The sequence below is a fragment of the Pseudomonas fluorescens genome (assembly GCF_000968015.1).
Taxonomy (GTDB): Bacteria; Pseudomonadota; Gammaproteobacteria; order Pseudomonadales; family Pseudomonadaceae; genus Aquipseudomonas; species Aquipseudomonas fluorescens_W.
In genome coordinates, this window is sequence record NZ_LACH01000019.1 from 1 (window position 1) to 56239 (window position 56239).

Genomic DNA, 56239 nt, shown 5'->3' on the forward strand with positions numbered 1-56239 from the left:
GTCCCCTATGCCGATGCCTGCAACTTCGAATTCAACGTTGTACCCCTTGTAGGTGTGAGCCTGCTCGCGATAGCGGTGTGTCAGTCGAAATCAATATCGTATGACACACCGCTATCGCGAGCAGGCTCACTCCTACAGGGTTTACTTCAGGTGTTGCTTGAGCTCTTCAGAGGCTTGCAGCATCGCCGAGCGCACCGCTGGCACCTGGCTCACCACGTTGAGCAAACCATAGTCGTGGATCATGCCGTTGTAGCGCACCGCCGTGACCGGCACCCCGGCCTCGTCGAGTTTGCGGGCGTAGGCTTCTCCTTCATCGCGCAACACGTCGGCGCCGGCAGTTTGCACCAGTGCAGGTGGCAGACCCTTGAGTTGCGCAGTGGTCGCTCGCAGTGGCGAGGCGTAGATCTCGTTACGCTGTTTAGCGTCGGTGGTGTAGTTGTCCCAGAACCACTTCATCATGTTTTTGGTGAGGAAGTGCCCCTCGGCAAACTGGTTGTAGGACGCCGTTTCGAAGCTGGCGTCAGTCACCGGCCACAGCAGCACCTGGAACCTGATCGCAGGCGTGCCCTTGTCTTTGGCCATCAGCGCAACCACTGCCGCCATGTTGCCACCGACGCTGTTGCCGGCCACGGCCAGACGTTTGCCGTCGACGTTGATCTCTTTACCGTGCTCGGCCACCCATTGGGTTGCGGCGTAAGCCTGGTTGATCGCCACCGGGTAGTGCGCTTCCGGTGACGGGGTGTAATTGACGAACACCGCTGCCGCCCCCGAACCGGTCACCAAGTCCCGAACCAGACGTTCATGGGTCGCAAAATCCCCCAGCACCCAGCCACCGCCGTGGAAGAGCATGAACACTGGCAACGGACCTTTGACCCCGGCCGGCCGGACGATGGTCAGGCTGAGCGGTTGGCCGTCGACTTGAATGGTCTTCTCGCTGACATCGGCTTTTGGCAGCGTCAGTTTCACCCCGGCCTGCGCGCCGACCAGCACGGCGCGGGCATCTTTAGGGGTGAGTTGTTCCATCGGTTTGCCGGTGCCGGCGTTCAGAACGTCGAGGAACGCCTGGGTGTTGTGTTCAACCCCGTCGCCCGCGAATGCGCTGTGGATGGACAGGGCGAGAAGGGTACCGGTCAAGACTTTGCTGAAAGTGTTCATGTTCGTTTCCTGTTCGGGCCTGGGAATCAGCGGTTAGACGGCAACGTGCAGGCGCACATCGACATTGCCACGGGTGGCGTTGGAGTACGGGCAGACCTGGTGTGCAGCATCGACCAGGCTTTGTGCATCGGCTTGCTCAAGACCCGGCAGGCTGATGTGCAGGTCGATGTCGAGGCCGAAACCACCAGGGATCTGGCCAATGCCGACATGGGCAGTGATCGAGGCGTCGTCCGGGACTTTGCGTTTGGTCTGGCTGGCGACGAATTTCAGTGCGCCGATGAAGCAGGCGGAGTAACCGGCTGCGAACAGTTGCTCAGGGTTGGTTGCTGCGCCGCCGGCACCACCGAGTTCCTTCGGTGTGGCGAGTTTGACGTCGAGGATGTTGTCGCTGGAAACCGCACGACCGTCACGGCCGCCGGTGGAAGTTGCGATAGCGGTGTAGAGAGTTTGCATGGTGTGAGCCTCATTCGGGTTTGGGTGTTTTGCGCTAAATGTTTGCGCGCTAAGTAAGTGCGAGGTGAACGTAGCGCGCTGATATTTAGTGCGCAAGATAAATTTTGAAAAAAGTTTTGGTCTGGAGGCGGGCGCTGATTAGAAGTGTTGAACTAGAGCTGTTGCGGCAGGATTTTCAGCGAGGAATTTTTTACGAGGGAACGAATCTGGAAGGGCCACCACAAAGAAAATGTGGGAGCGAGCTTGCTCGCGATGGCGGTGTTTTAGTCGACATCAATGCTGAATGTCACACCGCTATCGCGAGCAAGCTCGCTCCCACAGGGGATTTGTGGTGGTTTGGAGATTAGAGGCTGTCTTGCAGGTTGCTACGCAGCGTTTGCAGTTCCGCTTGCAGTTTCTGCAGTCTCTCCAGCGTCATCCCGCTGGCGCCGAGGATGCACTGGGGAATACCGCGCGCCCGCTCCCGCAAGGCGCGTCCCTGTTCGGTGAGTTCGACAATCACCACTCGCTCGTCTTCACGGCTGCGGGTGCGGCTGAGCAAACCTTCGACTTCCAGGCGTTTGAGCAACGGCGTCAGTGAGCCAGGATCGGTCAGCAGGCGCGTGCTGATTTCGCCTACGGTCAAACCGTCCTGTTCCCACAACACCATCATTGCCAGGTATTGCGGATAGGTCAGGCCCAGTGCTTGCAACAGCGGCTTGTAGACCTTGGTCATCAGCAGCGAGGTGGAGTGCAGGGCGAAGCAGGCCTGATTATCTAGCAGCAGGTCGTCGCAGTTATCGGGGTTGTTGCGCTCGGTGGTCATTTCGAAGCCTTGATCAGTGATCGTCATAAATCTAGCGAACGAATCTTTAATGCACCAGACAATTCTAGCCTAGTGCCGGTCGAGGGTACTTTGCAGCGCCAGATCCCACGGCGGGATCGGGCTGAAGCGGGTTTTCAGGTATTCCAGCAACAAGCGACTGCGGGGATTGGGTTGTTGCTCAAGGCGCAGGGCATAAATACCGGTCGTTTCTGGTGGTGGCAGGCCGTGTTCGCAGAACAGCGGAAGCAGTTCACCGCGTAACAGGTATTCGCTGGTCAACCAGGTTGGCAAGTGCGCGATACCCAGCCCGGCCAATGCGCCGCAGACCAAAGCCTCGGCGTTGTTGGCACTCATGCGGATGCGCGCAGGGCGGTGCAAGTGCATCTGCCCGTCCCGCTCGAAACGCCAGGCGAACGGCGGGGCCAGGCCATCCCAGTCGAGACCGTCGTGTTCAATCAGCTGCGCCGGATCGGTCGGCACGCCACGCCGTTGCAAATATTCGGGGCTGGCACAGGCGATGCGCACCATGCTCGCCAGCGGCGTGGCCACCAGCCGGGTATCGGCCATTTGCCCGGCGCGCAGCACCAGATCGACCTTGCCCAGATTCAAACCCTGCATGTCGACGAAACTGTCGATCAAGTGCAACTGCACGTCGAGGCCGGGGTAGAGCATCAGAAAGTCGGCAATCACCGGCGCCAGATGTCGCCGCCCGAACGCTGCCGGTGCATCGATCCGAATCAAACCTTCCGGTGCGCTGCTTAACGATACCGCCTCAGCCCTGGCCAGCCGCAGTTCAGCAACGATCCGTCGCGCACGCTCGGCAAACGCCAAACCCGCCGGGGTCGCGCGCACCGCGTGGGTGCTGCGAATGAACAACTGACAGCCGACGGCGTTTTCCAGGCTGTCGATGCGCCGAGCCACTGCCGAAGGGGTCAGCGGGTGGCGGCGGGACGCGGCAGAAAAACTGCCGGTTTCCAGCACGTCGAGGAACAGACCCAGTTGTTCGGTCAATTGATTAGGGTTCATGGTGTTGTCAGTGCTTGTGCGAAGTTGGCACAGCCATTGTGCGTTGCTGTGCGTTTCCCCGCCAGCGTTGACTGCGTAGGATGAATAGCCTGACGTGAAGGGAAAATCGCCTGTGATTGAGTTTTTGATGTACCTGGTGTTTGGCGCTGCCCTGGGCACCCTCGGTGGTTTATTCGGCATTGGCGGTGGTTTGATTGCGATCCCGCTGCTGGGTGTGTTGTTCGGCCTCGATCAGCAGATTGCCCAAGGCACGGCGCTGGTGATGGTGGTACCCAACGTGATGCTGGCGCTGTGGCGTTACCACCAGCGCAACCGGATTGAATTGCGCCATGCGCTGCCATTGGCTTCGATGGGGTTCTGTTTTGCCTGGATCGGTTCGATCTGGGCGGTGGGCATCGATGCGCAAACCATGCGCGTCGGATTTGTCGCGTTCCTGATTGCCCTGTCGGCCTACAACCTGGTGCGAATGTTCTGCGCCAACGCGCCAGCGTCCGCGCAGATGAATTATTCATGGCCGTGGCTGGGCGTGCTCGGCGCCGCCTCCGGCACCATGGGCGGGTTATTTGGCGTGGGCGGGGCGGTGGTGGCAACGCCGGTGCTGACCAGTCTGTTCGGCACCAGTCAGGTGGTTGCGCAGGGGTTGTCGCTGGCGCTGGCGTTGCCGAGTACGGGCGTCACGCTGGTGACTTACGCGGTGCACCATCAGGTGGACTGGATGATCGGCCTGCCCTTGGCGGTCGGCGGTCTGATGAGCATCAGTTGGGGCGTGAGGATCGCCCACGCACTGCCGGAGCGACTGCTGCGCGGGTTGTTCTGTGGTTTCCTGGTGCTCTGCGCAGTGATGCTCGCCCTTAAAGTTTGAAGCCTTCGACGATGTGTTCGGCCAGGCACTCGGTGATCGGCGACGGGTTGTGCAGGTTGCGCACCAGCATGATGCTGGCCTCGGGCAGAATCGGCAGGTCTTCGGCTTCACCGAGAATGCGCATGTCGGGCGTGATCAGGCTTTCGAGTTGCGCGGTGACAGCCAGTCCGGCGCTGACCACCGCCATGATCGCCGACAGGCTGTCGCTGTTGTACGCCACGCGGTAATCGCGCCCCATGGCGTCCAGCGCATTGCAGGCCCATAAGCGGCAGAAACAATCACTGTTGAACATCGCCAGTGGCAGCGGTGTTTGCTCATGGGCGCTGAAACATTGCGCCTCGGCCCAGACAAAATGCTCCCTGCGCAATAGTTGGCCGATCTCGTTGCCCGGCTCGCGGGTGACGATGGTCAAGTCCAGGTCCTGACGCAGCAGCAATTGTTTTGATGATTCGCAGTGCACTTCGATCTGGATCAGCGGATACGTCTGGGCAAATCGCCGCAGAATCCCCGGCAAAAAACGCATCACGTAATCGTCCGGTGTGCCGATGCGCACCATGCCGACCATGTGCGGCTCGCGCAGCGTATTGAACACCTCGCTGTGCAGTTTCAGGATTCGCCGGGCATAACCCAGCAGCACCTGGCCCTCAGCCGTCAGCCGTACCTGCCGTCCGTCGCGCTGGAACAATTGACGCTGCAACACATCCTCTTCCAGCCGCTTCATCTGCATGCTCACGGCGGACTGAGTGCGATTGACCAATTCGCCAGCCCGGGTAAAACCGCCCTGGTCGGCGATGGCGACAAAGGTGCGCAGCACTTCGGTGTCGATACTTGGGAAGGCGGACATTCATCAATCTCCGAGATGTGTTACATCAGAAACATTCGTTGGATTGATCTTAGCCCCGGCGCGACACTTGAGCCATCCAAACGGAGGGCAACAAGATGAAAGGTCAACATGAATATCCAGCAGTAGAAAAACACTCGATCCACCTGGTATCCGATCTGCTGCACAAATTCAGCCGCTGGTACGAACTTCACCGGGAGCGCGAGCTGCTGGCGAGTCTGAGCGATGAAGCACTGAAGGACATCGGCATGAGTCGTGCGGATGTGGAGTTCGAGTCGGTCAAACCGTTCTGGAATGACCCGATGCACAAATGAGTCATACACAACTACACAAACCGTCTCCCGGTGAGGTAGGTTGCGAGCAGACAAGGAGATGTTCATGCGCGCAACACTGTCCTTTTCCATCAAGCAGGCTCGGCGTCTGGCGCTGGCCGCCCAAGGGTTCAACGGGCGCCAGCCGCCGGCGGCGATCAAACCGGTTCAGCTCAATCGTCTGATCGAGCGGCTGGGCATTCTGCAGATCGATTCGGTCAATGCATTGGTGCGTTCGCACTACCTTCCCTTGTTTTCCCGCCTCGGCAATTACTCATCCGACTTGCTCGACCAGGCTGCCTGGAGTTCGGGCCGGCGGCGCACCCTTTTCGAATATTGGGGGCATGAAGCCTCGTTGCTGCCCTTGTCTATTTACCCGTTGATGCGCTGGCGCATGCTGCGCGCGACTCGTGGTGAAGATATCTACCAGCAACTGGCACGTTTTGGGCGTGAGCAGCAGGACACGATTCGCCGGGTGCTGGCCTCGGTTCAGGAGCTGGGCGCGCTGGGTGCCGGAAGCCTGTCGACCCGCCAGGAGCGGGCAGGGCCCTGGTGGGACTGGAGTGCGGAAAAGCATGCGCTGGAGTGGTTGTTCGCCGCCGGTGAAGTGACCGTGGCCGGGCGGCGCGGGTTCGAGCGGCTTTATGATCTGCCGGAGCGGGTGATTCCTTCGGCGATACTTGCGCAGCCGCTGCTGAGTGAGGCCGAGGCCCAGCGCGGCCTGTTGCTGCATGCCGCGACAGCCTTGGGCGTCGGAACAGAAAAAGACTTGCGGGATTACTTTCGCCTGAGTCCCGGTGATGCGCGTCCGCGCTTGGCGGAACTGGTGGAGGCGGGTGAGTTGCTGACGTGCGAAGTCCAGGGCTGGCGGCAGCCCGCTTACTGTCTGCCTGAGCCGAAAGTGCCGCGTAAGGTCGAGGCCAGCGCCTTGCTTTCACCGTTTGATTCGTTGATCTGGGAGCGCAGTCGCACCGAGCGTCTGTTCGATTTCCGTTATCGGCTGGAGATTTATACGCCGCAGGACAAGCGGGTCTACGGCTACTACGTGTTGCCGTTTTTGCACAACGAACGGATTGCCGCGCGGGTGGATCTACGCGCCGAGCGGGTGTTGGGCAGGCTGGCGGTGCACGCTGTGCATGAGGAAGAGCCGGGGCTGGATGAGGAGGGGATGCTGGCGTTGGCGGTCAATCTGCGGCGGATGGCGGATTGGCTGGGGCTTGAGCGGGTTCAGTTGAATTGCCCGCGGGCGAGTGCGGCGCGGTTGCGGGTGGCATTGGCTCAGTTCAGTGGTGATTGAGCTGACGCCATCGCGAGCAAGCTCGCTCCCACAGGTACAGCGCAATCCTGTGGGAGCGGGCTTGCTCGCGAATGGAGCGACGCGATTTAGCGGCGGACCTGCTTCAGGGTTTCAGCAATTAAAAACGCCAACTCCAGCGACTGATCGGCATTCATCCGGGGGTCGCAATGGGTGTGATACCGATCCGACAACCCGTCTTCGGTAATCGGCCGCGCCCCACCAATGCACTCGGTGACATTCTGCCCGGTCATCTCGATGTGGATGCCGCCGGCATACGTGCCTTCCGCTTCGTGAACCTGGAAGAACTGTTTCACTTCGCCAAGGATCTGCGCAAAGTCGCGGGTCTTGTAGCCGCTGCTCGCCTTGATGGTGTTGCCGTGCATCGGGTCGGAACTCCACAGCACTTGCTTGCCTTCGCGTTGCACGGCACGGATCAGTTGCGGCAGGTGATCGCCGACCTTGTTCGCACCCATCCGCGCAATCAGGTTCAGACGGCCCGGATCGTTGTCCGGGTTGAGCACGTCGATCAGGCGAATCAGGTCTTCGGGGTTCATGCTTGGGCCGACTTTAACCCCGATCGGGTTGTTCACGCCGCGCAGGAACTCGACATGAGCGCCGTCGAGCTGACGGGTGCGGTCGCCGATCCACAGCATGTGCGCCGAGCAATCGTAGTAATCGTTGGTCAGGCTGTCGCGACGCACGAAGGCTTCTTCGTAGTTCAGCAGCAGCGCTTCGTGGGCGGTGAAGAAACTGGTTTCGCGCAGTTGTGGCGAGCTGTCCATGCCGCAGGCGCGCATGAACGCCAGGGTTTCATCGATGCGATCGGCCAGGTGGCTGTACTTCTCGGCCAGCGCCGAGTTGGCGATGAAGTCCAGGTTCCACTTGTGCACCTGATGCAGGTCGGCAAAACCGCCCTGGGCGAAGGCGCGCAGCAGGTTCAGGGTCGCGGTCGACTGGTGGTAGGACTGGAGCAAGCGCTCCGGGTCCGGCACGCGGCTTTTTTCGTCGAAACCGATGCCGTTGACGATGTCGCCACGGTAGGCCGGCAGGGTTACGCCGTCGATGGTTTCGTCGTTGGCTGAACGCGGTTTGGCGAATTGCCCGGCCATGCGCCCGACCTTGACCACTGGGCAACCGGCGGCGAAGGTCATGACGATCGCCATTTGCAGCAGCACCTTAAAGGTGTCGCGGATTTTCGCGGCGGAGAACTCGGCGAAGCTCTCGGCGCAGTCGCCGCCCTGCAGCAGAAACGCGCGGCCCTGGGTCACTTCGGCAAACTGACGGCGCAACTCCCGGGCTTCACCGGCAAACACCAGTGGCGGATAACTGGCCAGCGTTTGCTCGACGTGCAGCAAATGCGCTGCGTCGGGGTAATGGGGTTGTTGCTGGATCGGCAGGGCGCGCCAGCTGTCAGGGCTCCAGGGTTGGCTCATCACGGTCTCTAGTGTTTTACGCTCGGACGGTCATGTTATCAGCAATTAGTGCGTGACCTGTTCCCGTCGCTTCGCGGACAATCGCGCTTTTGCCGCGCCACTCCGCGGTTTTATTGCGTTGCCGGGCCCGGTGACGATCAGGAGACGAAATGACTGAGGAGCGCGTCGAGCATCTGCTCGCCGAGGTACAGGATGAGTTCGGCGTGATTCGCGTGCTGGAAGTGGCCGATTACCGTTTTCTCGAGTTCGGTGATGCCATCGAGCAGAGCTGCGTGTTCACGGCTGACCCGAGCTGGCTCGAATACGATTACACCCGGGCGATGCTGATTGGTGCGTTATGTCACGAGCAGCCGGAAAGCGCGCTGTTCCTCGGCCTCGGTGCCGGCACCCTGACCCAGGCCTGCCTCAAGTTCCTGCCGCTGGAAGACGTCGAAGCCATCGAACTGCGCCCCGACGTACCGCGCCTGGCCATTGAATACCTTGGGCTGGATGATGATCCGCGGCTGTATATCCGGGTGGGCGATGCGCTGGAACTGCTCGATACCGCCGAGCCGGCGGATCTGATTTTCGTCGACCTCTATACCGATGTCGGGCCGGGTGTCGGGCATCTGGCGTGGAATTTCCTGGAAAACTGTCAGAAACGCCTGAATCCGGGTGGCTGGCTGGTGATCAATCAGTGGGCCACCGACGATGGCAAACCGTTGGGCGCTGCCTTGTTGCGCGGGCTCTATCACCGGCATTACTGGGAACTGCCGGTGAAGGAGGGCAACGTGATTCTGATCGTGCCTTCGGAACTGGATCAGGAACTGGACATGGACGGCTTGATCGCCCGCGCCGAAGGGTTGGCGCCACGGTTGGGGTATTCGTTGCAGTCGTTGATCAAGGCAATCCGCCCGGCAACATGAGTTGTCTGTAAGGGCCCCATCGCGAGCAAGCTCGCTCCCACATGGAAACGCATTCCAATGTGGGAGCGAGCTTGCTCGCGATGGCTATCTTCCAGTCAACAAATTCCTCAAAGCCCTTTGAAGACGCCGGGACGCTTCTCGATCATCGACCGCACGCCTTCCCTGGCATCCTCACTGGTCAGCAACTTCTTCACCATCGGTGGCAACGCCTGCGCCGCCGCTGTTTCCCCTTCATAACGCGCCTGCCTTGCAGACATCAACGTCGCCTGAACCCCAAGCGGCGCCTGCCGGGCAATTCGCTCAGCCAATTCAATCGCCCGTGGCAGCAGATCCTCGCTGGCCATGACTTCCTGCACCAAGCCCAGGTGCAACGCGTCATGGGCGTCGAATTCATCACCGGTCAACAACCAGCGCATGGCATTGCCCCAGCCAGCAACCTGATGCAGGCGTAACGTGGCGCCGCCGAACGGGAAGATCCCGCGTTGCACTTCTTTCTGGGCGAAACGGGTGTTGCTGGCGCACAGGTTGATATCGGCGGCCAGCATCAATTCGATGCCGATGGTCAGGCAGTAGCCTTGCGCGGCGACGATCACCGGTTTGCTGACTCTGGGGCCGGCAAAAACACCCCATGGATCGCAGCCGCCGGGCGGTGCCTGCCAGCCTTCGGCCAGGGCCGCACTGGCACTGACCAGATCCAGCCCTGCGGTGAAATGCTCACCATGGCCGAACACCACCGCCACCCGCGCCTCGCTGTCGGCCTCGAACTCGCCATAGGCCAGGCTCAGTTCGTTGAGCAGGTCGAGATCGAAGGCGTTGCGTTTGGCCACCCGATCCAGGCCGATCATCAGGACATGACCGTGCCGTTCACGGCTCACACGACTGGAGCAGGGCTGATTCATGGTGCATTTCCTCGGGCGGGGAAGGGGGTGTCAGACGGCAGGTCTGCATCACAAGGGTGAACCGTTTTAGCGCGATCGTCAGCAGGGCTGGGCCTTGGAAAAATAGACCGTTGCCCGATTATCCGCAAAGCGTGTGACAGAACGCTGTATACGGCAGTTTTCCGACAAATAAAGCTCCCTTTTTGAGCGAATTCCGGTATAGTGCGCGCCGGCCTTTAACCGGGCCGCGTTTAGGTAGCGCAATTCCCCGAAGTCAGCTTCGGCTGCACGTCCGCACAGCGGACTCTCCCTTGACGAATCTTTTTCATTCATTCGTTTTCGCAAATCCCCGCCGACAAAGCAGCCAGGGCGACTCTTGAGTCTTACACGGCATGCGCAGCTTTGGAGCATGGGTCTTTGCGGATGCACTTAGAGGCAGACCCATGACCCAGGAAACCGGCGGCTTCGCCGCTTTTAATCTTAATCCGAACATTCTTGCAGCCGTCATCGCGACTGGCTACGAAGAACCTTCGGCTATTCAGCAGCAATCGATCCCGATCATCATGGCCGGTCACGACATGATTGGTCAGGCGCAAACCGGTACGGGTAAAACCGCTGCGTTCGCCCTGCCGATCCTGCATCGCATCGATCCTGCTAAGCGCGAGCCGCAAGCCCTGATCCTGGCGCCAACCCGTGAGTTGGCGCTGCAAGTAGCAACCGCTTTCGAAACCTACGCCAAGCAAATGCCGGGCGTTACCGTTGTGGCCGTTTACGGCGGCGCCCCTATGGGTCCACAACTGAAAGCAATCCGTAATGGCGCACAGATCGTTGTCGCCACTCCGGGCCGTCTGTGCGACCACCTGCGTCGCGACGAAAAAGTTCTGTCGACCGTGAACCACCTGGTTCTCGACGAAGCGGACGAAATGCTCAAACTGGGTTTCATGGACGACCTCGAAGTTATCTTCAAGGCCTTGCCTCCAACCCGTCAGACCGTATTGTTCTCGGCCACCTTGCCGCAGTCGATCCGTGCCATTGCCGAACGCCATCTGCGCGATCCGCAACACGTGAAGATCCAGACCAAGACTCAGACCGTTACCGCGATCGAACAGGCTCACCTGTTGGTTCACGCTGACCAGAAGACCTCGGCTGTATTGAGCCTGCTGGAAGTTGAAGACTTCGATGCCCTGATCATGTTCGTGCGCACCAAGCAAGCGACCCTGGACCTGGCCAGTGCCCTGGAAGCCAAAGGCTACAAAGCCGCTGCGCTGAACGGTGACATTGCTCAGAACCAACGTGAGCGCGTGATCGAATCCCTCAAGGATGGCCGTCTGGACATCGTTGTGGCGACCGACGTTGCTGCTCGTGGCCTGGACGTTCCGCGCATCACTCACGTGTTCAACGTTGACATGCCGTACGACCCGGAATCCTACGTTCACCGTATCGGCCGTACCGGCCGTGCCGGTCGCGAAGGTCGTGCACTGCTGCTGGTGACTCCGCGTGAGCGCCGCATGCTGCAAGTGATCGAGCGTGTAACCGGTCAGAAAGTTGCCGAAGTTCGCCTGCCGGACGCTCAGGCCGTTCTCGATGCCCGCATCAAGAAACTGACCAACAGCCTGTCGCCGCTGGTTGGCGATGCCGAATCGACCCACGGTGATCTGCTGGATCGCCTGACTGCCGACATCGGTTGCACCCCGCGTGCACTGGCCGCTGCTCTGCTGCGCAAGGCAACCAACGCTCAAGCGTTGACCCTGGCTGCCATCGAGAAAGAACGTCCACTGGTGCCGAACAACGCACCGCGTGGCGATCGTCCAGAGCGTACCGGTGATCGTCCGGACCGTGGTGATCGTGAGCGTCGTGCTCCGGTTCCATTGGCCGAAGGCCGTGCTCGTTGCCGTACCGCGCTGGGTGCGCGTGATGGTATCGCTGCCAAGAACCTGCTGGGCGCTATCCTCAATGAGGGTGGTCTGGCTCGCGAAGCAATCGGTCGCATCCAGGTGCGTGACAGCTTCAGCCTCGTTGAGCTGCCGGAAGATGGTCTGGAGCGTCTGCTGACCAAGCTGAAGGACACTCGCGTTGCCGGTAAGCAGTTGAAGCTGCGTCGCTATCGCGAAGATTGATCCGCTCTCGGGCTGATTGATCGAACATAAAAAATCCCCGACTGGTTCGGGGATTTTTTTGTCTGCGATTTGTAACCGCTGCGTTGTGGCTATTCCTGTACTTGGCCGCCACCCGCCGTGATCACTTGCACGCTCATGCGGGGTGTCGCCAGGTCGAGCCCGGCTTCGTCCAGGTGTCGCTTGAGTGACAGGTTGAATGCTCGGGACACTTCCCATTGCTTGATCGGCGCGGTCTTGAACCGGGCGCGAAGAATCGCGTTGCCTGACTCGAAACTCTCGACACCCTGAATCTCCAGTGGCGACCAGATGTTGCGCCGTTGCAGTGGGTCGGTGCGCATCTTCTGGCCGACGTCGCGCATCAGTTTGATCGCGTTATCGATGTCCATGTTGGAAGGTATCGCCACCCGGAAAATCGCATAGCCGAATTCCCGGGAGTAGTTCTTGATGCTTTTGATTTCGCTGAACGGAATGGTGTGGACGATGCCGTCAATGTCCCGCAGGCGCACGGTACGAATGGTCAGCCCTTCGACGGTGCCCAGGTGGCCGCCGACATCGACGTAGTCATCGATGGCCAACGAGTCTTCGATAATGATGAACAGCCCGGTGATCAGGTCCGCCACCAGCGACTGTGCACCGAAACCGATGGCCAGACCGATCACGCCGGCACCGGCCAGCAACGGCGTGACGTTCATGCCCATGTTTGCCAGGGCGACGATCAGCGCAATGATGAAAATCGCCACGAACAACACGTTACGGATCAGCGGCATCATCGTCTGCGCGCGGGCATTCGCCAGGCCTTTGCGCGAGCGGGTGAGGGCGTGGTGCACGGCAGTGTCGCTGAGAATCCAGATCAACCAGGCAAAAATCAGCGTGCCGCCAAGGCTGAACAGTTTGACGCTGACTTCATGGCCTTCGCCCTCGGTGAAGCGGATCAGCGACATGCCCCAGACCCGCAGGCCGAGTTCGATGAACGCCAGCCACACCGCCAAATGAGCGAGTGTGTAGAAGAAGCTTTTCAAGCGCTCCGAATACAGCGCATGACGCTTCGCGCTGCGTTGCGGTTTGAGTGAATGGCGGCGCACCAAGCCGTTGATGACCATGCACAACACCAGCAACACCGTGCAGATCAGCGACTGACGCAGCGCGGTGCTGGTATCGCCGGCCGAGACGAACGTGGCGAACAGGGAAATCCCCACCAGTACCAGCGCGGGCATGTACCAGAAGGTCCCGAGAATCTCGATCGTGTCGCTAATGGCCCGGCGAGTCAGGCGTCGGGACAGCGGCTGGTTGCGGATCAAGTGGGCGATGGGGCGACGGAACCGCAGGATGAACAGCCCCGTGGACAATGCCGCCAGTACGTTGGCGACCGTCGCGGCGGTGTGCGCCAGATGACTGCCGAGGCTTTCGACCAGTCGCGGATCGCTCAGGGCTTCACCGAAGGCGGCGAAACTGCCGATCAGCCACAGCGGCCGAAAGGCTTGATGCCGCAGGATGTACAGGGCGCGGTGGCGGTGTGGGCCGTCGAGCAGCGAAAAGGCTATCACGCAGATCGCCGAAAAACAGGTGCCAACCACCAGCGCATAAGCCAGCACCATGGCCAGGCTTTTGCCCAGTGACGATGGCAGGGCGTAGCTCATGTACACCGTTATGACCAAGGCAATCAGCCACGGCCCGAGTTTGCGCAGGGCGAAGCGCAACATGTCCAGGGCCTTGGGGTGCTGCGGCAGTTCTTCGGTCAGGCCGAAGCGCATCCGCACCCGGTGGCTGACCCAGATCAGCGCGGCGGCCAGCAAGCTCCAGACCATCAGGATCATGGCAAAGGCAAAGATGATCGGCAGCCATTCATTGGCCGGGAGCACCAGCGCTCTCAGTTCATCCTCGGCCAGTTTGAACTCTTCGGACCAGCGAGTGAGAGGGCTGTCCGCGCCTGAAAACTGTTTTTCGAAACTGGCCAGGGTGCCACCGATCAGTCCCAGGACGCCTACTTCGGTGACCGGTTGGGCCTTTTTGGTGACATCGCGCAGCTTTTTCAAATCCGCCAGCAATTTGCTGCGTTGCTGATCGTTCTCCAGCGACTTGATGACTTCGTCCAGGGATTGCCCCAAGGGCTCTTGCGCCTCTGGCTGTTTTGCCGGGCTGTTGAGCAGGCTGGGCAAGCCGACTGCCTGGGCGGGTGCCATCGGCAGCAGCGTCATGAGGCAGACGAGGAATAAACACGGCAGGGCAAAAAGACGAGCGAACACTAGGCGGTCAACCTCGGGATGAGCGGATCGACCGAGTGTACGAGCCCGTCAAAATCAATGCGAGCCAGGGGTGGGGATTTATTCGTTGAGTTTGGCGAGGATCTTGAAAATCACGGTGGCGAGGATCATCAACATGCCGATCCACATCGCGAACACGCCGACGTTTTTGTCGCGAAAATTGAAGCCGATTGCCAGCATGATCATCCCGGAAAGAATCGGGATCAGCATGGCGTGAAACGAAGACAACGAGATCATGAGCGACTGCCTTGTCGAAAGGGGTGGTTAAAGTGTAGGAGCTGTCGAGTGAAACGAGGCTGCGATCTTTTGACTTTGCTATTTAAAAACAAGATCAAAAGATCGCAGCCTCGTTTCTCTCGACAGCTCCTACCAGCTCCTGCACGGATTATGGCAGCTCGCGGCAGGCGTAAAACGCGCTCAGCACTTTGACCAGGTGCGCCAGATCATGGCTGCCGCACAGTTCGCGGATCGAGTGCATGGCGAAGGTTGGCAGGCCGATGTCCACGGTGCGCACACCCAGGTGGCTGGCGGTGATCGGGCCGATGGTCGAGCCGCAACCCATGTCGCTGCGCACCACGAAGCTCTGTACCGGCACTTCTTCGGCCATGCACAGGTGGCGGAAGAACCCCGCGGTTTCGCTGTTGGTGGCGTAGCGCTGGTTGCTGTTGACCTTGATCACCGGGCCGGCGTTGAGTTTCGGGCCGTGGTTGGCATCGTGCTTGTCGGCGTAGTTGGGATGCACGCCGTGGGCGTTGTCAGCCGAGACCAGCAGGGATTTCTGAATGGTGCGCACGAACTCATCGCCTTCAGGCAGCAGGCGACGCAGCGTCTGCTCCAGCATCGGGCCATCGGCGCCGCAAGCCGAGCAGGAACCGACTTCTTCGTGATCGTTGCAGACCAGCACGCAGGTTTCGTCGGTTTCGGTGGTCAGCAAGGCTTGCAGGCCGGCATAGCACGACAGCAGGTTGTCCAGGCGCGCTCCGGCAATGAAGTCGCCATGCAGGCCGATGACCGCAGCGCTCTGGGTGTCGTAGAAGCTCAGCTCATAGTCGAGCACCACGTCGGCGTTCAAGCCATGTTCGCGGGCGAGTTGGTCGGTGAGCACGGCGCGGAAGTCCACGCGCTCGTCACCGGCAAATTGCGCAAGGATTGGCGGCAGTTCGGTCTGGGCGTTGATCGCCCAGCCCATGTTGGCTTCACGGTTCAGGTGAATGGCCAGGTTCGGGATGATGGCGATCGGCGCCTTGAAGTCGACGAGCTGGCTCTCGACCTTGCCGTCACGGCGGAAGGTCACACGGCCGGCCAGGGACAGGTCGCGGTCGAACCATGGCGCCAGCAGTGCGCCGCCATAGACTTCGACGCCCAGTTGCCAGAAGCCCTGACGTTGCAGTTCCGGCTGGGGTTTGACCCGCAGGCATGGGCTGTCGGTGTGCGCGCCAACCAGGCGAATGCCGCCGTGCAGGGGCGAATGACGGCCCATCTTGAACGCGACGATCGACGAGTCGTTACGGGTGACGTAGTAACGACCGTTGGCTTCGGTGGTCCATGGCTCGCGCTCGTCAAGGCGTTGATAGCCCGCCGCTTCCAGGCGCTGAACAAGGCTGGCGGTGGCATGGAATGGGGTAGGGGAGGCCTTGAGGAAATCGATCAGGCCTTGGTTCAACTCTTCGCGCATAAGTAGCTCCAGACAGCAATGGCGCAAGTTTAACGTATTGGCTCACGGCATTGCAGAGACAATGCCGTTCGACGTACGCCAGCTGGATGAGTCAGCCGGTGATCAGGTTGCCATTGAGGAACACTTCGCGACGTTGCTTGCGGCCCACATATTCATGTTTGCTCGCGAGGTACACCTCGTTGAATTTTTCCTTCGAGATACCCGGGATCTGTCGAATGTAGTCGTCCACCAGTCGGTCATAGGCGGCTTCGGTGATGAGCTTGTAGATGTCTCGGCGATAGAAGAAGCCCAGTTGAAAACCGAGGGTTTCGCTTTGATGGTTTGTCTGGCCGGCAAAGCAGTTTTCAAAGTCGATGGCTTTGAGCGGAGTCTGTGGTGTTTGCGGGATCATGATGTTACCAGCCCAGAAATCCATGTGCGTGATGTTCTTCCGGGACAGGGAGCTCAGCAATTCGAAGGCGTCGAGAATGAATGTTTCGACGTTGTCCGGGTTGCTTTTAAGCCATTGCACACCGTCGATATGATCGTCGAGCAGGCGCGTGATAATGAAATACTCCTGGGTCAGCCCCAGTCGGTCCTTGGTGTAACCGAACCCTTGCAGCGGCGGCATTTGCACGCCACGGCGTTGTGCTTCAAGTGTGTTGATCAGCTCTTCCAGCGGCCAGTCGAATCGACCATTGCGCTGCGGTTTGCCAAAGGTCACTCGCACTTTTGCCTTTAAGGTATCCAGCGGCTGGACCTTGGCAAACAGTGGCGTGTCTCCGGAGGCCAGCGGCGCACTCGCACGGGTGAGCTTGTGGGCGCGTCGTTTGTGTATGAGCTGTTCAAGCGCTTGTTGTGCTTCGGTTGAAGGCTGCTCGCTAAGGTGCAGTGTGGTGTTGAACAGGCAGAAGGTGAACGGGTAGTCGTCTTGGAATGTCTTGCTGCTGAGCACGAGGGCTTCCTGCCTGATATCAAAGTGCCGTCATTTTACGTTTTATTACAAATTCATGACAATATTTTCACGCCATTTTCACGTCGATTTGTAACAAGAAATAAAAAAACGCCCTTCAATGGAAGGGCGTTTTTTGGTTCGGCGGCTGCTTAAAAAGGAGCAGGGCACTCGAAGCGCAAGCGTTCGCCGCTTTGCGGGTGAGTGAAGCTCAGCATGCTCGCGTGCAAACACAGTCGTGGCCAGGCGGCCAGTGCTTGCTCGTGGGCATACAGCCCGTCACCCAGCAGTGGGTGGCCGATGGAAAGCATGTGCACGCGCAACTGATGGGAGCGGCCGGTGATCGGCGTCAATTCGACACGACACCAGTCGCCGCAGCGCTCCAATACCCGCCAGAAGGTCAGGGCATGTTTGCCGAATTCATGGTCCACCACATGGCGTGGCTTGGTCGGCGGGTCGTAGCGCAAGGGCAGATCGATGCTGCCACTGTCCAGTTCCGGTTGTCCCCAGCACAGGGCGGTGTAGGCCTTTTCGGTTTCGCGATCGTGAAATTGCCGAGACAGCTCGCGATGCGTGTCCGGATCACGGGCCAACAGAATAATGCCGGAGGTTTCCCAGTCCAGACGATGGACGATTCGCGCTTCCGGGTAGCCGTTTTCCTGCAGGCGGGTAATCAGGCAGTCCTTGTTGTCATCGGCCCGGCCAGGGACGGAGAGCAGCAGGGTCGGTTTGTTCACCACCAGCACGGCGGCGTCCTGATGGATGATGTGGATGTTGGACAGCGGCATTAAAACAGCCTCGTAACAAACGCCAACGGCGGCTCAGAACCTTCATTGCCCCGTGTAGGAGCTGCCGCAGGCTGCGATCTTTTGATTCTGCTTTTAAAACAAGATCAAAAGATCGCAGCCTGCGGCAGCTCCTACAGGGGCTCAAAAGATTCTGAACCGCCGTGGCTCCAGCCGGATCGACTCAGCGGTCAGGCAGGGTGATATTGAGTTCCAGAATCGAGCAGCTGCCCTGGTTTTCCAGAGCGACGTGCACGTCATCGGACCCGATATTGACGTACTTGCGGATGACCTCGACCAATTCCTTCTGCAAGGCTGGCAGGTAGTCCGGTGTACTGCGTTGGCCGCGTTCGTGCGCCACGATAATCTGTAGACGCTCTTTCGCTACCGACGCGGTGCTGACCTTTTTGCTGGCACGAAAGAAGTCAAAAAGATTCATTATCTACCTCCAAACAGGCGCTCGAAGAATCCCTTCTTCGTTACATCGAGAAAACGATGCTCCACGGTTTTGCCCAGCAGACGATCGACCGCATCGCTGTATGCCTGACCGGCATCGCTCTGGTCGTCGAGAATGACTGGCACGCCCGAGTTGGAAGCTTTGAGTACCGCTTGGGATTCCGGAATGACACCCAGCAGGGCGACCGCCAGAATCTCTTTGACGTCTTCGACGCCGAGCATCTCGCCGTCACTGACTCGTTGCGGGTTGTAGCGGGTCAGCAGCAGGTGTTCCTTGATCGGCTCTTCGCCCTTTTCAGCGCGACGCGATTTGCTGGCCAGCAGGCCGAGCATGCGGTCCGAGTCACGAACCGAGGACACTTCCGGGTTGGTCACGATAATCGCTTCGTCTGCGAAGTACATGGCCAGGTGGGCGCCTTTTTCGATGCCGGCCGGAGAGTCGCAGACCACGTATTCGAAGTCTTCTTTCAGCGCCATCAACACTTTTTCCACGCCTTCGACGGTCAGCGCGTCTTTGTCGCGGGTCTGACTGGCGGCCAGTACGTAGAGGTTTTCCAGGCGTTTGTCTTTGATCAGGGCTTGTTGCAGGTTGGCTTCGCCGTTCACTACGTTGACGAAGTCATACACCACGCGACGCTCGCAACCCATGATCAGGTCGAGGTTACGCAAACCGACGTCGAAGTCGACGATAACTGTTTTGTGACCGCGCAGTGCGAGGCCGGTACCAATAGCAGCACTGGTGGTGGTCTTACCCACACCACCCTTGCCGGATGTAACCACGAGAATCTTGGCCAAGGTGTTTCACCCCTAAGGAAAAAGGACATTTAGCCCCTGAAAAACATCTCTAGAAAAACTACTGCAGTCGGACAGCCTTGGCTGGAATTCGGTCCAGAACGGCGCTTACCTCGGGTAAACACTGCCTATAGCCTTTTTCCTACTTCGTTTGAGCCGTTTTCGCTACGTTTTAGAGATGCTTGGAAAATGCGGCAGTATCCGTTAAAGCCGAATGATGTTCAACACATCGCCCGATAGGCTGACCTGTACGCCCGCGCCCCACAAAGGGTCGCGACGCAGATCCTCAGAAACCTTGTAGTGGCCCGCGATGGAAACCAGTTCAGCGCTCATTTGCTGACAGAAAATCCTGGCTTTCGTGTCGCCTTTGACGCCGGCCAACACTCGACCACGCATCGGGCCGTATACATGGATGTTCCCGTCGGCGAGAAGTTCCGCCCCCGGGCTGACCGACGAAATCACCACCAGATCGCAGCCCTGGGCATAAATCTGCTGCCCACCGCGTACAGGCGAGGTGATGATCTTCGTAGGCTTGATAGTCGGCTCCGGCGGTTTTTCCGGTTTTTTCTTGATTTGGCCTTCGAGCGGGTCCAACGGACGCTCACGGGCGCCGGAAGGTGGCAGCACCGGCAGGTCGACCGCAATGGCCGCGGCGATGTCTTCGATGCGGCTGGCACGGATTGCCAGGGTGCGCAGGCCATGCTGGCGGCAGACGCGCATCAGGCCCGGCAGATCGACCGCGCCTTCGCTGGCCGGGAGTTTATCCAGGGCCAGCACCAATGGCGCGTTACTAAAGAAGTTTGGCGCCTGGGCAACCTTGGCGGCCAGTTGACGATCGAGGTTCTCGAGGTCGTTACGGGCCAGTTCCAGCACCGTAATGGCGAGCATGCTGCCCTTCAGCTGGAACACGGGATCTTGGTCTAGCGGTTCGGTTTGGCTCATGGTCGGCATACAACGACTTGTCACTAAAAGTGCCGAGACTTATAACGAGAACGCCCGCGAGCCGCAAGCCGGGTCGAACGATGTAGAATGCGCGGCCATTGTCTTTCCGGAACCTTTAATGGATCGCCCGCGTTTTCGAACAGCATTTCTATCTCCCCGTTTCTGGCCGCTGTGGTGTGGCTTGGGGCTGTTGTGGCTGATTGTGCAGCTGCCGTATCCGGCGTTGCTGTCGATCGGTCGCGCCCTGGGTGCATTGATGTATCGAGTAGCGGGCGACAGACGGCGCATTGCCAAGCGCAATCTCGAACTGTGTTTCCCTGAAAAAACCGCTGCCGAGCGCAAGCGCCTGCTCAAGGAAAACTTCGGCTCCACGGGCATCGCGTTTTTCGAGATGGCGATGAGCTGGTGGTGGTCGCGCGAGCGTCTGGCGAAGCTGGCCCATGTCGAAGGTCTGGAGTATTTGAAAAAAGCCCAGCGCGACGGCAAGGGCGTGATCCTGATGGCCGTTCATTTCACCACGCTGGAAATCGGCGCGGCGTTGCTCGGCCAGCAGCACACCATTGATGGCATGTACCGCGAACACAAAAATCCGTTGTTCGACTACGTCCAGCGCCTGGGGCGCGAGCGGCACAACGTAGATTCGCTGGCGGTGGAGCGCGACGACGTGCGCGGCATGCTGAAACTGCTGCGAGCTGGCCGGGCAATCTGGTACGCACCGGATCAGGACTATGGCGCCAAGCAAAGTATCTTCGTGCCGCTGTTCGGGATTCAGGCCGCGACCGTCACCGCCACCAGCAAGTTTGCGCGGTTGGGCAAGGCGCTGGTGGTGCCGTTCACTCAGGAACGTCTGGCGGATGGCAGCGGTTATCGACTGGTGATTCATGCACCGCTCGAAGGTTTCCCCGGCGAAACCGAAGAGGCCGACTGCCTGCGGATCAACCAATGGGTCGAAGGCGTCTTGCGCGAATGCCCGGAGCAATACCTTTGGGCTCATCGCCGCTTCAAGAGCCGTCCCCCGGGTGAGCCGAAGCTGTACGCAAAACGCGGTTGAACCACCGTCCTTATAAGCACCATGGAGTGTTGCGATGAGTCCTGCTGAACCGGTTACAGGGTTGATTCTTTCCGGCGGCGGGGCTCGAGCGGCTTATCAGGTCGGTGTGCTGGCGGCGATTGCCGAGCTGTTGCCGGTCGGCGCGAACAATCCGTTTCCGGTGATCGTCGGCACCTCGGCCGGCGCAATCAACGCGGTCAGCCTCGCCAGCGGGGCGATGGATTTCCGTGGTGCGATTCAACGTCTGACAGCCTTCTGGCAGGGCTTTCGCAGTCATCTGGTGCTGCGCAGCGACTGGCCGGGCGTGATCCACCAGGCCAGCCGTTTTGTCAGCCACAGTTTGCTCGGGATTGGCGCTCAGGTGCCGGTGGCCTTGCTCAACAGTTCGCCGCTGCGCGGATTGCTCGACGACAAACTGCAGATGAGCGGGATTGCCGAGGCCATTGCACAGAAGCAGTTGCAGGCGGTTGCGGTGACCGCGTTCGGCTACGAGTCCGGTCAGGCGGTGACCTTTTATCAGGGCAGCGGCACCATCAATGCCTGGTTGCGCCATCGGCGAATCGGCGTCCCCACGCAATTGACCGTCGACCACTTGCTGGCCAGTTCCGCCATTCCGCTGCTGTTTGCGCCAGTGAAAATCGGTGAAGAGTATTTCGGCGACGGCGCGGTACGTCAGTCGGCACCGATCAGTCCGGCGCTGCACCTGGGCGCCAGCCGAGTGCTGGTGGTGGGCGTCAGCGGCAACCCCCGCGGCGTTGATCCGGAACAACCGCTGCAACGCGCCTACACCGGCCAGCAGCCGAGCCTGGCACAGATCGGCGGGCACATGCTCAACAGCACGTTCATTGACAGCCTGGAAAGCGACATCGAGTTGTTGCAGCGGCTCAATCAGTTCAGTCGTCTGATGCCCGCTGGCACGCCGACGCGCGCACTGGGTGTGGCGCCGGTGGAGGTGCTGGTGATTTCGCCGAGTCAGCCGATCGATGAGATTGCGGCGCGGCATCGGCAGGAATTGCCGGCAGCGCTGCGCCTGTTTCTGCGCGGGCCGGGGGCGACCAAGACCAGCGGGGCGGGGGTGCTGAGTTATCTGCTGTTCGAGGCGGGGTACTGCAGCGAATTGATTGATCTGGGGCGGCGGGATGCGTTGGCCAAGCGCGGGGAGTTGTGCAGGTTTCTCGGGTTGGCGGAGCCTGTGGTTTCGGCTTGAGGTCGGTGGTGCGGCCATCGCGAGCAAGCTCGCTCCCACAGGGGATCTTCAGTGTTGCTCAGATCAACTGTAGGAGTGAGCCTGCTCGCGATGGCGTCTTTTCAGACGCCACTTACTGCCAAATCAGAAGTGAACCTTGACCAGGAAGCTGGTTACGCTCTGATCGGTTTTGAAGCCCTGGCTGTCTTCAATACCGTACTTGTTTTTCCAGTAGTCATACTCGACGCCGACGTACAACTGCTTTTCGCCAAGGTTCAGCGCCTTGCCCAAGTCGTATTTGACCTGTGGATTGAAGTGCAGGTTGGCGTGGTATTCGCCTTTTTTGTTGACGTCGTTGTCGACCACCCAGTCCATGAAACCGTCGATCAGGATGTTCGAATCGCCCACCGGGATGGTGTAGGACCAGACCGGAGTGACCTGCCAGATATTGTCACCCGGACGGTCGCCTTCGGTATGACGATTGTAGAAATTCAGCTGGAAGTAGTCGAAGCCCGGGATCGCCAGGTCGAAACCAGGACCGATCAGGTAGGACTCGGTGTCGTCTTCACCGAACTCGTAAGTCATGGCCAGCAGTACGTCTTTGACCGGGCCAAACGCGAATTTCTGGTCGAAGATCTTATTGAACGACAAGCGTGGGCTGAATTCACCGTAGTGAGTGTTCTTACCCGCGAAAGCGTCTTCCTTGCCGTTGTAGAAGATCTTGTCGATGAAGAAGAAGTTGTCGCCGTATTTCCAGCCATCGGCGTGTTCAAAGGTCACCGTCTGCTGAATGCGCGGGTTGACCTGGAAGTCCTTGCCATACAGGTAGGTCAGGCTGTTGTTCTGCCATTGCAGCAAGTCGCCGGCCATGGCCTGGCCCCCGGCCAGCAAAGATCCCGCCAGCATCAGGCTCGTGCACGTACGTTTCATTCGGTTGCTCCCAAAAAGTAGGTGGTTCCACGTTATTTTTCTAAGGTCGGCGCTCTGGTATGGCGCCTTTTTCTTTAGCTGTAAAAAATCATCCAATCGGTCAGCTTCAGTGCTGTTAGCAAGAGCTGAGCCAAGGCTTTTGAAAAGCAAAAAAACTCCCGTTCGGCGGCTCAAGAGCAGTCGATTGAGAGTGGTTTTGGGTTGCCTTGGTACCGTCCAGTGCCGGGATAAGTTGGCTTTCTGGTCAGGAATTAAATCCGGGCTTTTTTTTAGACCAGATTCGGGCGGCCGCGGAGAATACTGACTCCTTGGCCAGGTCTCAAGTGCCCCGCAACAGCGCACCGACGACAGGTTTGGAGCACGGTTGCGGGCCATCTTAAAAGTGCACCTTCACCAGCAGGCTGGTGGTGTTCTCATTAGTGTCGAAGTTGCTGTTGTTTTCGATGCCGTATTTGTCTTTCCAGTAGCTGTATTCGACGCCGACGTACACCTGTTTCTCCCGCCAGCCCAAGGCCTTGCCCAGGTCATATTTGATCTGTGGGTTGAAGTGCAGGTTGGCGTGATAGGTGCCATGTGAGTTCTGGTCGTTATCCACGACCCAGTCGATGTAGCCGTCGATCAACAGGTTCGAGTTGCCCAATGGCAGGGTGTAGGACCAGGCCGGCGTGATCTGCCAGACATCGTCGCCGGGACGCGAGCCTTCGGTCTGGCGATAGTAGAAGTTCAAGGTGAAAAAATTGAAGCCCGGTACCGCGAGGTCGAAACCGGGGCCGATCAGATAGGCCTCGGTGTCGTCTTCGCCATTCTCGTAGGTCATGGCCAGCAACACGTCCTTGATCGGGCCGAATTCGAAACGGCGGTCGAGGATTTTGCCGAAAGACAGGCGCGGACTGAACTCGCCGTAATAGGCGTGAACGCCTTTGTTTCGGTCTTTGTCGCCGTTGTAGTAAGTGCTGTCGATGAACATGAAGTTGTCGCCGTACTTCCAGCGGTCGGCGTGTTCGAAGGTGATCGTCTGCTGGATGTGCGGGTTGACCACGAAATCCTTGCCGTACAGATAGCTCAGGCTGTTGGTTTGCCACAGCAGCACATCGCCGGCCATGGCCTGACTGGCGGCCAATAGACCGCCGACTAACAGCATGTTTGTCTGTGTCCGAATCATCTGTTGCTCCCTCTTGTTTTTATTTTTCAAGGCGCAGGAAACCCCGGCCCCTGTAGGAGTGAGCCTGCTCGCGATGGTCGGCAACGATTACGCGTGTTATCTGGATAAACGCGGTGTTCTCGGGTTCATCGCGAGCAGGCTCGCTCCTACAGGGGGTGGTGTGTTTCTGTCTTAGTGGGCGTGGCAGTCGTTGATGGCCGCGCGTTCGGTGCCGCCGAGGATGTTGAACAGCACGTTCAGCGACAGCGCACTGAGCGTGGCCATGGCGATTCCGCTGTGGGTGATCGGGCTCATCCACAGCGGAAGGTGGGCGAAGAACTCCGGACGGACCACCGGGATCAGCCCCATGCCGATGCTCACCGCCACCAGCAACTGGTTGCGACGGTCACCGATGTCGGCTTCCTGAAGAATCTTGATGCCGGTGGCGGCGACCATGCCGAACATCGCAATCGCCGCGCCGCCCAGTACGGCAGGTGGAATCGAGGCCACCAGAAACGCCGCTTTCGGCAGCAAACTCAACACCACCAGCAAACCGCCGGCGACGATGGTCACCGAGCGGCAACGCACGCCGGTCATCTGCACCAGGCCGATGTTCTGTGCGAAAGAGGAGTGGGTGAAGGTGTTGAAGAAACCGGCGAAGAACGAGGCGCCGGCATCACACAACAAGCCGCGACGGAGCATCCGTGGGCAGACGTCCTGGCCAGTGATTTTGCCCAGTGCCAGGAACATCCCGGTGGACTCGACGAAGATGATCACCACCACCAGGCACATGGACAGGATCGGTGCGAGTTCGAATTTCGGCATGCCGAAATGCAGCGGGGTCACGAATTGCAGCCACGGCGCCTGGGCCATGCCGCTCAGGTCGACCATGCCGATCAGGCCGCAGAGTACGTAACCCAGGCACATGCCGATCAGCACGGAAATGTTGACCCAGAAACCGCGCATGAAGCGGTGGACCAGCAGAATGGTTGCCAGCACCAGTGCGGCGATGGCCAGGTAAATCGGTGAGCCGAACTGCGCGGCACCAGCACCGCCGCCGGCCCAGTTGACGGCCACGGGGAACAGCGACAAACCGATCGAGGTAATGACTGTGCCGGTCACCAGAGGCGGGAAGAAGCGTACGACTTTGGACATGAATGGCGCGATGATCATGCCGAAGAATCCGGCGGCGATGGTTGCGCCGAAGATCCCTTGCAGACCGATGCCCGGCATGCCGGCCATGGCGACCATGCTGCCGACGGCGGCGAAACTGGCGCCCATCATCACCGGCATGCGAATGCCCATGGGGCCGATGCCCAGCGACTGGACGATGGTAGCGATCCCGGCCACCAGCAGGTCGGCGTTGATCAGGAAGGCGATTTCTTCACGACTCAGGCCTGCGGCCTGTCCGATGATCAGTGGCACCGCGATGGCTCCGCCGTACATCAGCAGAACGTGTTGCAGGCCAACCAGGATCAGTTGCAAAAGGGGCAAACGCTGAATGGCGGGTGCGTCGGGGATGCGCGCTTGGGATAGCTCGGACATGCAACACCTCGGATCTTTTTTATTCTTGTGATTTTTGCATCAGGGGGGCCGCGGCGCGGCCAATCGCGAGCAAGCTCGCTCCCACAGGTCCTGCGTAATCCCTGTGGGAGCGAGCTTGCTCGCGATGCTTTTGCTACTTAATTGGTCGGAGCTCCCTGCACAATCCACGCGCCGATAAGGTCACGTTCCTGCTGGGTCATCTGGGTGATGTTGCCCAGTGGCATGATCTGGCTGGTGACGGCTTGAGCCTGGATGCGCGCCGCGTTCTGACGGATCTGCTCGGGGGTATCGAACATCACGCCAGCCGGTGCAGCACTGAACAGCGGGCTGGTCGGTTTGGCCGAATGGCAAACCGCGCAACGTTCCTGGATCACGCTGTGCACCTTGTCGAAACCGGGGCCGGCGTTGGACGCCTGAGCCGGTGCAGCGGCAGGCGCAGCAGGTTTCGCAGTTTCAGGTTTCACACCACCACCGAGGGCAGTTTCCGGCAACGGCTGGTACTCGATGGTGCCAGGCGCCTTGGCCACTTCAGGAGCGCTGGGCATTTGCGCCGGGCCAGTCACGTAAGCCAGGCAGATCATGCCCACGGCCGCAACGGGCAAGGTCCAGGCAAATTTGTGGCTGTCGTGACGGGTGTTGAAGTAGTGACGCACCAACACCGCCAGCACCGCGATCCCGGCCAGGATCAGCCAGTTGTATTGGCTGCCGTAGGTGCTCGGGAAGTGGTTGCTGATCATGATGAACAGCACCGGCAAGGTGAAGTAGTTGTTGTGACGCGAACGCAGCAAGCCTTTGGCCGGCAGCGCCGGATCCGGCGTGCGGTTTTCGGCAATCGCGGCAACCAGTGCGCGCTGCGCCGGCATGATGATGCGGAACACGTTGCCGACCATGATGGTGCCGATGATCGCGCCGACGTGCAGGTACGCACCACGACCGCTGAACACTTTGCTGAAGCCGTAAGCGGCGCCAATGATCAGCACGAACAGGATGAAGCCGAGCAGGGCAGGGCGTTTGCCCAGGGCCGAGTCGCAGAGGAAGGAGTAGACGAACCAGCCGACGAACAACGAGGCAATACCCAGCGCGACCCCTTCAGGACCGGTCAGGCTGCTGCCCGGAGCCAACAGGTACAGCGTCGGGTTGGAGTAGAACACCACGCACAGCAGCGCGATACCCGACATCCAGGTGAAGTAGGCTTCCCATTTGAACCAGTGCAGGTTGTCCGGCATGGTCGGTGGAGCCAGTTTGTATTTTTCCAGGTGATAGATACCGCCGCCATGGATCGCCCACAAATCGCCCGCCAGACCACTTTTCGGGTTGACCCGATTGAGGTTGTTTTCCAGCCAGACGAAATAGAACGACGCACCGATCCAGGCCACGCCAGTAATCATGTGAACCCAGCGTACGCTCAGGTTCAGCCATTCCAACAGATGTGCTTCCACAGTCTTTACCTCTCGCCTGTCACTCTGTTGTCGAGTGATCAGACCTTCTCTTATTGGTGGGGGGCGAGGATCAAACGCTCATCCTCTTTGAAAAAATGCTCATCGCAGTTATTGCCTGTGCCACTGCGATCAACCACCAGGAAGTCATCCCGCTTTTCGATCGTCAGCACCGGATGGTGCCAAACGCCGCGATGGTAATTAATGCCCTGCCTGCCGTTGGTGACGAAGGCGCGGACCAAGCCTGATACAGGTTCATCGCCAAGTGGCGCGACCACGATCAGAAAGGGGTTGCCGAGCAGCGGAATGAAAGCCTGGCTGCCCAGCGGGTGACGCTCCAGCATGCTGACGGTCAGCGGCATGTCCTGCGCATCGGCGCGGAAGATGCTGATGATCGCGTTGTCCGCCGGCGTAGCGGTTTCTACCGTCGCCAGTTTATGGAAGCGCATGGTCGAACCGTTGTTGATCATGAAGTGATCGCTGCCGTCGGTTTCGATCACGTCACCGAAAGGGGCGAAGGCTTCTTTGGTCAGCGGTTCAATCGTCAATGTGCGCATGCTGGTCTTCTTTTCCGAGTTCTGTGTTGTTTGTTCTGACGCTATCGCGAGCAAGCTCGCTCCCACAGGGAAACGCGGTCAAATGTGGGAGCGAGCTTGCTCGCGATTGGGTTCAGCGCTTATTTAGCGACCTTGCCCAATACCCGCAGGCGGCTCACACCACCATCCGGGAACACGTTCAGGCGGATGTGGGTGATCGGGCCCAGCGCCTTGATCTGCTCGGCGAAGGTGTGTTCTGCGTGCATTTCCAGTTTCTGCGCCGGCAGCAATTCGCGCCAGAACAGCGATTGGGTTTCGATCTGGCTGTCGGTGCCGCCCTTCACGAAGGCGCCCTGGATCGAGCAGGTGTCCGGGTAGTTGCCCTTGAAGTGCAGGGTGTCGACGATGACTTTTTCGATCTCACCGGCATGACCCAGCGCGACGATGACCCAGTCATTGCCTGGCGTGCGACGACGTGCAGTTTCCCAGCCGTCGCCCATGTTGATGCCACGGCCCGGGTTGAGGATGTTGCTCATGCGACCGAAGTGTTCGTCGGAGCAGGCGAGGGCGCGGCCACCGTTGAGGGCTGCGGCCAGGTCAACTTGCTCGTTGTCGCCGACAGCGGACCAGTCGCGGAACGGAATACCGTAAACACGCAGACGGGCCACGCCACCATCCGGGTAGATGTTGAAGCGCAGGTGGCTGAACGCCTGGTCGTTGTTGATTTCGTGGTAGTGGTGGCTGTTGCCTTGCAGCTCGACGGCGGACAGCACTTCAGTCCACTGGGTGTTGTCGTCTGGCTCGCCCGAGGCCAGGAAGCACGCTTCCAGAGAAGCCGACGGCGGGAAGTTGCCGGTGAAGAATGAAGTGTCGATGTCCACGCCTTTGATCGAACCCGGTACGCCCAGGCGGATCACGGCGCTGTCGTAGCCTTCGAAGCGCTTGCGGCGCGACTCCCAGCCGTCCATCCACTTGCCGTTGTCATCGAACACGCCCTCCTTCCACACAGCCGGGGTCGGCTGGAACAGGCGGTTGGCATCAGCGAACCAGTCATCGGTGACCGAGATGATTTTGGTGCCCAGGCGGGCGTCGGCCAGGTTGACGAACTTCTCGAAAGGTACGGCGTAAGCTTTCATTCTTCTTGTCTGCCTTTAATAAGTTGGCTTGGGATGCTTGCAGTGCCCTGGGTGCTGTGTGCGTTTGAGAGCACTCGGGCAAAGCTCGCTATAGGGTCAGTAATCGGAACAGGGCGATCTTGTTGATCTCCGCCAGCGCGCATTTGAACTCGGTGTCTTCCGGGTTGTGAATGCGCGTTTCGAACGCCGCGAGGATCTGATGCCGGTTGCTGCCTTTTACCGCCATGATGAAGGGAAACTTGAACTTGGCTTTGTAGGCGTCGTTCAGCTCGGTGAAGCGTTGAAACTCTTCGGCCGTGCATTGGTGAATACCCGCGCCAGACTGTTCTTCAGTGCTGGCTGCGGTAAGCTGGCCCTGGACGGCGGCTTTGCCGGCCAGGTCCGGGTGGGCGTTGATCAGTGCCAATTGGCTTTCGTGATCGGCGCTCAACAGGATGTCGCTCATGCGTTGGTGCAGGGTTTCGATCTGGTCGATCGACGCGTCCTGGCCCAGGTCGAAGGCCTTCTCGGCCACCCATGGCGAATGTTCGTAGATGTCGGCGAAGGCAGCGACAAACGCGTCGCGGCTCAGGGTCGAGGGCTTCAGGGTTTGGAAGTGGCTCATTTCGCGGCCCCTTGGTACGGGTGGGTTTCGTGCCAGTGGCGAGCGATGTCGACGCGACGGCTGAACCACACCTGTTCATGACTTTTAGCGTATTCGATAAAGCGTTTGAGCGAGGCCAGACGCGCCGGACGGCCGATCAGACGGCAGTGCAGGCCGATCGACAGCATCTTCGGTGCGTCGGCACCTTCGGCGTACAGCACGTCGAATGCGTCTTTGAGGTATTCAAAGAAGTCGTCGCCCTTGTTGAAACCCTGGACCTGGGTGAAGCGCATGTCGTTGGTGTCCAGCGTGTACGGAATCACCAGGTGCGGCTTGCCGGTCGGGTTGTTCGGTTCCCAGTAGGGCAGGTCGTCGTCGTAGGTGTCGCAGTCGTAGAGGAAACCGCCTTCTTCCATCACCAGACGACGGGTGTTCGGGCCAGTGCGGCCGGTGTACCAGCCCAGTGGGCGCTCGCCGGTGATTTCGGTGAGGACGCGGATCGCTTCGAGCATGTGCTCGCGTTCCTGCGCTTCGTCCATGTACTGGTAGTCGATCCAGCGATAGCCGTGGCTGCAGATCTCGTGGCCGGCATCGACCATCGCACGGATCACGTCCGGGTGACGCTGGGCGGCCATAGCGACGGCGAAGATGGTCAGCGGAATGTCGAATTCCTTGAACAGTTTCAGAATCCGCCAGACGCCGGCACGGCTGCCATACTCGTAAAGGGATTCCATGCTCATGTTGCGCGCGCCTTGCAGCGGCTGCGCCGAGACCATTTCCGAAAGGAAGGCTTCGGATTCTTTATCGCCGTGCAGGATATTGCGCTCGCCGCCTTCTTCGTAATTGAGCACGAAGGACAAGGCGATGCGGGCATTGCCCGGCCAGTGTGGGTGAGGAGGGTTACTGCCGTAACCGATCAGGTCGCGTGGGTAGTCAGCGCTCACTGCAGTCTTCCTTCTTATTCGTTCGACTTGTTCAAGGTCAGGGTTGTGTGGCGGCCTGGCGGTTTGATGACAGGCTGGCGTCACAGCGATGGGCTGATTGTATACAACTTTATATTCACTTTGTAAGCCTGTTTTTTTGCATTTTTCACTGACGGTCATCTTCACATGTTATTGCAAGAAACCTGCCTGATTGGTCAGCTAATGGATGGAAGGTCCTTTGATCCTATGGCTCGGTGGCAGATTCGCCGGGAATCCCTGAATGACGGGCATAGCGCTAAAAATCTCGTTTTTATTGTGTACAATTTTTATGAAAAGTGTCTTAATCAGTCGCTCGCCGCAGCGTTTCGTGCTCCGAATCGGTGCGGTCTCCTTTTCAACTGACTTCGGGAGGCGCGAGGTCTGACTGCTCCACGCAGGCAGGCGCGCAGAATCAATGGGACGTTTGACTACTCACGTTTTAGACGCTGCACATGGTTGCCCGGGCAGCTCGATCAAGGTCGAGTTGTATCGCGTTGAAGGTTCGCAGCTGGAATTGGTCGCCACTGCGATAACCAACAGCGACGGCCGTGTCGATGCACCGCTGCTGCAAGGTGATGACTACCGTTCCGGGGTCTATCAGGTTCAGTTTCATGCGGGCGATTACTACCGCGCCCGTGGCGTTCAGCTGCCGGAACCGGCGTTTCTGGATGTGGTGGTGCTGCGTTTTGGCATCTCTGCGGAACAGGATCACTACCACGTGCCGTTGCTGATTTCGCCTTACAGCTATTCGACCTACAGAGGAAGCTAGGACTTTCCCCCCAAAAATCCTGTGCATATAGCTTCTTTGGTCTTTCGCCCGCTCACACTGCGGGCTTTTTTTTGCCTGTAGAAAAGTCAAAAGATCGCAGCCTTCGGCAGCTCCTACATGGAAACGCATTCCCCCTGTAGGAGCTGTCGAGTGCAACGAGGCTGCGATCTTTTGCTCTTAGCGGCTCAACAGAGACGCAGCGCCCGCACCACTGAACAACCCCGCACTCACCCGGTTAAACCAGCTCTGCCCCTTGCCGCTGCGCAGATACCGCGCCGCACCATGGGCACCCAGCCCATAAGCCAACTTGCACAGCAAATCCAGCACGGTCCAGGTCGCAATCATTACCAGCAACTGCGGCAGGAACGGCTGCTCGGCACTGAGGAACTGCGGGAGGAAAGCGGCGAAGAACAGAATGTCTTTCGGGTTGCTGGCGCCCAACATGAAGGCGCGCCCGAACAGTGCGCGAAAGCGTGGCACTGGCGCAGCCTGGGGCACTTCAGCGCCGTGGGAGGGCTGACGCGATTGCTGCCAGCTCTGCCAGGCCAGATAGAACAGGTACAGCGCCCCGACGATCTTCAAGGCACTGAACAACTGTTCCGACGCCAGCAGCAAGGCGCCCAAACCCAGCGCCGACGCACTGAGCAAGCAGATCGACGCAATCACGCCCCCCAGAAACGCCGGGTAAGAACGACGCAAACCGTAATTCAGACTGTTGCTGATCATCAGCAAAGACAGTGGCCCCGGGATCAGGATTACCACCAGCGCAGCGCCGCTGAACAGCAGCCAGGTTTCCAGACTCATCACTTTCCTCCATTTGCACAAAAGCCTCACCCGACGGGGTGAGGCTGTTTTGAAACACTGTTTTTGAAACGTAGACGGCTTACAAGAAAATGAACTTGGCGATGAAGATCGCGCAGAGCACCCACAAACTCACGGAAATTTCCTTGTGCTTACCGGTACAGGCTTTCAGCACCACATACGTGATAAAGCCCAGCGCGATGCCGTCGGCGACCGAGAAGGTCAGCGGCATCATGATCGCGGTAACGATCGCCGGAATGCTGTCGGTCGCTTCGTCCCATTCGATGTGCGCCATGCCGCCCATCATCAGCATCGCCACATAAATCAGCGCACCGGCGGTTGCGTAAGCGGGAATCATGCCAGCCAGCGGTGCGAAAAACATTGCCGCAATAAATAGCACACCTACGGTCACGGCGGTAAGACCAGTCCGACCACCAGCGGCTACACCCGCGGCACTTTCCACGTAGCTGGTGACCGGCGGAACACCGACCATTGCACCGAATACGCTGGAAGCACTGTCAGCTTTCAGGGCACGGGAGAGGTTTTCGATCTTGCCATCCGCGTTCACCAGGCCGGCGCGCTGGGCGACGCCCATCAGGGTGCCGGCGGTGTCGAACATGTGCACGAAGAGGAAGGCCAGCACCACGCTGATCATGCTGACGTTGAACACGCCGGCGATGTCCATGGCCATCCAGGTCGGTGCCAGGCTCGGCGGGGCGGACATGATGCCCTCGTAGTGCACGAGGCCCAGGCCCCAACCCGCCAGGGTAACGGTGATGATGCTGATGAGAATCGCGCCAAACACTTTGTGGTAGCTGAGTACCGCGATCATCAGGAAGCAGATGGCTGCCAGTAGCGGGCCAGGTTCGCGCAGGGAGCCGAGCTTGATCAGGGTGGCCGGGCTGTCGACCACGATGCCCGCGGTTTTCAAGCCAATCAGCCCCAGAAACAGACCCACACCGGCGCCCATGGCAAAGCGCAAGCTCACCGGGATGCTATTGAGCAGCCATTCGCGGATCCGGGAAAAGGTCAGAAACATGAACAACACACCGGAAACAAACACCGCGCCAAGGGCGGTTTCCCAGTTGTAGCCCATGGTACCGACCACGGTGTAGGTGAAGAAGGCGTTCAGGCCCATGCCCGGCGCCAGGCCGACCGGCCAGTTGGCGTACAGACCCATCAACAGGCAACCCAGCGCGGCGGCGATGCAGGTGGCGACGAACGCGGCACCGTGATCGATCCCGGCGTCGGCCATGATGTTGGGGTTGACGAAGATGATGTAGGCCATGGTGATGAAGGTTGTCAGACCGGCAATCAACTCGGTCTTCACCGTGGTGCCATGCAAGCTGAGTTTGAAGATGCGCTCCAGCCAACCATTGCGTAATGGTGGCGAGAGTTCCAGCGTCGGGGCTTCGGATTTGCGGCTTTCCACAGCGAGTACTCCTCAAGAGTTTTATTGTTATTTCCAGGGCCGGACCCATGAGGGTGGCAGCGACCCTTTGAGGTGCTTGCGAATTTGTTGACCGCTTGGTCAGGAACTCGCACGAAGTGGATTATGCTTTTGTATACAAATAAAGCAAATAATGTTTTTGATTTTGTAGACGAAAAGTTTGGCAATAGGGATATATCGGCTGTGAAGACGCCTTCGTCGGAACGCCGCCCGGAGCAGGCTCGCTCCTACAGTTGAGCGCATTCCCCTGTGGGAGCGAGCCTGCTCGCGATGGATTTTCAGAGATCAGATTTTTTGTTGGTTCTCGCCAAGTGCAAGATTCACCGCCAGCCAGCCATTCACCGCCGTCTCCCCAGCCTCGGCAAACACCCGCTCCAGTAATTTCACCTGCTCACGCCGCAACGACTGCTCGAAACGCGCGCCATCGTCGGTTAGCTCCAACAGCCGCTTACGCTTGTCGGTCTGGGACGCGACACTGTTCACCAGATGCATTTCCACCAATTGACGCAGCGGAATGTTCAGCGCCTGCTTCGTCACCCCGAGCAATGCCAACAGCTCCTTGACGCTCAAATTCGGGTAGCGCGCGATGAAAAACACAATGCGTTGATGCACCCGGCTCAAGCCACGGCGCTCGAGCATTTCGTCGGCTTTCGCGGTGAATGCCTGGTAACCGAAGAAAAACGCTTCCATCGCCTGTTGCTGAGTCGCGGGGTTTTTAAGGTCAAGCATATTGACGTATCCGTTCGGTCTGTCGTAATTTCGGTCAACCAGTTTGACTCATTTCCCTCAGGCCTCGCTACCGGTGACCCCATGGCATTTTCCGAACGTATCTCGCGTCTTAAAAGTTCTTTGATCCGTGAAATCCTCGCCGCTGCCCAGCGCCCGGAAGTGATGTCATTCGCTGGCGGCTTGCCGGCCGAAGCCATGCTGCCGAAAGTCGAGTGGGCCGACATGCCGCTGTCCATGGGCCAATACGGCATGAGCGAAGGTGAGCCTGCGTTGCGTGAAGCGCTGGCAGCAGAGGCGCGGGCGCTGGGTGTACCCTGCGAGGCGAGTCAGGTGTTGGTGGTCAGCGGCTCCCAGCAAACCCTCGATCTGGCGGCCAAGCTGTACATCGACAACGGCACCGAGATTTTGCTCGAAGCGCCAACTTATCTGGCGGCGTTGCAGATTTTTCAGCTGTTCGGCGCCGACTGCATCACTGTCCCGCTGGAGGCTGATGGCCCGAACCTGGCTCAGTTGCGTACTCGTCTGGAAAAACACCGTCCGGCGTTCATCTACCTGATCCCGACTTTTCAGAATCCTTCGGCCGTGCGCTACAGCGAAGCCAAGCGCGATGCCGTGGCAGCCTTGCTGGATGAGTTCGGCGTGACCTTGGTCGAAGACGAGCCTTACCGCGAGCTGACCTTCGACGGTGGTAGTGCCACGCCAATTGTCAGTCGCTTGAAAAAGGCCAGCTGGATCTACACCGGCACCGTGTCGAAAACCCTGCTGCCCGGACTGCGAGTCGGCTATCTGATCGCCAGTCCGGATCTCTTTCCGCACTTGCTGAAACTCAAGCAATCGGCCGACCTGCACACCAATCGCGTGGGCCAGTGGCAAGCGCTGCAGTGGATCGGCACCGACAAATTCCAGCATCACTTGAGCGAGCTGCGGGACTTCTACCGGGTTCGTCGGGACGCGTTCCAGTCAGCCCTGGAAACGCATTTTGCGGATTTGGCGGACTGGAACGTGCCGCAGGGCGGGCTGTTTTTCTGGCTGACTCTCAAGCAGCCGCTGGACACGCGTACGTTGCTCAAGGCTGCACTGGCAACGGATGTGGCGTTCATGCCGGGCGAACCGTTCTTCCCTGAACCGGACAACAATCCGGGGCATTTGCGCCTGAACTTCAGCCACATCGACCCGGCACGGCTGGACGAAGGGCTCAAAAGGCTGGCAGCGGTGGTGCGCCAGGCGCAGGCTGCGCAAGCTGCCTGAGGGCAGAAACAAATAAACCGGCTCTGGGGCCGGTTTTTTTTGGTCTGGATTTTGTGGCGCCTGGGCCGGCCTCTTCGCGAGCAAGCTCGCTCCCACAGGGGATCAGCGTTGATCACAGATCTTCATCATCCCACAAACCACTGTGGGAGCGAGCTTGCTCGCGATGAGGTCATCAGCCCCAGCACAAAACCATCAGGCAGCAGCAAACCGCTTGTCCAGGTAATCGATGATCACCTTGGACTCATACATCCAGGTCGTCTGGCCATTCTCTTCGATGCGCAGGCACGGCACCTTGATCTTGCCGCCCTGTTCCAGCAGGGCCTGGCGATCCTGTTCGTTGTTCTTCGCGTCGCGCAGCGTCACCGGCACGTTCAAGCGGCGCAGGGTGCGGCGGGTTTTCACGCAGAACGGGCAAGCGTGGAACTGATACAGGGTCAGGCCCTTGGCAGCCGTGTTGACCTGCGCCTGAACCTCGGCAGGGCGCTGCTTTTTGCCGGGGCGGGTAATGAAGTCGATGAAGATGATCAGTTGGCCAAGGCCGACACGAAGCGCTTTAACGAACACGGTATAAGCCTCACAAGGGCAAACAGAAGGCGCGCAGCTTACCTGATTTTTCACAGGCGAAAAAAAACCGGCGATGAATGCCGGTTTTCTTCTGCTGCGAATTACTTGATCAGGCTGAGAAACTCGCTGCGGGTGGCCGCGTTTTCGCGGAACTCACCCAGCATCACCGACGTGATCATCGACGAATTCTGTTTCTCCACACCGCGCATCATCATGCACATGTGCTTGGCCTCGATCACCACTGCAACGCCCAGGGCGCCGGTGACTTGCTGGACCGCATCGGCGATCTGGCGGCTGAGGTTTTCCTGGATCTGCAGGCGGCGGGCGTACATATCGACGATCCGCGCGACTTTCGACAGGCCCAATACCTTGCCGCTCGGGATGTAGGCGACGTGAGCCTTGCCGATAAACGGCAGCAGGTGGTGTTCGCACAACGAGTAGAGCTCGATGTCCTTCACCAGCACCATTTCGCTGTTGTCGGAGCTGAACAAGGCACCATTGGTGACCTCTTCCAGTGTCTGTTCATAACCGCGGCAGAGGTACTGCATGGCTTTGGCGGCACGTTTTGGCGTGTCGAGCAGGCCCTCGCGGGAGACGTCCTCGCCCAATTGGCCGAGAATCGCGGTGTAGTTCTGTTCCAGTGTCACAGAGGCTGATTCCATACGGGTTTCAGAGGGGTACTGTTTCTGTCTGTACCCATTTTGTACCAATCAAGCTGTTTTCGAGCGTCCCGGGTTCGCCCCAGTCTGTGCTGGCGTTGATCCATCGGGTGAGGTCGATAGCAACATCTGAACGCTATGACCGAGCTGAGTGGCGGTAAACGCAGGGTTCATCCCCGACATGAGGCACATGGTAGCGTATGTGTGCCGGCAGTTGTATTGCCGGTGGGCGCGAATCCCCAAATCGGTCATTTCGGGTTTGTGCATCCCGCTACACCCTGTCGCCAAGGTGCAGCAGTGATGCTTCCCAGAAGCCCGATTGTTTCATCAGGCCGAGCAGGTCGTATCAGACGTGAGTGATGGACAGATCGCTGATGATGCAGACAGAGCCGTCTAGCGGGTCGGTGGTGTCGGAGTAATCGACCTGGTTGTACACGCCACCGTGGAAGGCGAGCGTTTTCGTGTCCCAGGTGTTGTCGAGGCGCATGATCGCGGAAGTGGATTGGACGCCGTTACAACTAGCCGATACAGAGACGGCGCCGCTCGAATTGGCGTGAATGCTGATATTGAAAAGTGCACCGAGCGGTACGTTTTCCAACACCGTCGAGTTGACTGGATCGTCCTGGAGGTAGCTTGACCGGAACCCCATGGTGATTTTTCCTTTGTTCCAGAACACCTTTACCGGAGGTCGTTCTGAACCCTTCACATGAATCTGGGCGATCACGACTTTCTGCAGCGAGTTGACTTTGGTCAGGCGCATTTCTTGTCGGTTCCAGTGGTCCGCTGCGCTGGAGAACAGCCAGTAACCTGGCTCCTTCCACTCGCAGCGGGTTCGTAGCGTGCTCTTGCTCGAGGCTCCAAGTGTCGGCGCCGTCATCTGCAGCGAACCATCATCAAGCATTGAGATGACGTCGGGGCATTCGATCAGTGCGCGCCAGCCGATGAGCTCAAGCGCAATCGGGTTGGTGTCGGAGATTGGAAGCGGGGTAGCGATGGTGAAGTTGCTGATGTCTACAGTCATGGTTTTTGCCTCAGTCCATTGATGTCGCTTTTTGCTCTAATGAGCCTTGCGTTTGATGCAGGCCTACATCCCACTGCCCACTCAGTGAATGGGCAGAAGTGATGCCTGGCAGCTTCCGGTCGATTTCCCGTTGGCTTGAATACCAATATGGGATTTCCCATATTTTATGTCAATGGGTATTCCCATATTTTATTCCGCGCCTATATTTCAGGTACAAAAAAAGCCCGCGCTTGGCGGGCTTTTCTTGGATGTCGATTTTATCGCGAATACATCGCCCACCAAAAGACATGGCCCAGGATCGCAATCTGCTGTTGCTGAATCTCGGCGAAGGTGTAGTCCTCGTCCGGATGCTCGTCACGGTTGAAGCTGCGTAGGCGGATGCCACTGGGCAAGCGGTAGATCTGTTTCACGCGGAGCTGGCCGTTGTGGTTGATCGCGTACATTTCGCCGTCGACGATGTCGCCCAGCGAGTTCTTTCCGACGTTCATGCCAACCGTAGCGCCGTCGCGCAGTACCGGGAGCATGCTGTTTCCGCTCACCACCACGCACTTGGCGTTGTTGAACTGCACGTTGTTGTGACGCAGGTCTTTCTTGAAGAAACGCAGCCTGGCGCTGTCGTTTTCTGCGATCACGAAACGCCCTGAACCGGCCGCCAGCTCAACTTCACGCAGGAAAGGAACATAAACCTCATCGTCATCCAGGGGCGTGCTGTCGTCCCAAGGCCGGATGTCTGACATTGAAACGCTTGGAGGGGGGCGATTCAACGGAGCCGCATCGGACACCCCTTTAAGCATGTCACCGACACCTTCAGCCAGCCACATCGGTGAAATGCCACACGCTGAAGCGATCTGGGCAACAAAGGCTGTTGCCTTCGATTTCCCGCGCTCAAGGTCGGAGATTGAGGTTTGCGTCAGGCCTGCGCGCTCGGCAAGCTCGGTCTGATTGAGCTTGGCGTGTTGGCGGGCTGCTTTGAGTCGTTCTTTAAATTCCATCTGCGAAGTATTACGGGAGCTCCCATATCATTGCAAATCGTTATCCCGATAATTTGCCAGGCGACCGCTTTATTCGTCGCGACCTTCCATCATGGTCCGTTTGAGCATCACATAAACCGCTCCGGCGCCGCCGTGTTTCGCTTGGCACGAGGTGAAGCCGAGCACTTGTGAATGTTGGCGCAGCCAGGTGTTGACGTGGCTTTTGATCATCGGCCGCTTGCCATCCAGACGCACGGCCTTGCCGTGGGTGACGCGCACGCAGCGGATTTCGAATTTGGTCGCTTCGGCCAGAAACGCCCAGAGGGTTTCCCGGGCCTTTTCCACGCTCATGCCATGAAGGTCGAGGCTGCCTTCAAACGGAATCTGTCCGATCCTGAGCTTGCGCATCTGGCTTTCCTGAACACCGTCACGCGCCCACATCAGCTCGTCTTCCGGGCCAACATCGATAACGAACTGATCGGACAGCCCGTCAACGGTGGTGGCATCGGTACGTACGGTGGCGGCTTGTCGCAACTTGGCGATTTGTGCGCGGTCAGCTTTGGGTTTGCCGGTTTCGGCGCGATCGTGTTTGATCGGCTTGACGCCTTGGATCGCGCTTTTGAACAGGGAAAAATCGTCGTCTTGCATGTCAGCCTCCGCGAAGGGCGGCCAGTTTACCCAACTCGAGGCGAATGGGGCGCGAGAAAACGCGCAGCGCTCGGCTCAGTCGTGCTTTTTCATCAAGTGCGGGGAGATGTTCAGCTCTTGCGACTGCCGCGAGCGGCGACGGCAGCGACGCCACAGCCACACGCCGAGGTACAGCACGAACAGGCCAATCGCCAGAATCACTGCCGAACCGACCCGGTTGGTATTCAACTCGCCCAGGGCAGGTGCGTGACCAAGCAGGCTGGCTATGCCTGCCATCGCCAGCAACACTCCGCACATCGACAGCAAGGCTGCAAATGCCGCGCCGATTCGAAAACGCCAGTTGCGTTGGCCTTTGGGCCGCAAGCGGCGAGCGTCAAAACCATCGGATAACTTCATTCCGACCTTCCTCAATGGGTATCGGCCCTTCGACCGGGAGTTGACCGGGATGTTCCTGAGGCTAAGACAATTACAGCAAATGATAGGCTTTTGCGGATGAGCGGCGGCATGGACCGCTCATCGAACGCCGATCAGATCAGTTCGTGAGTCAGCGCGAGGGTGGCGAAGTTGTCCGCCATGATCGCCATTTCGGTCTGCTGAACGTGGTCTGCGCTCAACACGCCGCCCTTGTAAGGCAGGTCGCGAGTCGCGCAGGCGTCTTCCACCAGCGTGCAACGAAAGCCCAGGTTCTTCGCGGCGCGCACCGTGGTGCTGACGCTGGAGTGGCTCATGAAACCGCACACGATCAGGTCCAGCGAACCGAGATTCTGCAAGCGTTCCAGCAGTTCGGTGCCGTGAAACGCACTTGGCAGCAATTTACCGATGATGGTTTCGTCGCCCTGTGGTTCCAGCCCCGGGATGAACTCACCGCGCTCACCTTGTGGATCGAACAGCCCACCGACGGTGCCGAGGTGGCGGACATGGACGATCGGCCGGCCGGCTGCACGGGCAGCGGCCACCAGTTGCTTGATGTTCGCGACGGCAGCATCCATGCCAATCAGGGCCAACGGGCCGCTGAGGTATTCTTTCTGGGCATCGATGATGACAAGGGTCGCATGGCTCAGAACAGCTGCTGCATAACCGCGGCCGCTGAGTTGAAACATCGTTTTTGGAACGGACATTCTGGGGCTCCTTCGAGTGGGGCTTTTGCGACATTGTCCTCTGGCTGAGCGCTTCTGTGAATCGCTACCATCGTAGACGCCGTCTTTTCTGGCTCGCAGCCTTGTCAATAGTCCCGTTTTGTTCAATAACCGGACGAAAAAACAGAATAGTCCTACATTCGCCCTGGTAGTTTTCCCGCGTCGTCGAGACGCGTTTTGGCTGTTAGAATCGCCAGTCGTTTTTTTTGGAGTTTGCCCCGTGATCACTTCCCGACTTCGTACCCTGCGTGACCATATCCGTTGGGCCGTCAGCCGCTTCCATGGGGAGGATCTGTTTTTCGGCCATGGGACCGACAACGCCTGGGACGAAGCACGTCAGTTGGTGTTGGGTGCCTTGCACTTGCCGTGGGAAATCGCCGACAGCTACCTCGACTGCAATCTTGAAGAAGACGAACTGGTCAAGCTGCAGCGCTTGCTCAAGCGCCGTATCGAAGAACGTATTCCTACCGCCTACCTGTTGGGCGAAGCGTGGTTTTGCGGCATGTCGTTCATTGTCGATGAGCGCGTATTGATCCCGCGTTCGCCGATTGGCGAGCTGATCGAAAAACGTTTCAATCCGTGGCTGGGCGCCGAGCCTGCGCGGATTCTCGATCTGTGTACCGGTTCCGGCTGCATCGGTATCGCCTGTGCCTACGAGTTCCAGAACGCCGAAGTGGTATTGGCCGATCTGTCGTTCGAAGCGCTGGAAGTGGCCAACCAGAACATTGAGCGCCATGGCGTCGATGAGCGGGTGTACACGGTTCAGGGGGATGGTTTCGATGGTTTGCCGGGTCAGCGTTTCGACCTGATCGTGTCGAACCCGCCTTACGTCGATGCGGAAGATTTCGCCGACATGCCGGACGAATACCAGCACGAACCGGAGCTGGGCCTGGCCTGCGGTGATGATGGTTTGAACCTGGTGCGTCGCATGCTCGCCGAAGCGGCCGATCACCTGACCGAGAAGGGCTTGCTGATTGTCGAAGTGGGCAACAGCCAGGTTCACGTCTCGGCGCTGTACCCGGAAGTCGATTTCGCCTGGCTCGATTTCGAGCGCGGAGGGCATGGCGTGTTCATGCTGACGGCGGAACAGTGCCGTGATCATCAGGCGCTGTTTGCTTCTCGCGTCTGACCTGACTGACTCCTGTGGCGAGGGGATAAATCCCCTCGCCACAAAAAACCTTCAGCGGTGCGTGGCTATCCAGATCAACAACCCCGCCTGAAACACCGCAAACGCCACCAGACAGGTAATGGTAAAGCGCAGCCCGGCGTCTTCGCGTTTGTACTTGCTGACCTTTTCTTCGTGTTTCTTGAGTTTGACTTCCTGCTCGGCGAGATTTTGCTCGGCTTGCTGGAGCATCTGCGCCGCCTCAAGAATTTCCACGACCTGCAATTTTTCCGTGCTCCAGTCACCCAGCAGGTCGCCGACCTGTACCTCTTTGACGCTGCCCTTCAAATGCTGGGCGTCGGCGTAGATCACGTCGAAACCGTGCATCCGCAAAAAGTGATCGCGGCGCAGGCGCGTGTCTTCGTTCAGCGCATCCTTGTTGTTCAGGTCGGTGCCGTCGACGGTGTAGCCGGGCCATCTCTTTTTCGCCCAGGTAATGCCCTGAGCGGCCATGAAGCGACCGATGCCACGGTTCATCGGTTCGATCTGCAAACCGCTGTCAGGCCCGAAATGCACGCGCTTGGTGGCGTGATCGACCCACACGTCCAGATGATTCTGTTCCTTGCGCACGCGCTGGCCGGGCAGCGAAATGCTCATGCGCATCAGGCTGTGTTCCTTGTTGTTCCGTTCGGCGTAACCGAATTCAACAAAGCGCAGCGGCCGTCCACCGGTGTTGCGGTCGGTTTGCAATGGCGCCAGACGGAGCATCTTGTGGTGCTCGGCGTGGACGTCCGCCCACGGCAGCTCGACCGCTGGTGGTGCGTCTTTTTCAGCAGTGGTGTCGGGTGAAGTCTGGGTATCAGTCATAACGGCGAGATCCTGTCCAAGCTCTGCTTGCCGCCAGTCATAGCGCTGGCGACAAAGGCTTATCGGCCGTTTTTTTCAGGACTGGAGGGCTAGGGGGCGTTCTCAACCAGTTTTCACGCCCCCGAACACCGCTTAACTGGTGCGAAGTCCGTCAATAAACCCGAGGATTCGCGCGCCGAGTTCGGCCGCCAGTGGCAATTGCGGATCTTTGTAAGAGGCCAATTGCCGTTTTACATCGTTGGGCACGATGCGCATGACGTGGTTCATGCCTTCGATCAGCGCCAGCTCGGCGTCCGGTTTGGCAGCCTTCAACAGCCTGGCGTCACCGACACCGACCTGGATGTCATTGCTGCCCTGGATGATCAGTGCCGGCATCTTCAACTTGGCGAACGCCGCCGCCGGGTCCTGGCGGAACAATGAAATCAGATACGGCTGCACGCTCGGGCGGAAAATCACCTGCAACTGTGGCGGCACGTTGTCGTCGGTGTGACCGGCCTTGAGGCTGTCGAGCAATTCATTGCTGCGCAGCATCAGCGGTGGCGGCAGGCGATTGCTTAATTGTTGGCGCAGCACCTGATCGATCGGCCGGGCGCTGCCGGACATGGAAATGACCGCGTCGGCATCCAGGCTCGGCGCCGCGAGGCTGGCGATCAAGGCGCCTTCACTGTGGCCCAGCAGGATCAGTTGGCCAAAGCGCGGGTCGGTTTTGAGCTTCCGGCCCCAGGCCTCGGCGTCGGCCACGTAGGCTTCAACCGACAGATTGCGTTCATCCGGGGTCGCCGCAAGGCTCGCCGCCACGCCGCGTTTGTCATAACGCACGCTGGCGATGTTGTGTTTGGCCAGTACCCAAGCGAGACGCTTGAGGCTGTCGTTGCGTCCGCCGTCGGGGTTGTTTCCGTCACGATCCGTAGGACCGGAGCCGGAAATGATCAGGACAACCGGTACCGGCGTGTCGGACTTGGGTAGCAATAACGAGCCGAAAAGCTCGCCGGTGCCGGTGTCCAACGTGATCGGGCGTTGCAGGACAGTGGCCTGTACAAAGCCGGTAAACAGGGTAAGGCTCAAGGCTATAACTCGCAGCATCATCACGCCATCATGAACAAGATGCCGGTTGGACTCGCAGGCACCCATAAGGTTCGAGGATGAACTAGTTGGGTAGCCTGCGTATACTGGCGCGCATTACGTATTTGGTTCGAATTCACGGAGCGTCCTGCATGTCCGGCAATACCTACGGCAAGCTGTTCACTGTCACCACCGCGGGCGAAAGCCATGGTCCGGCGTTGGTCGCCATTGTCGACGGCTGCCCGCCGGGCCTGGAGATCTCTCTGGAGGATCTGCAGCGTGACCTGGATCGCCGCAAACCCGGCACCAGCCGCCACACCACCCAGCGCCAGGAAGCCGACGAAGTCGAAATCCTCTCCGGCGTGTTCGAAGGGCGCACCACCGGTTGCTCCATCGGCCTGTTGATCCGCAATACCGACCAGAAGTCCAAGGATTACTCGGCGATCAAGGACCTGTTCCGCCCGGCCCACGCCGACTACACCTATCACCACAAATACGGCGAGCGCGATTACCGTGGCGGCGGTCGCAGCTCGGCCCGTGAAACGGCCATGCGCGTGGCAGCCGGTGCGATTGCGAAAAAATACCTGGCCACTCAGGGCATCGTCATTCGTGGCTACATGAGCCAGCTCGGCCCGATCGAAATCCCGTTCAAGACCTGGGATTCGGTGGAACAGAACGCTTTCTTCAGCCCTGATCCAGACAAGGTCCCGGAGCTGGAAGCCTATATGGACCAGTTGCGCCGCGACCAGGATTCGGTTGGCGCGAAGATTACCGTCGTCGCTGAAGGCGTAATGCCGGGCCTCGGCGAGCCGATCTTCGACCGACTCGATGCCGAACTCGCTCACGCGCTGATGAGCATCAACGCGGTCAAAGGCGTGGAAATCGGCGCCGGTTTCGCCAGCGTTGCCCAGCGCGGCACCGAACACCGCGATGAAATGACCCCGCAAGGTTTCCTCAGCAACAATGCGGGCGGCATTTTGGGTGGCATTTCGTCGGGGCAGCCGATCGTCGCGCACCTGGCGCTCAAGCCGACCTCGAGCATCACTACGCCGGGCCGTTCCATCGACATCCATGGCAACCCGGTGGAAGTCGTCACCAAGGGTCGCCACGACCCGTGCGTCGGCATCCGCGCCACGCCGATTGCCGAAGCGATGATGGCCATCGTGTTGATGGATCACCTGCTGCGTCACCGTGGGCAGAACCTGGACGTGCGCGTGAGCACGCCGGTGCTGGGTCAGCTTTAATGGCTGACCTCACGGCCGCTGCGGTCTGATGACGGTGGCGGCGCTCCCGTACTGGCGGCTCTCCAGTTTCTATCTGTTCTATTTCGCCTTGCTCGGTTCGACAGCGCCGTTTCTGGCGCTGTACTTCGATCACCTGGGCTTTTCCAGCGCGCGCATCGGCGAGCTGGTGGCGATCCCGATGCTGATGCGCTGCGTGGCGCCGAACATCTGGGGCTGGCTCGGTGATTACACCGGCCGACGCCTGGTTATCGTGCGCTTCGGTGCGGTCTGTACGTTACTGACGTTCTCGCTGATTTTCGTCAGCAAGACCTACGCCTGGCTGGCAATGGTCATGGCCTTGCACGCGTTTTTCTGGCACGCGGTGTTGCCGCAGTTCGAAGTCATCACGTTGGCGCACTTGCAGGGCCAGACTAACCGTTACAGCCAGATCCGCCTGTGGGGTTCCATCGGTTTCATCATCACCGTGGTCGCGCTTGGCCGGCTGTTCGAAGGGTTGAGCCTGGATATCTACCCGGTGACGCTGGTGCTGATCATGGCCGGGATCGTGGTCAGCAGTTTGTGGGTGCCGAACGCCCAACCGGCTCAGGGCAATCGAATTGCGGGAGATGGGTTTCTCAAGCAATTGCGTAATCCCGGGGTGTTGGCGTTTTACGCTTGCGTGGCGCTGATGCAGATGAGCCACGGTCCTTATTACACCTTTCTGACCTTGCACCTGGAGCGACTCGGGTACAGCCGTGGGCTGATCGGCTTGCTTTGGGCGGTCGGGGTGGTCGCCGAAGTCTTGATGTTTCTGGCCATGAGCAAGATCCTCGCGCGTTTCTCCGTGCGGCGGGTGTTGCTGGCGAGTTTTCTGCTGGCAGCGCTGCGTTGGTTGTTGCTCGGTTCGTTCGCCGAGTTCCTTTGGGTGCTGTTGTTTGCCCAAGTGCTGCACGCGGCGACATTCGGCAGCTTTCACGCGGCTGCCATCCAGTTCGTGCAACGTAGCTTCGGCGCACGCCAGCAAGGGCAGGGCCAGGCGTTGTACGCTGCACTGGCCGGTACCGGCGGCGCACTGGGCGCGTTGTATTCCGGCTACAGCTGGAATGCCCTCGGCCCCGCATTGACCTTTAGTATTGCCAGCCTCGCAGCCCTCGCGGCAGCCGTTATCATTGCCACACGTATGCAAGAGGACAGGCCATGAGCCTCACCCGTGAGCAACTCGCCCAGGAAATCATCGATGCCGGGCGTTTTCTGTATGGCCGCGGCTGGTCGCCGGCCACCAGCAGCAACTACTCGACGCGCCTGTCGCCGACTGAAGCGCTACTGACGGTGTCCGGCAAGCACAAAGGTCAACTCGGCCCCGACGATGTGCTGGCTACCGATCTGTCCGGCAACAGCCTGGAACCGGGCAAAAAACCGTCCGCCGAAACCCTGCTGCACACCCAGCTCTACCGCTGGCGCCCGGAAATCGGCGCGGTGCTGCACACGCATTCGGTGAACGCCACGGTGCTGTCGCGCCTGACGCCGCAAGACTTCATCGAGTTCGAAGACTACGAACTGCAAAAAGCCTTCAGCGGAGTGTCGACCCACGAATCCCGGGTACGTGTGCCGATTTTCGACAACGATCAGGACATTGCGCGCCTCGCCGCCAAGGTGCAGCCTTGGCTTGAAGCCCATCCCGATTGTATCGGCTACCTGATCCGCGGCCACGGTCTCTACACCTGGGGTGCGCGCATGAGCGATGCACTGCGGCAGATCGAAGCCTTTGAATTTTTGTTCGAGTGCGAGTTGAAGGCGCGCTCGCTGTTGAACCGTTAAGGAGTTGCCCTGATGAGCAGCCTGTCCGTTTACCACGTCTCAAGCCCTGATTTGCCAAACAAGGTGCTGACGCATTTAGAAGACATCGCCTCGACCCTGGCCGAGCAGGGCGTGCGTTTCGACCGCTGGCAAGCCGCGGCGAAAATCCAGCCCGGCGCCAGTCAGGAAGAAGTGATCGCCGCGTATCAAGAGCAAATCGACAAGCTGATGACCGAGCGCGGCTACCTCACCGTCGACGTCATCAGCCTGAACAGCGATCACCCGCAAAAAGCCGAATTGCGCGCCAGGTTTCTCGACGAACATTGCCATGGCGAAGACGAAGTACGATTTTTCGTCGCCGGCCGTGGGCTGTTCACCCTGCACATCGATGATTACGTCTACGCGGTGCTCTGCGAGAAAAACGACCTGATCTCGGTCCCGGCCGGCACCCCGCACTGGTTCGACATGGGCGAACATCCGCATTTCGTCGCGATCCGTCTGTTCAACAACCCTGAAGGCTGGGTGGCGAACTTCACCGGCGACGACATCGCCAGTCGCTTCCCGCGGCTTGAGGACTGAGGCGATGCCGATCAAAGCAATTCTCACCGACATCGAAGGCACTATGAGCGCGGTGAGTTTTGTGTTCGACGTGCTGTTTCCCTACGCGGCCAAACACTTGCCGGATTTTGTTCGCCAGAACGCTGCGCGCGCGGATGTTGCCGAGCAACTGGACACCGTTCGCCGGGATACCAGCGAGCCGAACGCCGACGTCGAGCGGGTGGTCGATATTCTTCTGAGCTGGATCGCCGAAGACCGCAAAGCCACACCGCTGAAAGCGTTGCAAGGCATGGTCTGGGAGCAGGGTTATCAGGCCGGAGAGTTGAAAGGCCACGTTTACCCGGACGCCGTTGAAGCGCTCAAACGCTGGCATCAGGATGGCTTCAAACTGTTTGTTTATTCGTCCGGTTCGATCCAGGCGCAAAAGCTGATCTTTGGCTGCTCAGAAGCGGGGGATCTGTCACCACTGTTCAGCGGTTATTTCGACACCACCTCGGGGCCCAAGCGTGAAGCGCAATCCTACAAGCGCATTACCCAAGCCATTGGCCTGGACGCTTCGCAGATCCTGTTTCTGTCCGACATCGTCGAGGAACTGGACGCGGCGCGCACAGCGGGAATGGCTACGTGCGGGCTGGCCCGTGAAGGCGGGGAGCTGGCGGGGCATGTGACCGTCGACAGTTTTGCGCAGATCGATCCTTCCACTTTTTAAGCCACGAAGACCAACCCTGTGGGAGCGAGCTTGCTCGCGATAGCGGTCTGTCAATCAACACAAGTGTTGAATGTTCAGCCGCCATCGCGAGCAAGCTCGCTCCCACAGTATTTTGGGGTTTAAGCCGAGTGATACGTCGGCAGGGCAAACCGCTGCTGGCTTTGCAGCATGGAAATCTGCGGCAGTTCGCTGGCCTGTTCGGCGATGTCACGGCGAATGGCACTGATCACCCAAGTCAACTGATCGCCAGCATGCAATTGCTGGTAAGAAATCGAGCGTTTGAAGAGTTTGCCGTCGGTGCTGCTCAACGTCAGCAGAATGCCGCCGTCCGGACGTGGCTGGGTGGTCACTTCGAAGTTGGAGAACAGGGACGAAAATTTTTCTTGGATCAGGTTCATGTCTATCAGCTCCGTTAGCCCTTGAATGGCAAGCATGCAGAGGTAGTTGCAGTGATTGTGCCAGCACCTGATTTTAAAAAAATCCTTATATATCAATCAGTTAGTTTTTAGGTGATTTTGCACTTTCGTGCAATCTGCATGAATCGCCATCGTGCATCCTGCATTTTGCGTGGTCGACGTCGATTGGATGGAACCAATTGCCCGGCGCAAACTCACGATTTCCAATGCCGCAGACGTGGATACAAATCATTTCAAAAACCGCGTGTACAGCTCAGGAACCGCTGACGTATTTTCGGCCTCAATCAACGTCGCCCGAACAATAAAAAGATCGACCGGGAGCAATCATGAGCCGCACGCCGCACGACACGATTACCTGGGGCATGATGCTCCGCAAGCTGCCTTCCATTGCCAAAGCCATTCCTCGCGTGGTGAAAGGCATGAAGGCCGCCAACGTCAAGGACCCGACCCAGCCGTGCGGCCTGGGCTGGAGCTTCGAACAAGCGACGTTGCGCAATCCCGATGGCCCGGCGTTGCTTCAGGGTGAAGTGGTGCTGACGTATGCTCAGGTCAACCAATGGGCCAATCGAATTGCCCATCATCTGATTGCCCAAGGCATCCGCAAGGGCGATGTCGTGGCGGTGTTTATCGAGAATCGCCCGGAACTGCTGGTGACGATTCTGGCGGTGGCCAAGGTCGGCGCAATCAGTGCCTTGCTCAATACCTCGCAAACCCGCGATACCCTGGCTCACAGCCTGAATCTGGTGGCACCCGCGGCGATCATTGTCGGAGAAGAGCTGGTCCCGGCGTTTTCGGCGGTTCGCGAAAGGGTGTCGATCGACGCGGCGTGTACCTGGTTCGTCGCTGATCGAGACACCTTCAGCCATCCGGGCATTGCGCCCGACGGGTTCATCAACCTGATGACCGCCAGTGCCGACAGTTCCAGCGCCAACCCCGCCAGCAGTCAGCAGGTTTTTTTCGACGACCCTTGTTTCTATATCTACACCTCGGGCACCACCGGCTTGCCCAAGGCCGGGGTGTTCAAGCACGGTCGCTGGATGCGCAGCTCTGCAAGCTTCGGGCTGATCGCCTTGGATATGCGCCCGGAGGATGTCGTCTATTGCACCTTGCCGCTCTATCACGCCACCGGGCTGTGCGTGTGCTGGGGCTCGGCGATCAGTGGCGCCTCGGGCTTTGCCATTCGCCGCAAGTTCAGCGCCAGTCAATTCTGGAACGATGTGCGCAAGTACCGCGCGACCACCCTCGGTTACGTCGGCGAAATGTGCCGCTACCTGGTGGATCAACCGCCCAGCGCCGGCGACAGCAAGCACAGCGTGACAAAGATGATCGGCAATGGACTTCGCCCCGGCGCGTGGGGCGAGTTCAAGACACGTTTTGCGGTGAATCACATCTGCGAGCTCTACGCCGCCAGCGACGGCAACATCGGCTTCACCAATATCCTCAACTTTGATAACACCGTCGGTTTTTCCCTGATGTCATGGGAGTTGGTGGTCTACGACCACGACAGCGGTGCGCCGATTCGGGATGCCAACGGCTTCATGCGCAAAGTTGCCAAAGGCGAACAGGGGCTGTTGCTGGCGAAGATCGACGACAAGGCGCCGCTCGACGGCTACACCGATCCACAGAAGACCGAAAAGGTTGTGTTGCACGACGTGTTCGAGAAGGGCGACCGTTACTTCAATACCGGTGACCTGCTGCGCAACATCGGTTTTGGTCATGCGCAGTTTGTCGACCGGTTGGGAGATACCTTCCGCTGGAAGGGTGAAAACGTCTCGACCACCGAGGTCGAGAACATCCTTTTGCAACACCCGAATATTTCCGAAGCCGTGGCCTACGGCGTGGAAATCCGCAACACCAACGGGCGTGCGGGGATGGCGGCGATTACGCCAGCGGAGTCCTTGGCGACCCTGGATTTCAGCGAACTGCTGGCCTTCGCCCGGGAGCAAATGCCCGCCTATGCGGTGCCGTTGTTCTTGCGAGTGAAAGTGAAAATGGAGACCACCGGCACCTTCAAATACCAGAAGACCCGCCTCAAGGATGAAGCCTTCGACCCCGGTAAAACCGGCGATGATCCGATCTATGCCTGGTTGCCGGGGACCCAGACTTACGTGCAGGTCACTCCGCAGTTGCTGGCGGATATTCACGGCGGCGCTTTTCGTTATTGAATGCAGCGCTATTGAATGTGCCTATGGCCTTCCATGAGAAAAAAGAAGTGACAGCCTCGGGGCTGCTCGGGAAACTGTCGACTTTGCGAATAACAGAACGTGGAGTGCCCAATGTCAGACCAAAGCCGCCAGATGACCCCCGAAGAAGCCGCTGAATTTGCCGAACAGGTATTCAACAAGGCGCGGGAGGGCGATGCGGCCATGATGGCTGCGCTGTTGACCAAGGGCCTGCCGCCGAACCTGCGTAACCACAAGGGCGACACCTTGTTGATGCTGGCCGCTTACCACGGCCATGTGGATACCGTAAAAGTCCTGCTCGAACACAAGGCCGATCCGGAAATCCGCAACGACAACGGCCAGAGCCCGATTGCCGGTGCGGCCTTCAAGGGTGACCTGGCGGTGGTCAAGGCACTGGTTGAAGGCGGCGCGCAAGTGGAAGGTTCGTCCTTCGACGGCCGTACTGCGCTGATGATGGCGGCGATGTTCAATCGCGTCGAAATCGTCGACTACCTGATCAGCAAAGGCGCCGACCCGAAAGCCAAGGACGCCAACGGCGTCTCTGCGCTGGATGCCGCCAAGACCATGGGCGCGACGGACACCACGGCGCAGCTTGAGAAATTGCTCGGCTAATTCTGGCCATGTAGCAGCTGTCGAGCTTGCGAGGCTGCGTTCGGCTGCGCAGCAGTCGTAAAACCTGTATGTGCGGTCTCCCTGAAACACCGCATCGTCTGATTTCACGACTGCTTCGCAGCCGAACGCAGCCTCGCAGGCTCGACAGCTGCTACACACACACACACACCATCAATACACCCACACCTCAACCCGCCGATTCTTGATTCGCCCCTCATCCGCGCTATTGGCCGCCACTGGCATCTCGGCGCCAAAACCACGAATCTCGCGAAACACCACACCGCTTTTCACCAGTTCCCGCCGCACCGCCATGGCGCGCAGTTTCGACAGCAGATCGGCCCGCGCCGGATCACTCTTGGCGTCGCCAAACCCCACCAGCGTCACCTGCCGATTGGTCTTGTCACGCTGCTTTATATAGTCGAATACCCGCCACAGGTCCTGCCGGGCCTTGTTGTCCAGCGTCGCACTGCCTTCTTCGAAGCGGAAATTCACCGTCAGTCGTTGGGCGTGGCGACTGAGCGCCTGATAACCCTCGGGCATCAGCGCGTTCGGTGTGACGGTCATGGCCTGGACGGTCTGGGCGATAAAACCATTGGCCGCGACAATCGCCTGACCCTTGCTGCTTTGGGCGAACGCCACCAGTGCTTCGGCCCAGGGATTTTTCCCATTGGGCGGCAGGTAAAAGAACAGCCGGCGGGACAATGGATAGTCTTCCGTGGCAATCAGGCTGTTGAGCGGCAGCATGGCTTGGGATTGGCCATCGGCAATCGCCACGGCTTTGGCCTGACGCACGTAAGGCAGGCCGATGAAGCCGATACCTTGCGGGTCGAGGCTGACCGCGTCGGACAATTGCTCGCTGGATTCGAAACGTTTCGCAGTGCTGCTCAGCGTTTTCCCACGACGGCTGAGGACCAATTCCTTGAGCGTGTCGTAGGTGCCCGATTGGTCATCCCGCGCATAGAGATGAATCGTCCCACCGCTGCCGCCGAGTTCTTCCCAGGTTTTCGCCTCGCCGCTGAAAATTCGCGCCAGTTGTTCGGTGTTCAGTTCACTCAACGGATTTTGCGGATGAAGAATGATCGCCAGACCATCGATGGCGATGACCTGCTCGGCGCCGGCGCTTTTAAAGTCGCCCAAGCGTGTAAGGTCTGCCCGTTCGCTGTCCTTGATCGGGCGCGAGGAGGCGGCGAGGTCCGCGGTGGCGGTTTTCAGGGCGGTGAAACCGGTGCTGGAACCGTGGGCCGCGACGTCCACCACGACCCGGCGGCCCTGAACGGTTTCGCCGATGACGCGCAGTTCGTTGGCTTTGTCCGGGGCCTCGCTGTGAATCTTCAGCAGACCCTGTTCGCGCATCAACCCCTCAACCAACGCCGGGCCCAATGCCGCGCCAATGGTGTTGGAACCCTGGATGCGCAGCACCGGGCCAGACTCGGGCGTCGGCAAAGCGCCAGCCGACGCCGTCAGCGGCAGCCAGGCGCACAGCATCAACAGGAACAACACGCGCAGCGTCATGCCGGCACCTTATAAGCCAAAGGAAGTGCCGGGAGAATAAGTCAGTAAGGTTTCTGAAAGATGACAGTTATCGACATTGTGGGAGCGAGCCTGCTCGCGAAAGCGGTGTTTCAGTCGACATCAATATCGAATGACACACCGCTTTCGCGAGCAGGCTCGCTCCCACAGTTGATCTATGTCGATAGGTAGAGATCAGCTCAACTCAAGCCAGATCGGCGCATGATCCGACGGTTTTTCCATCCCGCGCAATTCGTAATCCACACCCGCATCCTTCACGCGTGGCAACAATCCGTGGGATGCCATGATCACGTCAATCCGCAGCCCACGCTTGGGCTCATCCTCAAAACCGCGGCTACGGTAGTCGAACCAGCTGAAACGGTCGGCCACCTCCGGGTTCAAGTGACGGAAACTGTCCACCAGGCCCCAGTTCTTCAAACGGGCCATCCACTCGCGTTCTTCCGGCAGGAAGCTGCATTTGCCGGTTTTCAGCCAGCGTTTCATGTTGTCCGGGCCGATACCGATGTCGCAGTCTTCCGGGGAAATGTTCACGTCGCCCATCACCACCAGCGGCTGATCGTTGCTGAACTGGCTTTCCAGCAATTGCTGCAGATCGTTGTAAAAGCGTTCCTTGGCCGGGAACTTGGTCGGGTGATCGCGGCTTTCGCCCTGTGGGAAATAGCCGTTCATGATGGTCACCGGCACGCCATTGGCATCGGCGAACGTGCCCCAGATGAAGCGGCGCTGAGCGTCTTCTTCATCGGTGGTGAAACCTTTGTGAAGCGCGATAGGTTCAAGACGCGAGAGCAGGGCCACGCCGTAATGACCTTTTTGACCATGGAAATACACGTGATAGCCCAGCGCCTGAACCTCGGCCAGCGGGAATTGGTCGTCGTGAACCTTGGTTTCCTGCAGTCCGATCACGTCTGGCTGATGCTTTTCGATCAGCGCCGCCAGCTGATGGGGGCGAGCGCGCAGCCCGTTGATGTTGAAGGAGACGATCTTCATGGTCGGCAGTCCTGGCAAAAGGGCGATGCTAGCTGACATGTAGGAATGGGGCCAGTGTGGGGGAGACGATTCGTGTGTGTCAGTAAGCCTTGTGTCGACAATAAGGACGCCATCGCGAGCAAGCTCGCTCCCACAGGTAATGAGTCTGGTCTATACCTTTGTGGGAGCGAGCTTGCTCGCGATGGCGGCATCACAGCCAACACTGATTCGGATCAGAAAGGAACTGTGCCAGCGCTATAAGCTCGTAACCAGAAGAGCACAGCCATTTGAGCTGTCCCGGGGAGAAATATCGTTATGCCCGAAACCTCGACCGTCATCGCCGATATTCACATGCTCGACAACGGCTACTCCCGCGAAGCGCGTTCGCTGTTGTACCAGGCTTACCGGCATGAGCCGACGTTCGGCTACCTGTTCGAAGCGGAGCGTCCCGGTTATGAACAGCGGGTCCGCGCCACCGTGCGCGAGTTGGTCACACAACACTTTCTTCAGGACTTACCGGCCATCGGCCTGCTGGTCAACGACCGGTTGATCGGCATCGCGCTGATCGCGCCGCCGCAACGTCGCCTGGGCATCACAGAGAGTTGGGCCTGGCGTCTGCGAATGGTGCTCAGCACCGGTTTTCGCTGCACCCGACGTTATCTTGAGTATCACGATGCCGTGATGGCTTGCGTGCCGTCCGACTCGGTGCACCTGCTGCCATTGCTGGGGGTTCATCCGCAATTTCAGGGCAAGCACTTTGGCGAACAATTGCTGCAAGCGGTGCACAACTGGTGCGCAGTAGATGAACACTCCGAGGGCGTAATCCTCGATACCGGGAATCCTCGTTATCTGGAGTTCTATAAGCGTCAGGGTTATGAGGAAATTGGTGAGGTCGCCGTAGGACCGATTCGCGAACACGTGTTTTTCCACGCCAACCCGCAGGTGTTACAAACAGCAACGGCATAAAGGTAGAACTTTCACTGCACGCCAGGCTCTATCACGCTCCCAAGCTCGTGATAGCATTCGCGCCTATGAAGTTTCCAGGAAGAATTACCAGCGGCGTGCTGATGCTGATTACCAGCTGCGCAGCGCTGGCCCAAAGTGAATTGGATGTTCGGATCAAACCGTCCAACGATGAACTGAAAGCCAATATAGAGGGCTATATCGGCAGCCTCGGCGATCGTGACGAGGAAGCCTTGCTGCGCTTCAGTCGCGGCGCCGAAGAACAGGCGCGCAAGGCCGCCCAGGCCTTGGGTTATTACCAGCCGCAGATCGACTCGGATGTGAAGGGCGGCAAGACGCCGCGCCTGGTGCTGAACATCGATCCCGGCGAGCCGGTGCATTTGCGCAACGTCACTATTCGCATCGACGGCCCGGCCGCCACCCTCAAATCCTTCCGTGTACCCAAAAGCAATGCGCTGAAAACCGGCGCAGTGCTCAACCATGGCCATTACGAAGACGCGAAGCGTCTGATTCAGAATCAGGCCTCGCGCTATGGCTTTTTCAGCGGTTACTTCAGCAGCCAGAAATTGTCGGTCGACCCGCGAGCCGGCGTCGCCGACATCGAACTGATCTACAACAGCGGCCCGCGTTATTCACTGGGCAAGGTCAGTTTCGAAGGTGACACGCCGTTCGACGAAGACTTGCTGCTGCGCATGGTGCCATTCAAGGCGGGCGCGCCTTATGACTCCGAACTGATCGCCGAACTCAATCAGGCCATGCAATCGAGCGGCTATTTCGAAAGCGTGCGGGTGGATGCGGCGCCGACGGCGTCCAAGAATGACGTGATCCCGGTGGACGTCAAACTCGAAACGCGCAAACCACGGACCATGGGGCTGGGGCTGGGTTATTCCACCGACGTCGGCCCGCGGGTCAAGGCCAACTGGACCCGGCACTGGGTCAACCCTCAAGGGCACAGCTATGGCTGGGAGACCGAAGTTTCGGCGCCTCGGCAGAACGTCGGTGTGTTCTATGACATTCCCCTGGACCCACCGCTGACTGACAAGCTGCGGTTCGCCGGTGGCTATCAGAACGAAGAAATTGCCGACAAGGACTCCCTCAGCAAACTGTTGACCCTCGGCCCCGAGTGGCACAGCAAGCTGCCCAGCGGTTGGCAGCGGGTGGTGTCGCTCAAGTGGCAGCGCGAGGAATACAGGCTCGGCGACGACTCGGGGCTCAGCACGTTGCTGATGCCTGGCGTCAGCTATTCCTATCTTAAAAGTGATAACCGCATCGACCCGCACAACGGCTATCGCCTGGCATTCGAGACCAAAGTGGCCAAGGAAGGGTTGGGCTCCGACACCAATCTGGTCTACGGCACCGCGTTGGTGAAAGGCTTGACCACGGTCTTCGACAAACACCGCTTCCTCGGGCGGGTGCAGGTCGGCGGCAGCGCCACCAACGTCTACAAATCGGTGCCGCCGTCGCTGCGCTTCTTTGCCGGTGGCGATCAGAGCGTGCGCGGCTACGACTACCAGAGTCTGTCCCCGGAAAACTCCGAGGGCGACCGAATCGGTGGCCGCTACATGATCGCCGGCAGCGTCGAGTATCAGTACTCCATCGCCGAAAAATGGCGGGTCGCGACCTTCATCGACCAAGGCAACTCCTTCAATACCCTCGAACTGCCGGACCTCAAGACCGGCGTCGGCATCGGTGTGCGCTGGGTTTCGCCGGTGGGGCCGATACGCCTCGACCTGGCCCATGCGATGGACGACGACGGCGGCATTCGATTGCACTTTTCCATGGGGCCTGAGCTGTGAAGCGTGGTTTGAAAATAACGCTGCT

General features: G+C 59.1%; 58 protein-coding genes and 1 pseudogene (1 of these 59 cut by a window edge). 20 read left to right on the forward strand and 39 right to left on the reverse strand.

Annotation, left to right across the window (positions count from 1 at the left end; translation table 11 throughout):
* Positions 1–141 precede the first annotated feature (141 nt).
* The 4 genes from VD17_RS11895 to VD17_RS11910 all read right to left on the reverse strand — a co-directional run bounded on the left by VD17_RS11895 (position 142) and on the right by VD17_RS11910 (position 3439).
* Positions 142–1155: an alpha/beta hydrolase gene (locus VD17_RS11895; protein ID WP_046053993.1), complete on the reverse strand. Its 1014-nt coding sequence runs from the start codon at positions 1153–1155 to the stop codon at positions 142–144.
* A 33-nt stretch (positions 1156–1188) separates the two neighbouring features.
* On the reverse strand, positions 1189–1608 hold the full coding sequence (locus VD17_RS11900; RefSeq protein ID WP_046053994.1) for an organic hydroperoxide resistance protein: 420 nt from the start codon (positions 1606–1608) through the stop codon (positions 1189–1191).
* A 343-nt stretch (positions 1609–1951) separates the two neighbouring features.
* Positions 1952–2413, reverse strand: coding sequence for a MarR family winged helix-turn-helix transcriptional regulator (locus VD17_RS11905; RefSeq protein ID WP_046054033.1), 462 nt, complete (start codon positions 2411–2413; stop codon positions 1952–1954).
* Between the two features lie 69 nt (positions 2414–2482).
* The gene (locus VD17_RS11910; protein ID WP_046053995.1) at positions 2483–3439 is read right to left on the reverse strand and encodes a LysR family transcriptional regulator; all 957 of its coding nucleotides are present in this window, start codon (positions 3437–3439) and stop codon (positions 2483–2485) included.
* 112 nt (positions 3440–3551) lie between these two features.
* On the opposite strand from VD17_RS11910, the gene VD17_RS11915 reads away from it, so the two are divergent.
* Positions 3552–4301 (forward strand): sulfite exporter TauE/SafE family protein, encoded by a 750-nt coding sequence (locus VD17_RS11915; protein WP_046053996.1) that lies wholly within the window; start codon positions 3552–3554, stop codon positions 4299–4301.
* Here VD17_RS11915 and VD17_RS11920 read toward each other — a convergent pair.
* Complete coding sequence (locus VD17_RS11920; RefSeq protein ID WP_046053997.1) at positions 4291–5145, reverse strand: LysR substrate-binding domain-containing protein; 855 nt, start codon at positions 5143–5145, stop codon at positions 4291–4293. The genes VD17_RS11915 and VD17_RS11920 overlap by 11 nt on opposite strands.
* Before the next feature lie 95 nt (positions 5146–5240).
* On the opposite strand from VD17_RS11920, the gene VD17_RS11925 reads away from it, so the two are divergent.
* Positions 5241–5456 (forward strand): DUF1127 domain-containing protein, encoded by a 216-nt coding sequence (locus VD17_RS11925; RefSeq protein WP_033057173.1) that lies wholly within the window; start codon positions 5241–5243, stop codon positions 5454–5456.
* Positions 5457–5520: 64 nt separating this feature from the next.
* Positions 5521–6750, forward strand: coding sequence for a winged helix-turn-helix domain-containing protein (locus VD17_RS11930; RefSeq protein WP_046053998.1), 1230 nt, complete (start codon positions 5521–5523; stop codon positions 6748–6750).
* Between the two features lie 86 nt (positions 6751–6836).
* On the opposite strand, the gene VD17_RS11935 is transcribed toward VD17_RS11930, so the two are convergent.
* Positions 6837–8183, reverse strand: a complete 1347-nt coding sequence (locus VD17_RS11935) for a class II 3-deoxy-7-phosphoheptulonate synthase (RefSeq protein ID WP_008031425.1) — start codon at positions 8181–8183, stop codon at positions 6837–6839.
* A gap of 149 nt (positions 8184–8332) precedes the next feature.
* On the opposite strand from VD17_RS11935, the gene VD17_RS11940 reads away from it, so the two are divergent.
* The gene (locus VD17_RS11940; protein WP_046053999.1) at positions 8333–9088 is read left to right on the forward strand and encodes a spermidine synthase; all 756 of its coding nucleotides are present in this window, start codon (positions 8333–8335) and stop codon (positions 9086–9088) included.
* 107 nt (positions 9089–9195) lie between these two features.
* On the opposite strand, the gene VD17_RS11945 is transcribed toward VD17_RS11940, so the two are convergent.
* The gene (locus VD17_RS11945) at positions 9196–9987 is read right to left on the reverse strand and encodes a crotonase/enoyl-CoA hydratase family protein (protein ID WP_046054000.1); all 792 of its coding nucleotides are present in this window, start codon (positions 9985–9987) and stop codon (positions 9196–9198) included.
* Positions 9988–10409: 422 nt separating this feature from the next.
* Here VD17_RS11945 and VD17_RS11950 point away from each other — a divergent pair, with 422 nt between their 5' ends.
* Positions 10410–12083, forward strand: coding sequence for a DEAD/DEAH box helicase (locus VD17_RS11950; protein ID WP_046054001.1), 1674 nt, complete (start codon positions 10410–10412; stop codon positions 12081–12083).
* 89 nt (positions 12084–12172) lie between these two features.
* Here the strand turns inward: VD17_RS11950 and VD17_RS11955 are convergent, their stop codons facing one another.
* The 8 genes from VD17_RS11955 to minC all read right to left on the reverse strand — a co-directional run bounded on the left by VD17_RS11955 (position 12173) and on the right by minC (position 19925).
* A complete protein-coding gene (locus VD17_RS11955; protein ID WP_046054002.1) occupies positions 12173–14326 on the reverse strand; it encodes a mechanosensitive ion channel family protein in 2154 nt (717 codons plus the stop codon).
* Positions 14327–14404: 78 nt separating this feature from the next.
* The gene (locus VD17_RS32170; protein WP_185753141.1) at positions 14405–14581 is read right to left on the reverse strand and encodes a hypothetical protein; all 177 of its coding nucleotides are present in this window, start codon (positions 14579–14581) and stop codon (positions 14405–14407) included.
* A gap of 148 nt (positions 14582–14729) precedes the next feature.
* The gene (locus VD17_RS11960; protein WP_046047516.1) at positions 14730–16019 is read right to left on the reverse strand and encodes a M18 family aminopeptidase; all 1290 of its coding nucleotides are present in this window, start codon (positions 16017–16019) and stop codon (positions 14730–14732) included.
* A gap of 91 nt (positions 16020–16110) precedes the next feature.
* Positions 16111–16953, reverse strand: a complete 843-nt coding sequence (locus VD17_RS11965) for a hypothetical protein (protein WP_046054003.1) — start codon at positions 16951–16953, stop codon at positions 16111–16113.
* Between the two features lie 149 nt (positions 16954–17102).
* Positions 17103–17738 (reverse strand): RluA family pseudouridine synthase, encoded by a 636-nt coding sequence (locus VD17_RS11970; protein WP_046037585.1) that lies wholly within the window; start codon positions 17736–17738, stop codon positions 17103–17105.
* 181 nt (positions 17739–17919) lie between these two features.
* Positions 17920–18174: a cell division topological specificity factor MinE gene (minE, locus tag VD17_RS11975; protein WP_007898843.1), complete on the reverse strand. Its 255-nt coding sequence runs from the start codon at positions 18172–18174 to the stop codon at positions 17920–17922.
* Entirely contained in the window at positions 18174–18986 is an 813-nt protein-coding gene (minD, locus tag VD17_RS11980; protein ID WP_033057165.1) for a septum site-determining protein MinD, read from the reverse strand. The genes minE and minD overlap by 1 nt, the downstream gene beginning before the upstream one ends.
* Before the next feature lie 201 nt (positions 18987–19187).
* The gene (minC, locus tag VD17_RS11985) at positions 19188–19925 is read right to left on the reverse strand and encodes a septum site-determining protein MinC (protein ID WP_046054034.1); all 738 of its coding nucleotides are present in this window, start codon (positions 19923–19925) and stop codon (positions 19188–19190) included.
* Between the two features lie 118 nt (positions 19926–20043).
* Between minC and VD17_RS11990 the strand changes: the two genes are divergently transcribed.
* Complete coding sequence (locus tag VD17_RS11990; RefSeq protein WP_046054004.1) at positions 20044–20976, forward strand: lipid A biosynthesis lauroyl acyltransferase; 933 nt, start codon at positions 20044–20046, stop codon at positions 20974–20976.
* A 34-nt stretch (positions 20977–21010) separates the two neighbouring features.
* Complete coding sequence (locus tag VD17_RS11995; RefSeq protein WP_046054005.1) at positions 21011–22183, forward strand: patatin-like phospholipase family protein; 1173 nt, start codon at positions 21011–21013, stop codon at positions 22181–22183.
* Between the two features lie 123 nt (positions 22184–22306).
* Here VD17_RS11995 and VD17_RS12000 read toward each other — a convergent pair whose 3' ends face one another.
* From VD17_RS12000 to puuE, 8 genes are all read right to left on the reverse strand, one after another.
* A complete protein-coding gene (locus VD17_RS12000) occupies positions 22307–23092 on the reverse strand; it encodes an outer membrane protein OmpK (protein WP_033057162.1) in 786 nt (261 codons plus the stop codon).
* A 376-nt stretch (positions 23093–23468) separates the two neighbouring features.
* A complete protein-coding gene (locus tag VD17_RS12005) occupies positions 23469–24254 on the reverse strand; it encodes an outer membrane protein OmpK (protein WP_046054006.1) in 786 nt (261 codons plus the stop codon).
* A gap of 171 nt (positions 24255–24425) precedes the next feature.
* Positions 24426–25778, reverse strand: coding sequence for a nucleobase:cation symporter-2 family protein (locus VD17_RS12010; RefSeq protein ID WP_046054007.1), 1353 nt, complete (start codon positions 25776–25778; stop codon positions 24426–24428).
* A gap of 137 nt (positions 25779–25915) precedes the next feature.
* A complete protein-coding gene (locus VD17_RS12015) occupies positions 25916–27217 on the reverse strand; it encodes a urate hydroxylase PuuD (RefSeq protein ID WP_046054008.1) in 1302 nt (433 codons plus the stop codon).
* 50 nt (positions 27218–27267) lie between these two features.
* A complete protein-coding gene (locus tag VD17_RS12020) occupies positions 27268–27771 on the reverse strand; it encodes an ureidoglycolate lyase (RefSeq protein WP_046054009.1) in 504 nt (167 codons plus the stop codon).
* A 119-nt stretch (positions 27772–27890) separates the two neighbouring features.
* Entirely contained in the window at positions 27891–28886 is a 996-nt protein-coding gene (gene alc / locus VD17_RS12025) for an allantoicase (protein ID WP_033057158.1), read from the reverse strand.
* Positions 28887–28974: 88 nt separating this feature from the next.
* Positions 28975–29490, reverse strand: coding sequence for a 2-oxo-4-hydroxy-4-carboxy-5-ureidoimidazoline decarboxylase (uraD, locus tag VD17_RS12030; RefSeq protein ID WP_046054010.1), 516 nt, complete (start codon positions 29488–29490; stop codon positions 28975–28977).
* Complete coding sequence (puuE, locus tag VD17_RS12035; RefSeq protein WP_046054011.1) at positions 29487–30413, reverse strand: allantoinase PuuE; 927 nt, start codon at positions 30411–30413, stop codon at positions 29487–29489. Before puuE ends, uraD begins: the two co-directional genes overlap by 4 nt.
* A 433-nt stretch (positions 30414–30846) precedes the next feature.
* Between puuE and uraH the strand changes: the two genes are divergently transcribed.
* Positions 30847–31200: a hydroxyisourate hydrolase gene (gene uraH / locus VD17_RS12040; protein WP_008146146.1), complete on the forward strand. Its 354-nt coding sequence runs from the start codon at positions 30847–30849 to the stop codon at positions 31198–31200.
* Positions 31201–31377: 177 nt separating this feature from the next.
* Here uraH and VD17_RS12045 read toward each other — a convergent pair whose 3' ends face one another.
* The 3 genes from VD17_RS12045 to VD17_RS12055 form a co-directional block, all read right to left on the reverse strand.
* Entirely contained in the window at positions 31378–32004 is a 627-nt protein-coding gene (locus VD17_RS12045; RefSeq protein WP_008146144.1) for a LysE family translocator, read from the reverse strand.
* Between the two features lie 79 nt (positions 32005–32083).
* Positions 32084–33433 carry an NCS2 family permease gene (locus VD17_RS12050; RefSeq protein ID WP_046054012.1) on the reverse strand — a complete coding sequence of 450 codons (1350 nt, stop codon included), beginning with the start codon at positions 33431–33433 and terminating at the stop codon, positions 32084–32086.
* Between the two features lie 303 nt (positions 33434–33736).
* On the reverse strand, positions 33737–34180 hold the full coding sequence (locus VD17_RS12055) for a MarR family winged helix-turn-helix transcriptional regulator (RefSeq protein ID WP_046054013.1): 444 nt from the start codon (positions 34178–34180) through the stop codon (positions 33737–33739).
* A gap of 81 nt (positions 34181–34261) precedes the next feature.
* On the opposite strand from VD17_RS12055, the gene VD17_RS12060 reads away from it, so the two are divergent.
* On the forward strand, positions 34262–35428 hold the full coding sequence (locus tag VD17_RS12060; RefSeq protein WP_046054014.1) for an aminotransferase-like domain-containing protein: 1167 nt from the start codon (positions 34262–34264) through the stop codon (positions 35426–35428).
* A gap of 192 nt (positions 35429–35620) precedes the next feature.
* On the opposite strand, the gene VD17_RS12065 is transcribed toward VD17_RS12060, so the two are convergent.
* From VD17_RS12065 to VD17_RS12095, 8 genes and pseudogenes are all read right to left on the reverse strand, one after another.
* Entirely contained in the window at positions 35621–35992 is a 372-nt protein-coding gene (locus tag VD17_RS12065) for a glutathione S-transferase N-terminal domain-containing protein (protein WP_046054015.1), read from the reverse strand.
* A gap of 101 nt (positions 35993–36093) precedes the next feature.
* A complete protein-coding gene (gene folE, locus VD17_RS12070; protein WP_010456659.1) occupies positions 36094–36639 on the reverse strand; it encodes a GTP cyclohydrolase I FolE in 546 nt (181 codons plus the stop codon).
* 22 nt (positions 36640–36661) lie between these two features.
* Positions 36662–36903 (reverse strand): annotated as a pseudogene (locus VD17_RS32585) (site-specific integrase); the annotation flags it as partial.
* Positions 36904–36997: 94 nt separating this feature from the next.
* A complete protein-coding gene (locus tag VD17_RS12075; protein ID WP_046054016.1) occupies positions 36998–37672 on the reverse strand; it encodes a polysaccharide lyase family 7 protein in 675 nt (224 codons plus the stop codon).
* Between the two features lie 257 nt (positions 37673–37929).
* Complete coding sequence (locus tag VD17_RS12080; protein WP_046054017.1) at positions 37930–38664, reverse strand: XRE family transcriptional regulator; 735 nt, start codon at positions 38662–38664, stop codon at positions 37930–37932.
* 69 nt (positions 38665–38733) lie between these two features.
* Positions 38734–39291: a Smr/MutS family protein gene (locus tag VD17_RS12085; protein ID WP_046054018.1), complete on the reverse strand. Its 558-nt coding sequence runs from the start codon at positions 39289–39291 to the stop codon at positions 38734–38736.
* 75 nt (positions 39292–39366) lie between these two features.
* Complete coding sequence (locus tag VD17_RS12090; RefSeq protein ID WP_033057147.1) at positions 39367–39687, reverse strand: hypothetical protein; 321 nt, start codon at positions 39685–39687, stop codon at positions 39367–39369.
* Positions 39688–39818: 131 nt separating this feature from the next.
* On the reverse strand, positions 39819–40409 hold the full coding sequence (locus VD17_RS12095; RefSeq protein WP_033057146.1) for a cysteine hydrolase family protein: 591 nt from the start codon (positions 40407–40409) through the stop codon (positions 39819–39821).
* Positions 40410–40647: 238 nt separating this feature from the next.
* On the opposite strand from VD17_RS12095, the gene prmB reads away from it, so the two are divergent.
* The gene (gene prmB / locus VD17_RS12100; RefSeq protein ID WP_046054019.1) at positions 40648–41556 is read left to right on the forward strand and encodes a 50S ribosomal protein L3 N(5)-glutamine methyltransferase; all 909 of its coding nucleotides are present in this window, start codon (positions 40648–40650) and stop codon (positions 41554–41556) included.
* A 51-nt stretch (positions 41557–41607) separates the two neighbouring features.
* Here the strand turns inward: prmB and VD17_RS12105 are convergent, their stop codons facing one another.
* Complete coding sequence (locus VD17_RS12105) at positions 41608–42399, reverse strand: hypothetical protein (protein WP_046054020.1); 792 nt, start codon at positions 42397–42399, stop codon at positions 41608–41610.
* 132 nt (positions 42400–42531) lie between these two features.
* Positions 42532–43530, reverse strand: a complete 999-nt coding sequence (locus VD17_RS12110) for an alpha/beta hydrolase (RefSeq protein WP_046054021.1) — start codon at positions 43528–43530, stop codon at positions 42532–42534.
* 83 nt (positions 43531–43613) lie between these two features.
* Between VD17_RS12110 and aroC the strand changes: the two genes are divergently transcribed.
* Genes aroC through mtnC form a run of 5 tightly spaced genes read left to right on the forward strand, consistent with a single transcriptional unit; the run spans position 43614 to position 47748 of the window.
* A complete protein-coding gene (aroC, locus tag VD17_RS12115) occupies positions 43614–44705 on the forward strand; it encodes a chorismate synthase (protein ID WP_046054022.1) in 1092 nt (363 codons plus the stop codon).
* Positions 44706–44733: 28 nt separating this feature from the next.
* Positions 44734–45885: an MFS transporter gene (locus VD17_RS12120; protein WP_185753142.1), complete on the forward strand. Its 1152-nt coding sequence runs from the start codon at positions 44734–44736 to the stop codon at positions 45883–45885.
* Positions 45882–46502 carry a methylthioribulose 1-phosphate dehydratase gene (locus tag VD17_RS12125; RefSeq protein WP_046054023.1) on the forward strand — a complete coding sequence of 207 codons (621 nt, stop codon included), beginning with the start codon at positions 45882–45884 and terminating at the stop codon, positions 46500–46502. The genes VD17_RS12120 and VD17_RS12125 overlap by 4 nt, the downstream gene beginning before the upstream one ends.
* Positions 46503–46514: 12 nt before the next feature.
* Positions 46515–47060, forward strand: coding sequence for a 1,2-dihydroxy-3-keto-5-methylthiopentene dioxygenase (locus VD17_RS12130; RefSeq protein ID WP_046054024.1), 546 nt, complete (start codon positions 46515–46517; stop codon positions 47058–47060).
* Between the two features lie 4 nt (positions 47061–47064).
* On the forward strand, positions 47065–47748 hold the full coding sequence (gene mtnC / locus VD17_RS12135) for an acireductone synthase (protein WP_046054025.1): 684 nt from the start codon (positions 47065–47067) through the stop codon (positions 47746–47748).
* A gap of 119 nt (positions 47749–47867) precedes the next feature.
* On the opposite strand, the gene VD17_RS12140 is transcribed toward mtnC, so the two are convergent.
* Positions 47868–48146, reverse strand: a complete 279-nt coding sequence (locus tag VD17_RS12140) for a DUF3509 domain-containing protein (protein WP_033057131.1) — start codon at positions 48144–48146, stop codon at positions 47868–47870.
* Positions 48147–48490: 344 nt separating this feature from the next.
* Between VD17_RS12140 and VD17_RS12145 the strand changes: the two genes are divergently transcribed.
* Positions 48491–50329 (forward strand): long-chain-acyl-CoA synthetase, encoded by a 1839-nt coding sequence (locus tag VD17_RS12145; RefSeq protein WP_046054026.1) that lies wholly within the window; start codon positions 48491–48493, stop codon positions 50327–50329.
* Positions 50330–50440: 111 nt separating this feature from the next.
* Complete coding sequence (locus VD17_RS12150) at positions 50441–50959, forward strand: ankyrin repeat domain-containing protein (protein WP_046054027.1); 519 nt, start codon at positions 50441–50443, stop codon at positions 50957–50959.
* 171 nt (positions 50960–51130) lie between these two features.
* Here VD17_RS12150 and VD17_RS12155 read toward each other — a convergent pair whose 3' ends face one another.
* Together VD17_RS12155 and xthA are read right to left on the reverse strand one after the other, a co-directional pair.
* Positions 51131–52471, reverse strand: coding sequence for a substrate-binding domain-containing protein (locus VD17_RS12155; RefSeq protein ID WP_046054028.1), 1341 nt, complete (start codon positions 52469–52471; stop codon positions 51131–51133).
* A 192-nt stretch (positions 52472–52663) separates the two neighbouring features.
* Positions 52664–53476: an exodeoxyribonuclease III gene (gene xthA / locus VD17_RS12160; RefSeq protein WP_046054029.1), complete on the reverse strand. Its 813-nt coding sequence runs from the start codon at positions 53474–53476 to the stop codon at positions 52664–52666.
* Positions 53477–53770: 294 nt separating this feature from the next.
* Between xthA and VD17_RS12165 the strand changes: the two genes are divergently transcribed.
* The 3 genes from VD17_RS12165 to VD17_RS12175 form a co-directional block, all read left to right on the forward strand.
* The gene (locus VD17_RS12165) at positions 53771–54421 is read left to right on the forward strand and encodes a GNAT family N-acetyltransferase (protein ID WP_046054030.1); all 651 of its coding nucleotides are present in this window, start codon (positions 53771–53773) and stop codon (positions 54419–54421) included.
* Positions 54422–54486: 65 nt separating this feature from the next.
* A complete protein-coding gene (locus VD17_RS12170) occupies positions 54487–56214 on the forward strand; it encodes an autotransporter assembly complex protein TamA (RefSeq protein ID WP_046054031.1) in 1728 nt (575 codons plus the stop codon).
* On the forward strand, positions 56211–56239 hold the start of the coding sequence (locus VD17_RS12175) for a translocation/assembly module TamB domain-containing protein (protein WP_046054032.1). It continues 3646 nt past the right edge of the window; only the first 29 of its 3675 coding nucleotides appear in the window; its start codon is at positions 56211–56213; its stop codon lies off the right edge, out of view. The genes VD17_RS12170 and VD17_RS12175 overlap by 4 nt, the downstream gene beginning before the upstream one ends.

Coding starts and splice junctions, on each gene's coding strand:
- VD17_RS12125 (WP_046054023.1), top strand. CDS start 45,882: ATGAGCCTCACCCGTGAGCAACTCGCCCAGGAAATCATCGATGCCGGG.
- VD17_RS12145 (WP_046054026.1), top strand. CDS start 48,491: ATGAGCCGCACGCCGCACGACACGATTACCTGGGGCATGATGCTCCGC.
- VD17_RS12150 (WP_046054027.1), top strand. CDS start 50,441: ATGTCAGACCAAAGCCGCCAGATGACCCCCGAAGAAGCCGCTGAATTT.
- VD17_RS12085 (WP_046054018.1), bottom strand. CDS start 39,291: ATGCAAGACGACGATTTTTCCCTGTTCAAAAGCGCGATCCAAGGCGTC.
- VD17_RS12120 (WP_185753142.1), top strand. CDS start 44,734: ATGACGGTGGCGGCGCTCCCGTACTGGCGGCTCTCCAGTTTCTATCTG.
- VD17_RS12165 (WP_046054030.1), top strand. CDS start 53,771: ATGCCCGAAACCTCGACCGTCATCGCCGATATTCACATGCTCGACAAC.
- VD17_RS11925 (WP_033057173.1), top strand. CDS start 5,241: ATGAAAGGTCAACATGAATATCCAGCAGTAGAAAAACACTCGATCCAC.
- VD17_RS11910 (WP_046053995.1), bottom strand. CDS start 3,439: ATGAACCCTAATCAATTGACCGAACAACTGGGTCTGTTCCTCGACGTG.
- minC (WP_046054034.1), bottom strand. CDS start 19,925: ATGAGCCAAACCGAACCGCTAGACCAAGATCCCGTGTTCCAGCTGAAG.
- xthA (WP_046054029.1), bottom strand. CDS start 53,476: ATGAAGATCGTCTCCTTCAACATCAACGGGCTGCGCGCTCGCCCCCAT.
- uraD (WP_046054010.1), bottom strand. CDS start 29,490: ATGAGCCACTTCCAAACCCTGAAGCCCTCGACCCTGAGCCGCGACGCG.
- VD17_RS32170 (WP_185753141.1), bottom strand. CDS start 14,581: ATGATCTCGTTGTCTTCGTTTCACGCCATGCTGATCCCGATTCTTTCC.
- alc (WP_033057158.1), bottom strand. CDS start 28,886: ATGAAAGCTTACGCCGTACCTTTCGAGAAGTTCGTCAACCTGGCCGAC.
- VD17_RS11905 (WP_046054033.1), bottom strand. CDS start 2,413: ATGACCACCGAGCGCAACAACCCCGATAACTGCGACGACCTGCTGCTA.
- VD17_RS11930 (WP_046053998.1), top strand. CDS start 5,521: ATGCGCGCAACACTGTCCTTTTCCATCAAGCAGGCTCGGCGTCTGGCG.
- VD17_RS11970 (WP_046037585.1), bottom strand. CDS start 17,738: ATGCCGCTGTCCAACATCCACATCATCCATCAGGACGCCGCCGTGCTG.
- VD17_RS12090 (WP_033057147.1), bottom strand. CDS start 39,687: ATGAAGTTATCCGATGGTTTTGACGCTCGCCGCTTGCGGCCCAAAGGC.
- VD17_RS12105 (WP_046054020.1), bottom strand. CDS start 42,399: ATGACTGATACCCAGACTTCACCCGACACCACTGCTGAAAAAGACGCA.
- VD17_RS11900 (WP_046053994.1), bottom strand. CDS start 1,608: ATGCAAACTCTCTACACCGCTATCGCAACTTCCACCGGCGGCCGTGAC.
- uraH (WP_008146146.1), top strand. CDS start 30,847: ATGGGACGTTTGACTACTCACGTTTTAGACGCTGCACATGGTTGCCCG.
- VD17_RS12055 (WP_046054013.1), bottom strand. CDS start 34,180: ATGCTTGACCTTAAAAACCCCGCGACTCAGCAACAGGCGATGGAAGCG.
- VD17_RS12020 (WP_046054009.1), bottom strand. CDS start 27,771: ATGCGCACATTGACGATTGAACCGCTGACCAAAGAAGCCTTCGCCCCT.
- VD17_RS12130 (WP_046054024.1), top strand. CDS start 46,515: ATGAGCAGCCTGTCCGTTTACCACGTCTCAAGCCCTGATTTGCCAAAC.
- VD17_RS12005 (WP_046054006.1), bottom strand. CDS start 24,254: ATGATTCGGACACAGACAAACATGCTGTTAGTCGGCGGTCTATTGGCC.
- VD17_RS11960 (WP_046047516.1), bottom strand. CDS start 16,019: ATGCGCGAAGAGTTGAACCAAGGCCTGATCGATTTCCTCAAGGCCTCC.
- VD17_RS12010 (WP_046054007.1), bottom strand. CDS start 25,778: ATGTCCGAGCTATCCCAAGCGCGCATCCCCGACGCACCCGCCATTCAG.
- aroC (WP_046054022.1), top strand. CDS start 43,614: ATGTCCGGCAATACCTACGGCAAGCTGTTCACTGTCACCACCGCGGGC.
- VD17_RS12140 (WP_033057131.1), bottom strand. CDS start 48,146: ATGAACCTGATCCAAGAAAAATTTTCGTCCCTGTTCTCCAACTTCGAA.
- VD17_RS11920 (WP_046053997.1), bottom strand. CDS start 5,145: ATGTCCGCCTTCCCAAGTATCGACACCGAAGTGCTGCGCACCTTTGTC.
- VD17_RS12045 (WP_008146144.1), bottom strand. CDS start 32,004: ATGAGTCTGGAAACCTGGCTGCTGTTCAGCGGCGCTGCGCTGGTGGTA.
- VD17_RS11935 (WP_008031425.1), bottom strand. CDS start 8,183: ATGAGCCAACCCTGGAGCCCTGACAGCTGGCGCGCCCTGCCGATCCAG.
- VD17_RS11990 (WP_046054004.1), top strand. CDS start 20,044: ATGGATCGCCCGCGTTTTCGAACAGCATTTCTATCTCCCCGTTTCTGG.
- VD17_RS12095 (WP_033057146.1), bottom strand. CDS start 40,409: ATGTCCGTTCCAAAAACGATGTTTCAACTCAGCGGCCGCGGTTATGCA.
- VD17_RS11895 (WP_046053993.1), bottom strand. CDS start 1,155: ATGAACACTTTCAGCAAAGTCTTGACCGGTACCCTTCTCGCCCTGTCC.
- VD17_RS11995 (WP_046054005.1), top strand. CDS start 21,011: ATGAGTCCTGCTGAACCGGTTACAGGGTTGATTCTTTCCGGCGGCGGG.
- mtnC (WP_046054025.1), top strand. CDS start 47,065: ATGCCGATCAAAGCAATTCTCACCGACATCGAAGGCACTATGAGCGCG.
- minE (WP_007898843.1), bottom strand. CDS start 18,174: ATGAATCTTTTTGACTTCTTTCGTGCCAGCAAAAAGGTCAGCACCGCG.
- VD17_RS11950 (WP_046054001.1), top strand. CDS start 10,410: ATGACCCAGGAAACCGGCGGCTTCGCCGCTTTTAATCTTAATCCGAAC.
- VD17_RS12000 (WP_033057162.1), bottom strand. CDS start 23,092: ATGAAACGTACGTGCACGAGCCTGATGCTGGCGGGATCTTTGCTGGCC.
- VD17_RS12155 (WP_046054028.1), bottom strand. CDS start 52,471: ATGACGCTGCGCGTGTTGTTCCTGTTGATGCTGTGCGCCTGGCTGCCG.
- VD17_RS11945 (WP_046054000.1), bottom strand. CDS start 9,987: ATGAATCAGCCCTGCTCCAGTCGTGTGAGCCGTGAACGGCACGGTCAT.
- VD17_RS12110 (WP_046054021.1), bottom strand. CDS start 43,530: ATGGGTGCCTGCGAGTCCAACCGGCATCTTGTTCATGATGGCGTGATG.
- VD17_RS12075 (WP_046054016.1), bottom strand. CDS start 37,672: ATGACTGTAGACATCAGCAACTTCACCATCGCTACCCCGCTTCCAATC.
- VD17_RS12170 (WP_046054031.1), top strand. CDS start 54,487: ATGAAGTTTCCAGGAAGAATTACCAGCGGCGTGCTGATGCTGATTACC.
- VD17_RS12060 (WP_046054014.1), top strand. CDS start 34,262: ATGGCATTTTCCGAACGTATCTCGCGTCTTAAAAGTTCTTTGATCCGT.
- VD17_RS12080 (WP_046054017.1), bottom strand. CDS start 38,664: ATGGAATTTAAAGAACGACTCAAAGCAGCCCGCCAACACGCCAAGCTC.
- VD17_RS11940 (WP_046053999.1), top strand. CDS start 8,333: ATGACTGAGGAGCGCGTCGAGCATCTGCTCGCCGAGGTACAGGATGAG.